The organism is Mesorhizobium sp. B2-5-4, from assembly GCF_006441095.1.
GTDB classification, from domain to species: domain Bacteria; phylum Pseudomonadota; class Alphaproteobacteria; order Rhizobiales; family Rhizobiaceae; genus Mesorhizobium; species Mesorhizobium salmacidum.
The window spans coordinates 55923-112442 of sequence record NZ_VFUR01000008.1 but is presented as its reverse complement, the minus strand read 5'-3'; the positions used below and the strand labels follow the sequence as shown (position 1 = coordinate 112442).

The window sequence follows — 56520 nt, the reverse complement described above, 5'->3', positions numbered from 1 at the left end:
GCAGCCTCCTGTAACCAATATGCGTTTCACGACGACTCCTCGGACAAGTGACCTCGGCGCCCCGAACTTTTCGGCAAAAGGTTTGTTCCCTGTGCTTCAACAAAGTTCCCTTTGAGACCTTCGTGCGAAGCAAGACATCGCCGTCAGCCCCGTAATGCTGGAACATTGCCGCCGGTGTGCTGTTAGGACGCTCGACAGCCGCTGTGACGCCGACAGCGCGAGGCCCGATGATCAAGGAGATTTCAATGTCGCAGTCCCAGACGACCACCAATCACGACGAAATTCGCAAATGGGCCGAGGAGCGTCAGGGCCGGCCGGCGGTGGTTCGCACCAAGGGCGAGGGCGGCATCCTGCGGATCGACTTCGGCGAGCCCGAGGAAGCATTCGAGCCCATCGATTGGGACGAGTTCTTCCGGATATTCGACGAGAACGATCTGGCGTTCCTGTATCAGGCCAAGACCAGCGACGGGAAAGCCAGCCGCTTCAACAAATTCGTCGAGCGCGATCGCAAGGGTTGAGAAGGCTGGCCTGGCAGCTGATCCTGGCCGATCCAGAAAATCTCGCAATTCGATGGAACAATCGACGGCTCCATTGCTTCGGGCGCTGAGCCAGAAAGGCGATCCGGCAAAATCAGGCCCCTGAACACAGTTGCGGATGACAGACGATCGCAACCCCCAACGGAAGCGACTTAGCCTCGGGCTCGGAGGACAAAATTCAATGCATCAGGTTCGCGCCGTGGTCCTTCACCACCTCTCGCATGATGTCGTTGAGCCAGTTTTCGGTCGACTGGCCAAGCCGCCTGTGGTCGATGGTTCGGATCGCTTGCTCGAGTGTCCTCTCAACCAGCCGGTCGGATGCGTTGACGTCCCCCAGCAAAAGACGCGCCGCGAGCCGCAGTTTGGGCAAAAGCGCGAAGACGTCGTCTGGCGAAGGGGGCACGGCGATGCCAGCTCGTTCCGACGCCTGCGCCGGAAAAAGGGCATTGAACACTGCCCTGCTGCCCGAGGATTTTCGCAAATTGCTGGCGTAGCGAAGATGTTCGGGAATGGCGATGTCGTTATCGCCGCTGAAGAACACGAAAGGGATGCCCCGACGCATCAACTTGTCCGCGATGGGAAACACGCGTCGGCCGTTGAGATTGACGTCCAGGATTGCAGCTTCGGCCTGATCGGTGTGTTCGGAAGCCTGCTCGACGGTGGCTGCGGGTCCGAGGATGATGGCGCCCATATTGCTGAAAAACCGTGCGAGATCTCCCGCCACCGCCCATTCGTCTTCGACAATCAGAATGTGCAATCCCCGCAGATCGCGCACGTCGTCATCCTTTCTTCGAACGGAGTTTAGGATGCAGAGAAGCCGTTTCCCATTTTCTGTGATCCAGCGCCGCCTGCAATCGTTTCGCAAGCACCAGCATGCGATCCGGGACGGACCCTGCATCGAGATATTTGATTGATTGAGGCGGCGCCATTGGTGCCAGGAGCTTCATGCCAGCTGAGCGTTTTGTCATTGAACCACCATGGGTGTTCAACGTCATCCGTGCTGTCTTGTTCCATTCTGCCTGCGCGCTATATGGTTATGTCCTATCCGTACCGACCTTGAGGGAGTTCATGTCGGGTCGGGGGAAGAGGGATATGCCGTGACAGCGCAATCAATCAAGTTCCCCATCGTCGGCGTCGGCGCGTCCGCGGGTGGCATTCCCGCGATGGAAGGGCTGTTCAAGGGCATCGCCGGTCAGCCAAGAATGGCGTTCGTGATCATCACGCACCTCAGTCCCAAGCGCAACAGCCTGCTGCATGAGGTTATCGACCGCTATACCGAGATGCCTGTCATGGTGGTCGAGGACGGCATGGCTGTCGAACCCGACCACGTCTATGTGATGCCGGAAAACGTCACTGTCGTCATCGAGAAGGGCGTGCTGCACCTTAGGCGGCCCAATGGGCTTACCCAAGAGCGTAAACCCGTCGATATCTTCTTCAGCGCACTGGCCGAGGACCAGGGCGAATATGCGGTCGGCGTCATTCTGTCGGGCGGCGATTCCGATGGAACCTTGGGCGTCAAGGCCATCAAGGAGCGGGGCGGGCTCACCGTGGCGCAAGCGGCTGACGGCTACGGTCCGCGCAATCCCGACATGCCGCAGAGCGCCATTGCCAGCGGGCTCATCGACGTCGCCGTGCCCGCCGAGGAGATTGGGGCGAAGCTGGAGGCTTACGCCCGCGGCTTCGACGCGCTGGACGGGCTGACGAACGAAGAGGACGTTCATACGGCCGATATAGATCAGGTCCGCGAACAGATATACGGGATCTTGCGCAGCCACTCCGGTCATGACTTTTCAGGTTATAAAACCAAGACCTTCCTGCGCCGGATCAAGCGGCGCATGCAGATCGCCCAGATTCAGTCCATCGGCGCCTATATCGACTGGCTGAAGAAGGACCCTCGCGAGGTGATGAACCTGTTTCGCGATCTGCTGATCAACGTTACCAACTTCTTCCGCGATCCCGACGCCTTCGAATTGCTCGAACAAAAGATCGTCCCGCGGCTGTTCGACGGCAAGACGGCGAGCGATACCGTCAGGGTCTGGATTCCAGGCTGCGCCACAGGCGAAGAGGTGTTCTCCATCGGCATCCTGCTGCGTGAACACATGGAAACGCTTTCGGCCGTGCCTCGCGTCCAGATTTTCGCGACCGACATAGACGAGCCGGCGCTGGCGGTGGCGCGCGCAGCACGCTATCCCGAAGCGTTGATGCAAGGACTTTCCCCGGAACGCAAACAGCGGTTTTTCACCGGCGATGGCGAAACGTACGTCCTCAGCAACGAGATCCGGGAACTGTGCATCTTCTCGCCACATAGCGTCATTCGCGATCCGCCCTTCTCGCGCATGGATCTGGTTTCGTGCCGTAACCTGTTGATCTATTTCGGCCCAGCCATTCAAAGCCGCGTTCTTCCTGTCTTCCACTATTCGCTGAAGCCCGGTGGTTATCTTTTCCTCGGCACCTCTGAGAGCGTCGGGCAGCACGAAAATCTGTTTGCCACCGTCGACAAGAAACATCGCCTCTTCCAGGCACGGGAGCATGTTTCGCCGCACATCAGGCTGCCGGCCCTGATCGGAGATGTTCCTTCCGGCGTTTTTCCCGCCGAAACCGCTGGCTTGAAGAAGGGAACTGTCGGCTATCCGCTGCGCCAGGCTGTCGAGGCGCAGGTGCTGGAGCGGTTCGCGCCGCCGCATGTCCTCGTCAATGCCGAAGGCGACGTCGTCTACTATTCGGCGAGGACCGGCAGATTCCTCGAAGCGCCGCAAGGTATTCCCAGCCGGCAGTTGCTGACGATGGCGCGCCGCGGGCTTCGGCTGGATCTGCGCGCCGCATTGAGGGAGGCGACGACGACACGCCGCACGGTCGTGCGGGATAACCTCGCTGTCGAGGAAGACGACGAACGCGTACAACCGATCAGGCTGACGATCGAGCCGCTCGCCGAGAGGGGCAATGGTGAGCCGCTTTACCTTGTGCTCTTCGAGCCGTCGGGACCGACGCAGGCCCGATCCGATGAGGACGGCGGCAGTCGTGACAGCGACAGCACCGCCGATCTCGAGCGGGAGCTGCGCGACACAAGAGAGCGCCTTCAATCCACCATCGAGGAATACGAGACGGCGCTCGAAGAGGTGAAATCCTCGAACGAGGAACTCGTCTCTGTCAATGAAGAGGCGCAATCCACCAATGAGGAACTCGAAGCGTCCAAGGAGGAGATGCAGTCGCTCAACGAAGAGCTCAACACGATCAACGCGGAGTTGACCAGCAAGATAGAAGAGCTCGATCACGCCAACAGCGATCTGCGGAACCTGTTCGAAAGCACCGATATCGCGACCATTTTTCTCGACCGCAGTCTTGTGGTGCGGACCTTCACGCCGGCGGCCTCATCCTTCTTCAGCCTGCGCCCCTCCGACGTCGGCCGGCCGTTGACGGATCTGTCGAGCCAACTCGATTACCCCGAGTTGAAGCAGCACATCGACAAGGTGTTCGAGACAGGCGAGACCCTGAACCACCATCTTGCGCGCGATTCCAGGGGCCTGTTTCACATGGTCCGCATCAACCCCTATCGGGACAAGGGCAACAGGATACAGGGCGTCGTGGTGACACTGGTCGATGTTACCACCCTGGCGCGGGCGGAAGAGCATCAGCAGGTGCTCATCTCGGAGCTGAACCATCGCGTCAAGAATATGCTCGCGGTGATCGCCAGCATCGCCAACCGCATGCGGGACAGTTCCGATACGAAGGAAGAGTTCGCGGACGCGTTGATCGGTCGGCTGCACGCCATGTCCCGGGCCTACGGACTGCTGACCCGCGAGAAGTGGAAAGAGGCTTCGGTCAAGGAATTGCTCCACCAGGAACTCGAACCGTTTGGCATCGAACGGATCGAACTCGATGGCGACGACGTTAAACTCGGCCCGCAACAAGGGCTTTCCCTCAGCATGGCCATTCATGAACTGGCCACCAATGCGGCCAAGTATGGCGCCTTGTCCAAGCCCCGAGGCAGGATCGGCGTCAAATGGGCGATGGATGGCGACAATTTCACGCTTGGCTGGCGCGAAAAGGACGGCCCTCCCGTCAGGGAGCCGTTGAACAATGGCTTTGGCCTGAACCTGTTGAAGGGGGAAATCGGCTACAGGCTCGGCGGCGATGTCGAGACCTCCTTCCGCAAGGACGGTCTCGAGGTTCAGATCGCTTTTTCGGCAAACCATAAGGACGCGCCATGAGCGACAGACCGCACGTTCTGGTGGTCGAGGACGAGTGGCTGATCGCAGAGGACGTCGCGTCTGACTTGCTTGCAGCGGGCTATCCCGTGGTCGGCCCTGTTTCGTCCGTTGCCGCCGCGCTTCAATTTGTCGAGGCGGACAAGGTCGACCTGGCGTTGCTGGATATTCAGCTCAACGGTGAAACGAGCCTGCCGGTCGCGGAAGTCTTGCTGGCTCGCGGCACTCCGTTCGCGTTCGTAACGGGCTTCGGGGAGCGTGATGTTCCTGTCCCGTTTCGAAACTGCAAATTCGTTGCAAAACCAGCAAGCGAGGCGGCCATCCTCACTGCCGTGGCTGACCTTGCGTCGCTTCGCGCAGCCAAGAAACGGTCGTGATTTCAAGCCAGCCGGTCGCGATCAATCCAGCGGCTTGTCGGTAGGCCGGGGCGTGGTACTCGCCTGGCGTGGCCGGCCGGCATTTCGATTGGTGACCGGATTATCCAGCGGAACGCTCGACGGCCGGGATGCGCCGGCGGTCTTTGGCGTCACCGGCTTTGCGCCGGCATCCGTTGCTTTGGCATTCCGCCTTGGGTGCGGCAGGCCACCGGCATTCGGCGATCGGACGGCGGGTTTCGAGGTTGAACCTTCCTTGGTCATTGTGGCTCCTTCCTTGCAAGGGAAAACATCTCATGTAGGCAGGTCAATCGTCGGCGCGATCGAAAGTTCCGAGACCGCAACGACACCACGCTGCCGAGGGCGGCACGAGTAAGGACGGAGCGGTTCTTGTGCCCGTGTGGATGTCCCAGTCATGCGGCTGCAAACGTCTTGCAGAGATCGGATACGGCTTCGAGGTTGGCCCCATGCGTGATCACGAAGGACGCGTCGATCGCGCCGTTCTGGATCTTGGCCAAAAGCGGATCTTCCGTTCAGGTGCGAACAACTCGAATAAGGCGAAGTGGAACAACTGACGTCGATGCAGGTTCGGTGTCGTGCGGCGTCGTCGCTCCCCTTGTTTGACGCTGCACGATCGGGTTCCCCTCAGCCTGATCAGCCCGCGCGCTCCCTTGCCGGGAGGCGCGGGCTTTTCCGTCAGCCGAGCGATCGTGTTTTGAATTCGGGCGGAACAACCCACTCGTTCGGCAGTTCGGCGCGCAGGAGAACCGAAATGCACTATGCCGATGAAATCGCGCTCAGGCGCGTGAAGATGCTGGTCGAACAATATGTTCTCGCCAGAAGCAGGAGGTATGATTTTGTCTCGACCGAGCTGGCGTGCCGGGCCATCCGTCAGGTGGTTCGCAGCCCGATCGAAGATACCGAACTCGATCATTTGCTGGCCCGAAGTGCGGTCAAACAGGGACTTTCCGTGCGGTTCGATCGAATAGGTCACTTGTCGGCTGCTCTACCCGAACTCATTGGGGAAAAGTCAGTATGAGAGCCTTATGGTCACTGTGTGCGGCATCGGCGTTGCTCGCCTTGGCGGCGTGCAACAACAATGCCGACCCCGTCAAATCCAAGACGGATACGACGAACAGCCAGCCTGTCGACAAGAATCCGGCGAAGGATACCAATCCGACACCACAGACCAGTACTGGCGGGGACCAGCAAGGCACGCAGCCAACGCAGCCGGCATCGCCCAAGCCGCCTGGCGGTTAAGAGCCATCCGGTCCAGGTGGGCCGCTGCTTGTCCGGGTTTGTGACGCCGCCGGGAAAATACGAAGCGACGCCTGTCTGGTTTCAGCCAATAATTCTTACTGGAACGGACTTAACGGCGGGAACGTGGGCTTTCTTGGCGCGGTGCCAGAGGGGCACCAGAGGGTTGAGTTCTGGATAATAGCCGGCGCAGTTGCCTTCAGGCACCGAATAGGATGTCACGCGCAAGCCCCGGACGCGCCGCTCGACACCGTCATCCGCATGGGTTTCGAGATCGATCTGCTGCCCCGCGGTCAATCCGAACCGTTGGATGTCGGCCTCGTTCATCAGCAAGACCATGCGTGTGCCATGGATGCCGCGCAGCCTGTCATCATAACCGTAGACAGTTGTGTTGAACTGGTCATTGGAACGCACCGTTATCAGCGTCAGGACCTTGTACCCGGATACATCGATATCGGGATTCGTCTCGAGCGTCGTCGGCAGCTTGAAATTGGCCTTCTTGTTCGGCGTCTCCCAAACTCGCTTCGACGCCTTGATGTCGCGATGAAAGCCTCCCGGCGTCAGGAACCGTTTGTTGAACTGGCGAAAATGCTGAGGGATGCAGCGTTCGATCTCATCGCGAATGCGGGAATAGTCGGCAACCCACTCGTCCCAAGGAATCGAGCTCGTGCCCGGTACGGTAGCTTTGGCCAGCTCGGCGACGATCTTCGGCTCTGAAAGCAGATTTGGCGAAGCTGGCGGGCGCGATCCGAAGGAGCCATGGATGCAGGCGGTGGAATCCTCCACGGAAACCGTCTGATCGCCGCTTTCCTGGCGGTCTCTCTCCAGCCGCGACAGGCAAGGCAACAGATAAGTTACCGCCCCGGGGATGAGATGACTGCGGTTGAGCTTGGTCGCGATCTCGACATGCAGGCCAAGTCCCCGCCAGGCTTTCTCGACCAGGCCGGTTTCAGGCACGGCGCGCACGAAATTACCCCCCAGGCCGATAAAGCCCTTCACGGAGCCGGCAATGACGCCTTCGCAGGTCTCGACCGTATCAAGGCCTTTTTCGCGCGGGGGCTCGAAAGCATAGAATTCCGCGAATTTGTCGAGTGGAACGAGCTCAGGTTTTTCAGATATGCCGACGGTGCGCTGGCCCTGGACGTTGGAGTGACCACGCAGCGGCGAAATGCCGGCACCGGGCTTTCCGATGTTGCCACGCATCAGCAGCAGATTGCAAAGCATCTGAACGTTCTCGGTGCCATGCCTGTGCTGCGTCAGGCCCATCCCGTAATTGCCGATCACCGCATTGGAGCGGCCGTAGACTTCAGCCACATGCTCCAGATCCGCTCGCGCGATGCCCGACCGTGTGACGATGTCTTTCCACTCGGCAGCGCGTAAATAGGCTTCGAACTCAGCAAAACCATGCGTGTGTTCGGCAAGGAACTCGACATCGAGGACACGCGAATTTCCATTCTCCCGAGCCGCGTCATCGAGTGCCAGCACCGCCTTGGCAATCCCGGTCATTGCGGCAATGTCGCCGCCGCTGCGGACCTGGAAGAAGTCGCTGGACATCTTGGTGCCGGGGCCTGGCGACAACATCTCGACGGGATCCTGCGGATTCTTGAAGCGCTTAAGCCCTCGCTCCGGCAAGGGATTGAAGGTGAACACCGGCACGTCACGTTGGCGAGCCTCCTGCAGCGGGTGCAACAGCCGCGGCGCCGTCACGCCGGTGTTGTGGCCGAAGAAGAACATCATGTCGCATTTGGAAAAGTCTTCGAGCTGCACGGTCCCAACCGGCGAGCCGATCGACTCGGGAAGTCCGACCGAGGTCGATTCGTGACACATGTTGGAAGAATCGGGCAGGTTCGACGAACCGTAGATGCGGGCGAAGAGCTGATACATGAATGAAGCTTCCAGCGAGGCGCGGCCGGATGTGTAGAAGACGACCGACTTCGGATCGAGCCGCCGAAGTTCCATGCCGATCTCGGCAAAGGCTTCATCCCAGGAAATCGGCTCATAGCGATCGGTGACAGCGTTGTAGCGCAGCGGATCCGTGAGCCTGCCTTGCTTTTCCAGGTCGCGATCCGGCCAATCGAGCAGGTCGGTGACCGAATGCCGTGCGAAGAAGTCCGGACCGCAACGCAGCTTCGTCTGATCCCACATGGTGGCCTTGGCGCCATTTTCGCAAAACTCGAAGGGCCGCGGCTCCGCTGGCTTGGCCCATGAGCAGGAAACGCACATGTAGCCGTCTGCCTTGTTCTGCTTGAGCAGCGTGCTCCATATTCCCGACATCAGCAGGCCTTCGCCATATGCCTTGCGGATCAAGGAGGACAGGGACCCCCATCCGCCCGTCGGGTGGTCGTATTTCTTGATTTCGACATGATCGGTAACGGCGGGTTCCATGACGGTCGTCCTTGCGAATGCCAATACCAAACCTCGCCCCTGCTTGATTGTTCCCGAGTCCGTGAAGCGAACGTCGCTGGTGCAATTCGGCCGCGCTTGCCAGGCGAACGATAACCGGTGCCTCGGCATCGGTTCGCGCCTGCGTGTGGAACTATTTTGGTCATTGGCTGTTCGGCAAGCGAAGGGAGCAGCACGATGGAGCGACGCAACGCGGTAATCTCGCTGGCGATAGCCGCGGTCATTATCATCGGTTTCCTGATCGGTTTTCACTACGTTGACATGGGCTGGCGCACTTCGCCCCTGAAACGGGCGCCTGAGCAGAACCAGGGCGGCAACGCTCCCGCGGATACTTCACCGGCCGCGGGCGTCCAGAAAAATCCCAAGGAAAATACCGAAATGCCGGGGCAGCAGTGATCGACCGCTACCAACAACCCCAGCTTGGCTCACCAGTGTCGCTATCCTTCATATGAACTCGGACGAGAGGACGTTGTGCTGTCAGATCCCACCGTTCTGATCCTGATGTATTTCCTTCTCCCGGTCTGGTTGGTCGCTGGTTTTGCAGACTGGCTCTGCCATCGCGCTTCGCATATCGAATCGACGACCGGCGCCAAGGAATCGTTGATCCATCTCCTGATGTTCATCGAGGTCGGCATACCGCTGCTTGCCGCCATGTTCCTCGACGTGAATGCCCTGGTCATAGCCATCATGATCGTCACCTTCTTCATTCATGAGGCCACCGCGATGTGGGACGTTCGCTACGCCACATCGGCGCGCACGGTAACGCCGATCGAACAGCATGTGCACAGCTTTCTGGAGATGATCCCGCTGATGGGGCTGGTCAGCGTCGTGTCCCTTCATTGGGGACAGTTTCTCGCATTGTTCGGGGCAGGACGGGAAACCGCGCGCTTTGATTTTGCCTGGAAATCGCAGCCGCTGCCGGTGACTTATATCGTCTGCGTGATGGCCGTGATCCTGCTTTTCGAATTGCTCCCTTATCTGGAAGAATTCGTCAGGGGGTTACGTGCCAATGCCGGCAGGCTCATTCCACCGAAAGCCAGACGACGCGACCCGGGCCAGACGACCTTGCGGTGAAGCGCTCAGCGGAAACGATGTCCCAGCCGTCTGGGTGCTGGCGCCCTGTGCGGAACATCTCTGCCGGACTGCCCATTATCAGAGGGTGACACGGACATGGAGTGTGGTGATGGGCATACTTTCGGATATGGACAAGAAGCTGACGGACAACATGTATGAACATGGCAGCGCGCTTACCGATGCCGTTGCGGATCTGCCGCGTGCGGTGGTCGAAACCGTCGAGCGGCTGATGCCTTTCATTCAGCCCGAAGCGCGCGAGACAGTGAGAAGTCAGGTTCTCGGCCTGGTCCACGAATATAGGGTCGAGAACCCTCCAGGCGCGGCCGAGCAGGATTGAACTAGCCGTTCTGGTCTATCGCGTGGGGCGCGGGTTGGCTCCCGTTGCTCGCTTTGTGGTCGCTGAACCACAACCAGGCCGCGATGATCACGACCGCCACGATCACTATCCAGGCTATGAGACGAGGCATTGCGGAATCCTCCGTGCCAGCAGTTCATCCACGTCGATGTGGTGATCAGGACGGGTTGAGGTCGGTTCGCCTCGTATTCCAAATACCGCAAGCGATCGTTTGTTCCGCTTGAGTTGGTTTCAATCGTGGCCGGCGGTCCCCTGTCACGGTCCATGTCTTGCGATGGCACCCGTGCGATCATTGATTGACGGGCACACGGGGCACTCTAGATCAATTCATGCCGATCACGATTCGCTTCGGTTGCGGGGAGACTGTTGCTGTGGCGCACCAAACGCCGGCTTTGACCTTCAGTGGCCGTCATCTCAGGCTGGATTATCTGTGCGTCCTGTTGCTTCTGGGCGTTTCGGCGGGATGCTCGTCTTCCGATCGGATCGAGCAGCAATCACAAACTGCGGCATCCGCCGCACAGACCGTGTTGATGGTGCTCGATGCCTGGACAAGCGGTGCGGCGCCGTTCGCATACACCGCCGGCACGCTGCAATCGGTCGGCAAGACACTGGCCGATGCCGAGGCGCAAATCCGATCGGCCGAAACGGCCGAACCCGCCGAGCAGGCTGCATTGGCGACAGCGGTCAAGGATCTGTCGGTCGCGGTGGCTCACGCCGGGGCGGGATTGCAGGCAGGCAATCGAGCGGGGGTCCAGAAAGCAAAACAGGATCTTCAACTGGCCTCGCGCTCGCTTGCCGCCGCCTATGCAAAATATTTCGCGCCGAAGCCATGAAGAAGCTCGTGGAAATATCGCTCGGCGTCGTTACCAGCGTTGGCGGCTTCCTCGAAGTCGGATCGATGGCGACGGCGGCGCAGGCAGGCGCGACTTTCGGTTTCCAACTGATCTGGGCCGTGGTGCTCGGCACCATCTGCATCATCTTTCTGGTGGAAATGGCCGGCAGGTTCGCGGCGGTGAGCCATCACACGATCTGCGATGGCATTCGCGAGAGATTTGGCTTCAACGTCTTTGTGTGGCCGTTGCTTGCCACCTTCTTGCTCAGTCTCATGGTGCTCTCCGCCGAGATCGGCGGCGTTGCCATCGCACTCGAACTTGCCACCGGCATAGGCTTCCAGTGGTGGGCGCTGCCGGTGGCTTTTCTGGCGTGGCTGCTGCTCTGGAAAGGCACGTTCGGCCTCATAGAGAAAGGCGTGTCGATGCTCGGCCTGGTGACCTTGTGTTTCGTCGTCGCGGCCGTGATGCTGAAACCCGACTGGACAGCGGTCGCTGCTGGCGCCGTGCCTTCGCTGCCAGCCCACGACACCGCCAGTTACTGGTTCATGGCGGTCAGCATTCTCGGCGCTTCGATATCGCCGTACCTGTTCATGTTCTATTCCTCCGGGGCCATCGAGGACCAGTGGGACAAGAGCTATCTCGGTGCCAATCGGGCCATAGCGGGACTGGGGATGTCTTTCGGCGGCACCATTTCGGTCGGCGTGCTGATCGTGGCCGCCCTCGTGCTGGCGACGCACGGCATCGACAAGGTGGACGATTATCACCAATTGCCGTTGATGCTGATCCCGGTATTCGGCTTCTGGGGTTTCGTCCTGTTCGTAGCCTCTCTCGCCATTGCCTGCTTCGGCGCTACGCTCGAAGTCGGGCTGCAGCAGGCTTACCTCGTGGCTCAAGGCTTCGGCTGGACGTGGGGCGAGGACCGCAAGCCGCGCGACAACCCAGGGTTCAGCGCGGTGTACACGGTATCGTTGTTTCTTGCCGCCATCCCCATCATGCTTGGTCTCGATCCGCTGAGGCTCACCATCTTTTCCATGGCGCTGACGGCGGCCAGCCTGCCGCTGACCGTGGTTCCATTCCTGTTTCTGCTGAACGACAAACGCTACGTCGGCGAGCATCGCAACGGCATTCTCTCCAACGCCGCGGTCATCTTCATCATCGCGCTCGGCTTTGTGCTGGCCGTGGTGACGATCCCGCTGCAGATATTCGGAGGCACATGATGAAATTGCTGCGTGATCTCCTGGACAAGCAGGTGGTTGACCGCGAACAGGTCAAGATCGGCAAGATCGATGGGCTGGTGGCGGAGTTGCGGCAGGGCAAGCCGCCAAGGATCATTGCGATCGAACTCGGCTCCATCACTTTGGCGCGCCGCCTCGGCGCAGGACCTGGGCGATGGGTGGCGCGACTCGCGGCAAAGCTGGGTGGCAAGCGCCATGGCGAGCCGCATCGGATCGCCTGGCACAAGGTGAGGGATATCGGCACCGACATCGAGTTCGATGTCGATGTGCGTCAGACGTCGATCTTCGCCTGGCAGGACTGGTTGCGCGATCATATCATCGGGCGCATTCCGGGAGCTTGATAATGACCATCGTCAATCTCGAACGTCTGGCTGGGCGACGCGTGCTGTCGCAGCGAGGCAAGAGCATCGGCTACATCGAGGAAATCCGCGCTGAACGGGATGGCGACGATTTCGTCGTTACCGAATTCCACGTCGGCATCCACGCTGCTTTCGAGCGTCTTTCTGCGTCGGCCATAGGCGTGGCGGTGCTCGATCTGTTCCGGCTGCGCCGCCGCGATGGTCTGTACCGCATCCCTTGGGACAAGCTCGACATCTCCGACCCGGCGCGCCCGCGGCTGCTGTGCCCGATGACCGAACTCTCCGGCATGAAGAGCGCACCCGATCGTCGCGAATAGGTCGCCGCGGCGCATCGGCGTGAATATTTTCAGCGCAGCATGCTCGCGGCCAGAAAGACCGCGGCGGCTATCAAAACGACAGCTGCAATGACAAACAGCGGCCAGTTGCCGCGAGGCCGCAGTTCCGGTTCGCTTTCGATCGGCCGCATCGCATTGGCGAAGCTGGCGTCGTTCTCGAATTTTGGCCGGGAACGTGGCGGCTCTGCTCCAGCGACCGGATTTTGTGTGTCGGCCGCCTCGGCGTCGGTCTCCAGCGGGACAATGGCGGGATCGAAGCCTGGCGTTTTGTCCTGCGTCGCTCCCGCCTCAATCTCGCCTCTGGCAGAGGCAGGGGTAGGATTTGACATCTTGGCCATGACCTCTCTCTTTCGAACCAAACTCTGCCAAATCGTCAGCGGTGGTTTTGACACGGCTATATTTGCTCGAGCAGAATCCTGGCGTCCTTGGCCGCAACGATGAACGCCTGTCTTGCGACCTTTGGAGGCTTTTCGCCACGCATCACGGCAAGGCACGCCCTGAGCGCGGCAAGACGCATTTCGGATTTCGGCTCTGGCCAGTCCCGCAGCAGCACTTCAGCGGCATCGGACACAGAGACCACGACCCTGTCTCGGTCAATGCGGCCAGGTTGAATGATGATCGGCTTTCTGAAATGGCCCGCACGCACTTGCCCCTCCAAGACCTGCTCCGTTGCTTTACAAAGCCTGCCCAAGGACGAGCCGCGCAGACCGCACGCTAACTCCGCGACCGCCGATTTGTTCCAGCGTACCTGGCGTTAGAATAGCGATGCCTGGAATCACTCGTTTTTCACGGCGTTTTTTTGCAGCCACGCCCGACGGCTCCTTCACGGATTTTGCCGCTGAATGGTCCGCTGGCATGCCGTCTCGATGGGGGAACAAAGCGCATCCCGGCTTGTTAGGTCGCAACGCAATTCGCTCACCGACAAGGACAAAGCCGATGAAAACACGACATCTTCTCGCCTCCTTCGCAGTTGCTTGCACTGTTCTCGCAATGCCCGCCTTTGCTGCCGACAGCGCTCAGGATTTCATCGACAAGGCTGCCGTCGGCGGCAAGTTCGAGGTCGACTCGAGCCAGATTGCCCTGGACAAGGTTCAGGACCAACGCATCAAGGATTTTGCCCAGATGATGATCCGGGACCACGGCGCCGCCAACGCCAAGCTGGAAGCGATCGCGGGCGAACAGAAACTGAAAGTACCGCCGGCGCTCGATGCCCAGCACCAGGGCGATCTGGACAAGCTCAAGAATGCGCAGGGGCCGATCGATCCGGCTTACGTCGACCTGCAGCGCAACGCGCATGACGACGCCGTCAAGCTGTTTGAAAATTATGCCAGCGGCGGTGACAACGCCGCACTCAAGACTTTTGCCCAGCAAACGGTCGGTACGTTGAAGATGCACCAGCAGACGATCGAGAAGATCGCCGCCAGGCAAGACGCCATCACGGGAGCGACAACGCCGGCGGTGAAGACCGACAATATTCCCAACGCCGCCGCTCTCGTCCCCGGCGCAAACAGCTTCACCGAAGCCCAGGCCAAGAGCCGGATCGAGAATGCGGGATATTCGAACGTATCGAAGCTTACCAAGGACGACCAGGGCATCTGGCGCGGCCAGGCGGCCAAAGGAGGCGAAAACCTCAACGTAGGGGTCGACTACCAGGGCAACGTCGTTGCCTCGAGCAAGTGAGCATGGATCAGGAGAAATCACATGAAGACGGTAACCGGACTGTTCGACAATTATGACGACGCGGCCGATGCGGTCGGCGAGCTCGAGGCGACGGGCGTCCCACATTCCAATATCAGCATCGTCGCCAACAACTCGGATGACTGGTATGAGGCAAACCGTTCCGAGGCCGCCGAAGACGCTGGCAGCGGCGCGGGAATCGGAGCTGTGATCGGCGGTGCCGGGGGCCTGCTCACGGGGCTGGGCGTCATGGCCATCCCGGGTGTCGGCCCGGTGGTCGCCGCCGGATGGCTCGCCGCCACCGCCGCGGGGGCGGTTGCCGGCGCCGTGGCTGGTGGAGCGGCCGGCGGCATTATCGGCGGTCTGACAGAGTCGGGCGTGCCCGAGCGCGATGCGCACATCTATGCGGAAGGTGTACGCCGCGGCGGCACCTTGGTGACGGCCAAGGTGGACGACGAACTCGTGCCGAATGCCGAGGAGATTTTGGGTCAGTCTCGATCGGTCGACCTGGCTGAACGCCGTAGGATGTACGAGGCGGATGGCTGGACCGGCTTCGACGTCAATGCAGGCGAATACGCACCCAAGGACGTCGATCGCGACGGCGGCCGCGCAATCAATCGACCCTGAAAGCGGATCCCGGCCCTGGCTGCGACCAGGCCAATGGGCGCAGTGCGGCCGGGTGGAACCATTTCTTCTCGATATGCCTCTAAGGGTGTAGCGGCGCGGCTCGCGCCTGGTCGTCAACGACAAACACGGCGCTCGCTTCACTGACGATGGACACGTGTTCCATGGCGGCCTTGCCCGCAGCTGGGCCATCGCCACGCAGGATCGCGGTGACGATGGCGTCGTGCTCCTGCCAGGATTTCGCCAGGCGTCCGGCCAGCCTGAACTGGGCCCGGCGAAAGGGGGCCAGCCGGCTGCGCGTCATCGCGGTCAATTCGTAGATGTGCGTGCTGTGGGCACCGCGATAGAGCCGGCTGTGGAACTCGGTGTTGAAGTACTCATAGTCTTCCTCGGCACCCAGCCGTACCAGCCGCGCCGAGGCCTGATGCTCGGTCTCGAGCGCGCGGCGCTCGCTGCCGGCCATGCGCTCGGCGCAGAAGCGCGCGCATATGCCTTCCAGCTCGGCCATGCTCTCGAACATCGAGGCGAGGTGCTCCTGAAGTTCTTCGGCGACGCCCCGATGCAGGCCGGCTTCGAGGCAGCACTTGGTCTTCTGGAAACGCTTGGCTGCCGGCTGGTCGAAATTCCGTTCAGCGATTTCTACGCCACCGCCAATCTTCTCTACGAGGGCGCCTGCGTCGCCGAGCGCTACGCGGCGATCAGCGACTTCATGGACGCCAACGAGGCCGCCATGCATCCGGTGACGCGCAAGATCATCGGCGGCGCCAGAAGCCTTTCGGCGGCCGACGCCTTTCGCGGCCTCTATGCCTTGCAGGCCTACAAGGCGAAGCTCGCCCCGGTCGTCGCCTCGGTCGACCTATTCTGCGTGCCGACCGCGCCTACGCATTACACCACAGCCGCGGTGCTTGCCGATCCGGTCGCCACCAACAGCCGGCTTGGCACCTACACCAACTTCGTCAACTTGCTCGATATGTGCGGCGTCGCCGTGCCGACAGGCAAACGCGGCGACGGCCTGCCGATGAGCGTCACGTTCTTGGCGCCGGCCGGCCGCGATGCGCTGACGGCGATGCTCGCCCGCGACCTGCATGCGCAGAGCGGCCTGCCGCTCGGCGCAACGGGTTGGCCGCAGCCCGGCCCGCGGCCGGCCGCCGTGCCGCCATGCGACGGCATGATCGACCTGGTGGTGGTCGGCGCGCATCTGTCGGGCATGCCGCTCAACGGCCAGCTCAACCAGCTCGGCGCGCACTTCCTGCGCGCGACCAGGACCGCCGCCGCTTACAAGCTCTATGCATTGGTCGGCCAGTCCGTGCCCAAGCCCGGTCTGATCCGCGTTGCCGATGGCGGCATGCGGATCGACGTCGAGGTCTGGCGGCTTGGGCCTGAGGCTTTCGGCCGTTTCGTCGCCGCTATTCCGGCTCCGCTCGGCATCGGCACGGTCGAACTCGACGACGGCACCCCCGCCAAGGGTTTTCTGGTCGAAGGCGCGGGCTTGGACGGTGCCTCCGACATCTCCTCATTCGGCGGCTGGCGCCGCTTTATCGCACGTGGCAATAGTTGAATGGATTTTGGTAGCGGGAGAGCGCTAACGCCTTTCCCCCCCACTCTGAAACCCTGCGATATTTTCTACGGTGTTGAGCGTGATGGACGTGTGGCGGTGCGGCAAAGATTGGGCGGGGAGCGGAAAGTCTGACCCGAAGTCGACGTACGTTGTCCCCGACGCGAACGGCGGCTTCGCGCCTCATGTCAGCCGTTCCAACGAGCAGTTGGTTATCCCAAAAAGCAGCCGTCAATGCAGCGGTTGATTCGGACACAATGACAGGGCAACTCACGAAGCAGTCCGCCGTGTCTCCAAGGAATATCTGATTGATGTAGTGCCCGGTCGCCTCGGCATGCGAACGCGCCAGCCGGAGCAGATCCGTCACCGCGCGCTCGACTTCCTCGAGCCGGTGGGGTTCTCCGATTCCGGAGGATCGATCCGGACGACGTCCTGCTTGTAGGCCTATCCAAGGGCGTTGTGAGGCTGTGCCTTCGCCGCTGCATGAAAAATCATCGGCGCCTTGCGCAGTCCCCTGCAGACCCAGCGCAGGAGCCCTGCATTTCGGGCGCCTTGGTCGAGTCCAAGACCTTGGTCTCCGTGCCGACGGACAAAACGCGGATGTTCTCCCATCGATGGGTGGAGGCGACACCGGCGATCGGCTGAACTTAGCCGAGACGTTGCTCGCCGACATCGCCTTGACGATCGCGGGGTTGCTCATCAGTGCGGCTTCTCGAGCCAAAGCCACTCAATGTGCGTGCCTGACAGCGTGAAGTCACCGAGCGCATTCCGAGGCTGCTTTCGTGCCTATTATACAAGTTGTCGCTAATGCAATGAAGGGATTAACTACCGCTTAGGTCTTCCTCGTTGTTTTTGTAACGGCGCCGCATTTTCCTGAAATACTAAATGTGGGAATCATGGCTTCTTGAGGCGATTGAAAGCTTGAGGGGTTTCATGTTACCAGCGCATTGGTGGGCGCGATCATCGCACTTGTGCTTGAGCCGAAGGTGCCGCGGAGAATGGGGGACCTTGCCTCACACCGAGGATCGCCGAACGGCAGCCGCGCGGACAAGGCGCCGCTGTCTAGCACACCCGTCCATTTCCGAATTGAAATTGCATGCGCGCGCCAGATCGCGACCGGTGGTCGGGAGACCCGTCAGGCTGGCGCCAAGGGGAAAGAATGAGCGGAACCCAGGACAATTCAGCTGAAACCCTAGAGCGCGGGACGCGCTTGGCTGAAGCCGGGTCTCGGGCCTTTGGCTCATGGCCGATGCGCGGGGGCCGGATGACCAAACGGAAGGGTCACGTGGCAAGCTTTGCGCCACATTTGCCCCAATTGGCGACCGCCACGACAAAAGCGTCGGCCCTGACGTTGCTTCTATCGGCCACGGCACTTACATCGGCAGGCGCGCAGACCCTGAGTTTCGGCCCGACCGGCGCCGGCGGCTCTGGCACTTGGGACACCAGCACCAGCAATTGGTTCGATGGCTCGACTGCGGTGCCGTGGGCGGGTGGAGACACCGCCATATTTGGCGGGACCGCAGGCACCGTGACCGTGAGTGGTACGGTTTCGACGGCAGGCGCGACCTTCAACACCACCGGCTATACGGTCACCGGCGGTACGCTGGCCCTAAGCGGGGCCACGCCCACGATCACGACGGATGCCGGGGTGTCGGCGGCGATCAGTTCGGCGATCTCCGGCTCCGCCACCTTGGTGAAATCGGGGGTGGGGACGCTCACTTTTTCCGGCACCCAGACTTACACGGGGGCGACCATCGTTGATGCCGGAAAGTTAGTTCTGAGCAACGTAACCGGCTTTGTTTCCGCGACCACGGTCAATTCCGCTGCTACACTGACTTTCACCGGCACCACATCCGTAACAGCCGTCGCCCCCGTCACCCTCAACGATGGCGCGATGTTGGAAAACATCAATCCATCGGGCACCGTCGTGTTGAGCGGAGCCGTGACCACCACCGGCAACACGTCGATCAACGTCAATACTCCCGGCACGGGCCGGGGGCTTTACCTGGACGGCGGCTTGAAGGGCAGCGGGACGGTCACCATCAACGCGGCCAATGCGGGCAACTCCGTGGCACTGCGCAACAACAACAGCACCTTCAGCGGCACGCTGGTCATCAACGGCATCGCGAATGGCGCCGCCGGCGCCGGCAGCGGTCTGGCCCTTGGGGGACCAGCCACCAGCAATGCCCTGATCAATACGAATGTCGTGCTCAATGGCACCATCGAATTGGCCGATCAGGGCATAGGTTCGGGATTTCTCACGAGCGCCTTCAATTTGGGCGCGCTGTCCGGAAGCGGCATCATTGTCGCTAATCGCCAGCCCAGCGGCAATTTTGGCTCGACCATCATACTGGGAAATACCAACGCCGACGGACTGTTCAGCGGCCGCATCATCCGCGGCAGCGGCAAGACCAACGTGGTCGGTGTCACCAAGGTGGGCACCGGCACCCAAATCCTGTCCGGCGCCAGCACTTATGTCGGCGCGACCAGAATCTCCCGCGGTGTTCTGAGCACCCCGCTGCTTGCCAACGGCGGCGCTGCCAGCGGCATCGGAGCCTCCGCCAGCGCCGCCGCCAATCTGATTCTGGACGGCGGCATGCTGCAATATACGGGGAGCGGCGTGAGCACGAACCGTCAATTCACCCTGACGACGAATGGCGGCGCCATCGACGCGTCCGGCAGCGGAGCCTTGACCTTCAGCGACACCGGTTCAGTCGCTCTCAGCGGCGCGGGCGCACGTACCCTGACCCTGACCGGTAGCAACACAGGCGCAAATGCGCTGTCTTCCGTTCTTGGCGACACCGGCGGTCCGACAACCCTAGTCAAGTCGGGTCTCGGCACGTGGGTCCTGACCGGCAGCAACAGCTACACCGGAAGCACCCTCGTCACTGCCGGCACGCTGCTTGTCGACGGCGATCAGTCCGGTGCGACCGGAACCACCACCGTCGGCTCGAACGCGACACTCGGCGGCACCGGCACCGTCGGCGGCAACGTCACGATTGCGAACGGCGGCACGCTCAGCCCCGGCGAGGCCGGCAACGCACCAGGCACGCTCACCATCAATGGCGGGCTGACCCTCAACAACACCTCGGCCGTCAATTTCAATTTCGGCCAGGCGAACGTGCCGGGCGGGCCGCTGAACGATCTCGTCAACATCGGCGGCAACCTGACGCTCGACGGCACGCTCAATGTCACGCAGACGACGGGCGGGATCTTCGGCCCCGGCGTCTATCGCGTCTTCAACTATGGCGGCTCGCTAACCGACAACGGGCTCGATGTCACGTCGCCCGACTATTTCGTGCAGACCTCGGTCGCCAACCAAGTCAACCTCGTCAATTCGGCGGGGCTGCAGCTCAGCTACTGGGACGGCGACGCCGGTCCGCACTCCAACAGCATCGTCAACGGCGGCAACGGCACCTGGCGGGCCGCCGGCGACCAGAACTGGACCGATGCCAGCGGCACCTTCGCCGCGCCCTTCGCCAACGCCAGCTTCGCCATTTTCCAGGGTGCGGCGGGAACCGTCACTGTCGACAACACCAACGGCCAGGTGCAGGCGACGGGCATGCAGTTCGCCAGCGATGGCTATCTGGTCCAGGGCGCAGATATCGAGCTGGTGAGCGGCTCGAGCATCATCCGCGTCGGCGACGGCAGTGCGGCCAGCGCCGGCTTTACAACCACCATCGCCGCCAACCTCATCGGCGCCAGCCAGTTGGTGAAGAGCGATCTCGGCACGCTGGTGCTGTCCGGCACCAACAGCTACAGCGGCGGCACGGCGATCAACAGCGGCACGCTGCAGATCGCGTCGGACGCCAATCTCGGCAATGCGGCGGGCGGCCTGACCTTCGGCGGCGGCACGCTCCACACCACCGCCGATATCACCAGCGCGCGTGCGGTCGCGCTCGCCGGCGCCGGCACCTTCCTGACCGATGGCGGCACCACCACCACATTGACCGGCGGCATTACCGGCGCGGGTGCGCTGACCAAGGAGGGCGTCGGCACACTGGTGCTGGCGAGCGATGCCACCCATAGCGGCGGCACGACCATTGCCGCGGGCACGCTGCAGGTCGGCAATGGCGGCACCTCCGGCAGCCTCGCCGGCAATATCACCAACAACGGCACGCTGGCCTTCGACCGCTCCGATAGCTTGTTGTTCGGCGGCGTGATCTCCGGCACGGGTAACCTGAACCAGATCGGCACCGGCACCACGATCCTGACCGCCGCCAGCACCTACAGCGGTGGCACGACGATCTCCGCCGGCACGCTGCAGCTCGGCAATGGCGCCGCCTCGGGCTCGATCCTTGGCGACGTCGTCGATAACGCCACCCTGGCCTTCGACCGATCGGACGATATCACTTTCGGCGGCACCATCAGCGGCAGCGGCGGCATCAGGCAGTTCGGCAGCGGCTCGACGACGCTCACCGCCAACAACAGCTATGCGGGCCCGACGGTCGTCGATGGCGGCACGCTCTTCGTCAACGGCGACCAGTCGGCGGCCGTCGGCCCGACCTCGGTCAGTGTCGGCGGCACGCTCGGCGGCACCGGCACGATCGGCGGCGACGTCAGCGTGGCCGATGGTGGGTCGATGAACCCCGGCGTTGCCGGTGCGACCGGCACGCTCACCATCAACGGCGCGCTTGGGCTGAGTGGCGGATCGAGCCTCAATTACGATTTCGGCCAAGCCAATGTCGCCGGTGGCGCGTTCAACGACCTGACGGCGGTCGCAGGCAACCTGACGCTCGACGGCACGATCAATGTTGCCGTCGCGCCCGGCGGCACCTTCAGCCCCGGCATCTACCGGGTGATCAGCTATGGCGGCACGCTGACCGACAACGGCCTCGACGTCGGCACGATCCCGTCGCCGGACTTCTTTGTCCAAACTTCGATCGCCAGCCAGGTCAATCTGGTCAACACCGCCGGCCTGCTGCTCAACTTCTGGGACGGCGACGCCGGTCCGAAGAACAACAGCGCCATCAACGGCGGCAATGGCATCTGGCAGAACTCGAACGGCAACGACAACTGGACGGAAGGCACAGGTGCGATCAACGCGCCTTATGCAGATGGCGCCTTCGCCATCTTCGCCGGCACGGCCGGCACCGTCACCGTCGACAATTTGCCGGGACAGGTCAGCGCTGCAGGCATGCAGTTCGCCACCGACGGCTATCTGGTCCAGGGCGGCGACATCACCTTGGTCGGACCGCAGTCGACCATCCGCGTGGGCGATGGCACCGCGGCCAGCGCCACGTATGTGGCGACCATTGCCTCCAACCTCACCGGCAACACCCAGCTGGTCAAGGATGACCTCGGCACGCTGGTGCTGTCCGGCACCAACAGCTACACCGGCGGCACCGCGATCAACGGCGGCACGCTGCAGATCGCGTCGGACGCCAATCTCGGCGACGCGGCGGGCGGCTTGTCCTTCAACGGCGGCACGCTCAACACCACCGCCGACATCACGACCGGCCGCGCGGTCACGCTCGCCGGCGCCGGCACCTTCCTGACCGATGCAGCCACGACGACGACATTGACCGGCGGCATCGCCGGCGCCGGCGCGCTGACCAAGGACGGCACCGGCACGCTGGTGCTGGCAAGCGATGCCACGCACACGGGCGGCACGACCATTGCGGCAGGCATTCTGCAGGTCGGCAATGGCGGCGCTCTCGGCAGCCTCGCCGGCAATGTCGTCGATAATGGCACGCTGGCCTTCGATCGTTCGAACGCCATCACCTTCGGCGGCGTCATCTCCGGTGCGGGCGGCCTGAACCAGATCGGCGCGGGCACCACGATCCTGACCGCCGCCAACACCTATGGCGGGCCGACCAACGTCAACAGCGGCACCTTGCTCGTCAACGGCAACCAGTCCGGCGCCACTGGCCTGACCTCGGTGGCAGGCGGGGCGACGCTCGGCGGCACCGGCATCATTGGCGGCGATGTCACCATGGCGGATGGCAGCACGCTCAGCCCCGGCGGCAGCGGCAACGCCGCCGGCGCGCTGACGATCAACGGCAACCTTATACTCAGCGGCGGCACCAGTCTTGCGTATAATTTCGGGCAGGCGAACGCGCCCGGCGGCGCGCTGAACGACGTCGTCAATGTCGGCAATCTGACGCTCGACGGCACCCTCAACATCACGCCGACTGCCGGCGGCAGCTTCGGCCCAGGCGTCTATCGCGTGTTCAACTACAACGGCTCGCTGACAGACAATGGGCTCGCCCTGACGTCGCCCGACTACTCGGTCCAGACATCGATCGCCAACCAGGTCAACCTCATCAACACGGCCGGGCAGCTGCTGACCTTCTGGGACGGCGATGCCGGCCCCAAGAACAACAGCGTGGTCAACGGCGGCAACGGCACCTGGCAGGTCGCCGGCACAGGCGACAACTGGACGACCCCCGGCGGCGAGGTCAACGCGCCGTGGAGCAACGGCCAGTTCGCCGTATTCCAGGGCACGCCCGGAACCGTGGCCGTCGACAACGGCAACGGGCCGGTCACCGTCAACGGCATGCAGTTCGCCGCCGACCGCTACCGCATCCAGGGCGACGCCATCACCCTGACCGGCGGACCGGCGATCATCAATGTCGGCGACGGCACCAGCGGCAGCGCCAGCTACAAGGCGACCATCGCGTCTGACCTTGTTGGCAACTCCGGGCTGACCAAGGTCGACTACGGCAATCTGATCCTTGCCGGCAACAGCACCTATGTCGGGGCGACGACCGTGCAGGACGGAACCCTGGCGGCGGGCAAGGCCGGCGCCTTCAACGCGACGTCAGCATTCACGGTGCAGTCGGGCGGCACGCTTGACCTTGCCGGCTTCGACCAGACTGTCGCCTCGCTCAGCAATAGCGGCGCGGTTCGGCTTGGTGCTGCGGCACCCGGTAAGGTGCTCACGGTGAGCGGGGACTATGTCGGCAATGGCGGCAAGGTCCTCATCAATGCCGCGCTCGGCGGCGATGCGTCTGCGACCGACAAGCTGGTCGTGCATGGCAACACCTCCGGCTCCGGCATCCTTGCGGTCACCAATGTTGGCGGCGCGGGCGCGCAGACCAGCGAAGGCATCAAGATCGTCGACGTCGCCAGCAGCTCGGTCGGCACCTTCACGCTTGCCGGCAACTATGTCTTCCAGGGCGACCAGGCTGTCGTCGGCGGCGCCTATGCCTACCGGCTCTACAAGAACGGCGTGAGCACTCCGACCGACGGCGACTGGTATCTGCGCTCGACCTTGATCAACCAGACCGGACCGCTCTATGCGCCAAGCACGCCGCTCTACGAGGCCTATGCCGGCGTGCTGCAGAGCTTCAACGAACTGGGTACGCTGCAGCAGCGCACCGGCAACCGGACATGGGGCGAGGGCGCAACCCCGCAGGGCGCGGACGTGCCGGGCCAGGGTCCGGACGACGGCAACGCCATCTGGGCCCGCATCGATGCCGCGCACGGCAAGTTCGAGCCCAAGACTTCGACCACCGGCACCGATTACGACGTGACGACGTGGAAGCTCAACGCCGGCGTCGACGGCCTGCTGCATGAAAGCGAGGCCGGCATCCTGTTGGGCGGCATCACGGTCCACTACGGCACAGTGTCGTCGGACGTCTCGTCGCTCTTCGGCACCGGCTCGATCTCGGCCACCGGCTATGGTGTTGGCGGCACGCTGACCTGGTTCGGCAACAGCGGCTTCTACGTCGACACCCAGGCCCAGGCGACCTGGTATGACAGCGACATCAACTCGGCCGTGCTGGGCAAGCTTGCCGATGGCAATAAGGGCTTCGGCTATGCGCTCAGCATCGAGAGCGGTCAGAAGATCGCGCTGCGCGGCAACTGGTCGCTGACCCCGCAGGCGCAGCTTTCCTACTCGGCCGTCGACTTCGACAAGTTCACCGATCCGTTCGGCACCGTCGTGTCGCCCGGCAGCGGCGACAGCCTGATCGGCCGCCTCGGAGTCTCGGCCGACTATGAGGACCAGTGGGCCGACAGCGCCGGCCAGGTGAGCCGGGCGCATGTCTACGGCATCGCCAATCTCTACTACGACTTCCTCGACGGAACCGATGCCGATGTCTCGGGCGTGAAGCTGGTCAGCCAGAACCAGAAGTTCTGGGGTGGTCTCGGCCTCGGCGGCTCGCTCGACTTTGGCGACGGCAAGTACTCGGTCTATGGCGAAGCGCTGGCCAAGACGAGCCTGGCAAGTTTCGGAGACAGCAATGTCCTCAGCGGCAAGCTCGGCTTCAGCGTGCACTGGTAGCAGCGCCGACGAGGCGTCGGGCACAGCCTGGTCAGAATGCGCCCAGATGTGCGCATTCTCTGCCGTTCGCATCCTGGGCGGACCGAATTTTTGAAAGATGGAAACAAGATGAAACGAAACAGACGAGTTGGATATGCCACGCTGATCGCCGCAAGCCTGCTTTCCTTTGCTGCCGCATTCGCGCAAGACGCCTCCGGTCTCCCCGGCGGGGCGACCTCGTTGCGGGAAGGGCATGGGGACTGGACCGTCTCCTGCAATCTCGCCACCCAGAACAACGCCGGCGTCAAGGTCTGCGCTCTGTCGCAGGAGCAGACGGATAGTCAGTCGCGCCAACGCGTTCTGGCGATGGAACTGCGCCCGGCAGGCGAGACGGTTCAGGGAACGCTGGTGCTGCCGTTCGGCCTGGCGCTGGAAAAGGGCGTGACGCTGCAGATCGATGACGGTCTCGTGCTGCCGCCGCTCCGCTTCCGCACCTGCCTTCCGGGCGGCTGCATCGTGGATTTGGCTTTTGATGCCGAGACGTTGGCAACCCTGCGCGAGGGCAAAAGCCTCAATGTCAAGGTGGTCGCGGACGGCGGCAAGGAGACCAACCTTGCGCTCTCGCTGAACGGCTTCCCCAGCGCCGTCGACAGAACGGTGGCACTGCTGAAGTGATATCACTGACCGGTTCATGATGAGCCGGTTTGCCGAGATCCTCTTGGGCTTAGATTAGGCCGAGTGTCTCAATCAACACCCGGCTTCCGGCCGCCGAATGCAAGGTCCGCTTTTTGCCCAATTATCCCGAGGGTCGACGTTCCGCCTTCGGCCCCAAAGGCGACATCAGAACATCTGCTCTGCAAAGACCGCTTCGGGCGCATTTGCGACGTTCGTTGGCACCACAAGGTAGCAAGGCTCGGCCCTGAAATCATTGAAGATTTTTCGGACAGGGCGCTACCAAATGCTCATGTTTTTATTGTGATTTCAATAGCTTATAAGTAGGTTGGTAGCGGGAGAGGGACTTGAACCCCCGACCCCAGGATTATGATTCCCGTGCTCTAACCAACTGAGCTACCCCGCCAGGGCGGCGACAAGCCCGAAATCCGCCTTAAATCGAAAGGCATTTCGAGGCGTTCGCCAAGGTCGCGCGGATATAAGGTTGGGAGGGCGAGCCTGTCAAGCTTCGATGCATTCGATATCGGCGCATATTCTCCATGGAGAAAAGCTTTGCCGCGCGAACACCTGCTTGCAGCCGCCGGGGTTGAGTTCGACGGGGCACGTCGCTATGTCTCGGCCACGAGTTTTTAGAGTTTGAAACAGATGAAGCCGCGCATTGCAGTCCTCGGTTGCGGATACTGGGGCTCCAACCACATCCGCACCCTCAAGGCGCTCGGCGCGTTGCACGCGGTTTCCGACACCAATCGTGCCCGCGCCGAAGGTTTCGCCAGCGAACAGGACTGCCTGGCGATCGCGCCGGACCAGCTGTTCGTCCGCGATGACATCGACGCCATCATCATGGCCTTGCCGCCGCAGTTCCATGCCGATCTTGCCGTGCGCGCCGTCGAGAACGGCAAGGACGTGCTGGTGGAAAAGCCGATCGCGCTGACGGTGCCGGATGCCGAGCGCGCGGTGCGGGCGGCCAAGGACAATGGCCGCGTCTACATGGTTGGCCATGTCCTGCGCTTCCATCCCGCCTTCGAGACGCTCAAAGGCCTGATCGACAAGGGCGAGCTCGGCGAGGTCCGCTACATCCATTCGCACCGGCTGGGGCTCGGCAAGTTCCATACCGAGAACGATGCGCTATGGGACCTCGCGCCGCACGATCTGTCGATGATCCTGGCCATCACCGGCACCGAGCCGATCGAGGTGCGCGGCGAGGGGGCGGCACTCCTCGACAATCTCAGCGATTTCGCGCATCTGCATATGCGCTTTCCCAACGGCCTGCGCAGCCATCTTTTCACGTCGCGGCTCAACCCCTATCGCGAGCGGCGGCTGACCGTGGTCGGCACCAAGGCGATGGCGGTGTTCGACGATGTCGAGCCATGGGAGCGCAAGCTCGCCGTCTACCGCCACGCGGTGTGGCAGGACAGCGGCCAGTGGGCGTTCACCACCAACGAGCCGTCCTATGTCGCGGTTGCCCAGGGCATGCCGCTGACGCGCGAACTGGAGCATTTCATCCAGTGCATCGGGACGCGCGCCGAACCACGCACCAGCGGCGAGGAGGCGATCAGGGTGCTGCGCATCCTGACGGCCGGCACCGTCACCCACACCAAATCCACATCCTGAGGGAGGGCCGCGTCGTACCTCTGGTGCGACGGGCAGGGAGAGCTACTCGGCGGGAATTTGTGCCGGCTTTTCGGCGAGCCGGCTCAGCATCGCTTCGGCTTCGGCGCCGCGCTCTGAGCGCACGATGAAGCCGCCGCCGAAGACGCGGGCCTCGTTGCCGTCGTCGGAATAGAGCACGCAGGCCTGTCCGGGCGCGATGCCCGATTCGCCATCGGCCAGCTCGACCGAGGTCACGCCTGCCTCGTGGCGCAGCATGGCCGGCCGTGGCGGCCTGGTCGAGCGCACCTTGGCGAACAGCTCGATGCCGCCGGCGGGCACATCGGCGAGCGCGGCGTCTCCCAACCAGTTCATGTTGCGCAGATAGATCTTGTGCGTCTCCAGCGCTTCGCGCGGGCCGACCACGACACGGGCGCGCTCGGCGTCCAGATGGACGACATAGAGCGGCTCGCCGGACGCGATGCCGATGCCACGGCGCTGGCCGATCGTGTAGCGCAGAATGCCCTCGTGGCGGCCGAGCACGCGGCCGTCGATATGGACAATGTCGCCCGGGTTGGCGGCAGCCGGCTTCAGCTTGGCTATGATGTCGGAATATTTGCCCTGCGGCACGAAGCAGATGTCCTGGCTGTCCTGTTTGGCGGCGACCGTCAGCCCCATCTCCTCGGCGATGGCGCGAACCTGCGGCTTCGACAGGCCGCCGAGCGGAAAGCGCAGATAATCGATCTGCGCCTGCGTGGTGGCGAACAGGAAATAGCTCTGGTCGCGGTCGGCGTCGACCGGCCGGTAGAGGGCGCGGTGGGCGCCATTGGCCCCGGAGCGGATGTAGTGGCCGGTGGCCAGCGCGTCGGCGCCGAGATCCTTGGCCGTGGCCAGAAGATCGGCGAATTTGACCGTCTGGTTGCAGGAAACGCAAGGAATGGGTGTTTCGCCGGCGACATAGCTCTCGGCGAAGGGATCGATGACCGCCTTGCGGAACCGCTCCTCATAATCGAGCACATAATGCGGAATACCCAGCGTCTCGGAGACGCGGCGGGCATCGTCGATGTCCTGGCCGGCGCAGCATGATCCGGCCCGATGCGTTGCCGCGCCATGATCATAGAGCTGCAAGGTGACGCCGACGACATCATAGCCCTCGCGCTTCAACAGGCCGGCAACCACGGATGAATCGACGCCGCCCGACATGGCGACGACAATGCGGGTCTCTTCGGGACGTCTGGGAAGGTCGAGACTGTTCATGGTGCTTTCATTCTGCGGCAGCTCAAATGCCAATGTCGAGAATATAGGTCAAGCTTTCATGCGGCGCCAGCTTGCAGGACGACCCGCGGCGTATGGCGAACGCTGTGAGTGGGTACATTCCTTCCGGCTAAAACAGGGTTTCCAGCCGGATATTTCAAATGCCCGCTAAAAGACTAACGCGGCGTTCACGATCCTTACCTAGTCATTAGGGTCTGCTTAGGCAATTTTTAAAGCTGTGGCGGTAACGTGGCGGGGATTGGGTCTTTGAGTTTTTTGTAGAGAGTACGATGACCGATCTGGTTAGACCTAGAGTCAAATACGTTATCGGGCCTGACGGCAGCCCTCTTACGATTGCCGATCTGCCGCCGACGAACACGCGTCGCTGGGTTATCCGGCGCAAGGCGGAAGTGGTTGCAGCGGTGCGCGGCGGACTTTTGAGCCTTGAAGAGGCATGCCAGCGCTACAAGCTGACCACGGAGGAATTCCTGTCCTGGCAAGCGTCGATCGACGAATACGGCCTTGCCGGGCTGCGCACCACGCGCATCCAACAATACCGGCACTAGGCCGGTCTCAGCACGATAGAAGGGCGCGGCATGCCGCGCCCTTTTGCTTTCGGCGTCGCCGCTCAGACCGTCAGCGCTACCTTGCCGATCGGCTTGGTGGCGAGAAAGGCGTGGGCGGCTCCCGCCTGGCCGAGCGGAAAAGTCCTGGCCACGTGGACCGCAAGCTTTTGCGCGTCGATCAACCCGGCGAGCTCAAGCAGGCCCTCGCGGTCGGGCACGACCGACATGCGCTCGACCCTGATATCGCGCGAACTGGCGTCGGGGCGGGTGGCGTCACTGACGTCGAGCAATGATACCAGCACGCCGCCGGGCTTCAGCACCTTCAGCGAGCGATCGGCATGGTCGCCGCCCACCGGCTCCAGCACCAGGTCGATGTCCCTGATCTGGCTGGTGAAATCACCCTTGGTGTAGTCGATCACCTCATCGGCGCCGAGCTTGTGCACGAAGTCGAGCTTGCCCGGGCTGGCCGTGGCGACGACGTAAGCACCACGCGCCTTGGGGATCTGCACGGCCAGATGGCCAACGCCGCCAGCTCCGGCGTGCACCAGCACGCGCTGGCCTGATTTCAGTCCGCCATGGCGGACAAGACCTTGCCAGGCGGTGAGACCGGCCAGCGGCAATGCGCCGGCCTGGATGTGGTCCGCCTGCGTCGGCTTCAGCGCGATCTCATCGGCCGGCACGGCCGCCAGTTCGGCGTAGGCCGCGGCCTGCTTGGGGAAGCGCGGCATGCCAAACACTTCGTCGCCGACCTTGAAGCTGGTGACGCCGGCGCCCAGTGCCTCGACCGTCCCCGAAATATCCCAGCCAAGTATGAAGGGTGGCTCGCCGAGCAGCGGATAGTTGCCCGCGCGCACCGCGCCATCGACCGGATTGATGCCGGCCGCCTTGACGCGGACCAGCACCTCGCCGGCCCTCGGTGTGGGATCGGGCAATTCGGCGATGACAAGAACGTCGGGCCCGCCAACGGAATTCTGGGTTACGGCACGCATGAAATTTCTCCTGCTTGATTAGCGCCGCTATCATTTGGAGAGTAAGGGCCTATTGTCCAGTATGTACCTTTTTGATATATAGGCACCTCATGGATAGTGATTGCGACTCCCCCCTCGGCTACGATGCGTTCCGGCGGACATGTCCGTCGCATACCGTTTTGGAGATGCTGGCCAGCAAATGGGTCTACCTGGTGGTCTGCGCGCTGCGCAACGGCCGGCAGCGCAATGGCGCGCTTGCCCGCAAGCTCGAAGGCATCACGCCCAAGATGCTGACCCAGACCTTGCGTGTGCTGGAGCGTGATGGCCTGGTGCGGCGAGAGGTCTATCCGGTCATTCCGCCGCGCGTCGAATATGAACTGACCGAGCTTGGCCTCAACCTGGCGGGACTGCTTACCCAGATCAGATCATGGGCGGAGCAGCATGCGCCCGATATCAAGGATGCCCGCGCAAGGGCGATCGCCGGAAACGAGGTGGACTGGGCTGCCTAGGTCTTACGTGCCACCCGCGCTTTCGTGGCGGCCGCCGGCGCCGGAATTCAGGCTGTTGCCCGACAGGGTGTGCGCTTGTGCGCGCGCCAAATAGCGCCGATGTCGGCTGGTTCAGCCGATCATGGCGCTGCGGCCACCGGTTTCGGCTTCGCGAATCTTGGTATCGCGCGATTCCAGCATCTCAGCCTTGGAAAGCTCCGCTTCAGCTTCGCCGAGTAATGATTCGGCGGCGCTTCGCTGCTGGGCGAGGTCGCCTTGCGAGTTCCTGAGATTGTCGCGGCGCAGGCGCGCGGCCTTGGCGAAGGTCGGATAGGCGAAATGATTGATATCTGTGATGCCGGCTTTCTTTTCCTCGGCGGTGATCTGAAGCTCCAGTTCGACGGCCATGCGCTCGAACTCGGCGATCATCATGTCGAGTTGCAGCATCTGACGACGCTTCTCATTCACCTGAAACTGTTTCAGCCGAACGAGGTTTTCACGTGACTTCATGATTCGGTACTCCCGGAAACGCACACCCGCACATATCGTCCAAACCACTTGAAAAGGCCCAAGCGCTGCCCGTATCCACCGGCTTTCCCCGCACTATAGGAAACAAAACCCTAAAGTTTTTTGCCGACGGTAACCATTCGTTTACGGGCATTGTTAATCATACGTGTCAGGGCTTAAGGCCGGGTAAAAATTCCGGCCGCCGAAGCGAAGCCGCGTCGATGAGTCCCTGGAGTCACTTAGTCCAGGTTATTAATGTGTCGCATTAGGAATTTTGGTCTGTGATTCGTTATTAGATTCAAGAGGGTGTAGAAAGGGGTTAAAAAATCTGATACCGTATTGGACGGGAAATTAGGTTTTGTTAACCATTCGATGGCAGCCTCTATACCAGGCAACCACTGCTCCGGGGCAGGACGGGTCGTGAAATGGTCCGGCGGCAGAAAAGGGGAATGAAATGCGTGTTCTGCTGATAGAAGATGACAGTGCAACCGCACAAAGCATCGAGTTGATGCTGAAATCGGAAAGTTTCAACGTCTATACGACAGACCTCGGCGAAGAGGGTGTCGATCTGGGCAAGCTCTACGACTACGACATCATCCTTCTCGACCTCAACCTGCCAGACATGTCTGGCTACGAGGTCTTGAGAACGCTTCGCCTCTCCAAGGTAAAGACGCCCATCCTGATCCTCTCCGGCATGGCCGGCATCGAGGACAAGGTACGCGGCCTCGGTTTCGGTGCTGACGACTACATGACCAAGCCGTTCCACAAGGACGAGCTGGTGGCGCGCATTCACGCCATCGTGCGCCGCTCCAAGGGTCACGCCCAGTCTGTCATCACCACGGGCGATCTGGTCGTCAACCTCGACGCCAAGACCGTCGAGGTCGGTGGCCAGCGCGTGCACCTCACCGGCAAGGAATACCAGATGCTGGAGCTGCTCTCGCTGCGCAAGGGCACCACTCTCACCAAGGAAATGTTCCTCAACCACCTCTATGGCGGCATGGACGAGCCGGAACTGAAGATCATCGACGTCTTCATCTGCAAGCTGCGCAAGAAGCTCGACGCCGCGTCCGGTGGCCAGAACTACATCGAGACCGTCTGGGGCCGCGGCTATGTGCTGCGCGAACCGGAAGACATCCGCGTCAGCGCCTGAGCGCGACCGGCAGAGCGTTTCTTAAAAAACCTGGCCATGTGAACTGACCCCCGAAAGTTGGACGCAACCTTCGGGGGTTTTTGCATTGTGGACTGATAATTATTTGTTTTTGCACCGCGAGGCGGCGGACCGCCACGCCGTTTGCCTGGCGTAGCTTCCGATCAGGCCGCGATCTTCAGAGCACGAAAGCGTTCGAGCAGTTGCGGGCGATTAAAGGGCTTCAACAGATAGCCCTGGGCGCCGGCGCGCTTGGCCCGCATGATCGACGCGATATCGAGCTCGACCAGTGAGATCAGGATCTGCGGCTTGATCGGGCTTTCCATCGCGCGCAGGCGCCGGATGAGGTCGATCGCCTGCACGTCCGGCAGGGCGCCATCGATGACTATGATGTCGGGCATGTCGGCGGCGCACATCTCCAGTGCGTCAAGCCCGCTGGCTGCCTCGATGACCATCATGTCGGAACCGCCCAGGATGCGTTTTGCAACCTTCCTGATGACGCTTGAATCGTCGACGAACATGCAGCGTTTCATTTCCGGGTCCTCTTTGCCCTTGGACAATCCGGTCGTGCGGGGCATCTGCGGCGTAGCCTAGACCGATCTGGTAAAGAAGCTGAAAAGCCGTTAGGTAAAATTTTTGCAAAGATGCCGTTAGGCTGATTTTTCCTTGAGGATGCTTCGACGTTGCCGGCGTGTCAAAGATCATCGCGCCCGATTGCCGTGTCAATAAAATATTTCAGATTGAAATACTTTGTTCGGTCGCGCTGCCGCGCCGATTTCAGACCACCGAAAGGACTATTTCTTCAGCCGTTGCATGGATCGAAATCGTCATGTTGGCCTCGCGGGCCAGCAGCAGCGTGTAATAGGGCTGCACCGAATGAGCGTCGATCGGCTCCTCCGGCTTGTGACCGGAATGCAGTTCGAGGAATTTCGGCGGCACACGCAGCATCGGCCCGCTTGCCGAAAGCGAAAAACGCGGCTCGGTTTCGAGATTTTCGAGCGTCACCACCAGCTTGCCGCCGCGCGGAATGGCGGCATTGGCGACCAGGAGCAGGTTGAGCAGCAGCTTGACCTTGTTCTTGGGCAGCAGCGCGCGGATTCCGTTCCAGACCAATTCGGGCTTTTCGTTCTTGAGGAAGGCAATGGCGACGGCCTCGGCATCTCCGGTATCGATCATCATGCCCGCCGAACCGGCGGCGCCGAAGGCGATCCGGGCGAACTGCAAGCGAGCCGAGGCGTTCTTTGCACTCTGGCGGATGAGCCGCATGGCGTCTTCGTCGGCGCCGCCCTCGTCGAGCAGTTCAAGCCCGTTATTGATCGCGCCGACCGGCGAGATGATGTCGTGGCAGACGCGGCTGCACAAAAGCGCCGCCAGATCGGGAGCGGAAAGGGTGAACAGTTCGGCCATCGGCGAAATCCCTGCAAATCTTCCAGTTCGTGGCCGAGCGATCGATCTTCGCGCCTGCCCACACGAATCACGCTTCAACCCAAGGCTTTCTGAATACACAGCGCCCGCGCATGCAGCAACAAATCCAAATTGTCGTCATGGCATATGGCGCATTCACGCAGGCTGCGTGTCCCCTTGAGCGGCCAAACAGCCTTCGAACCGCCATCTTCATGTGGGAGTTTAATGGTTGAAAAAGGATTACGGCATAGTTTGCCCCTAACAGTCATCCTTAACGGCCGCCTAAAGAGCCGTACGGATGCGAGGCGTCGGCGAAAGTGCTTCATGACGGAGATTGGAAGCATGTTTTCCCGATTGTATGACCGGAGTTTTCTCCGTGCCCTCTCAATGGCGTTCACGCTCATGGGCGTTCTCGTCTTCACGACATCGCCCTTGCGGGCCCAGGAGTACACCGCTCAGGAGATTGTCGATTCCGGCCACAAGTTCTTCGGCGCAACGTCGGGCGGGTTGGCCACGGTCGTGGAGAAGATTTTCGCCTCCTACGGTTTGCCTAACGGCTATCTGCTCGGCGAGGAGGGATCCGGTGCGCTGATCGGCGGCCTGACCTATGGCGAAGGCACGCTCTACACCAAGAATGCCGGCGATCACAAAGTGTTCTGGCAAGGCCCGTCGCTGGGCTGGGATTTCGGCGGCGAGGGGTCACGCGTGATGATGCTGGTCTACAATCTCGACGATGTCGGCAATCTCTACAATCGCTATGGCGGCGTCGCCGGTTCGGCCTATGTGGTGGCGGGTGTCGGCTTCAACGTGCTGAAGAACAACAATGTGCTGCTGGTGCCGATCCGTACCGGCGTCGGCGCCCGGCTCGGCGTCAATCTCGGCTACTTGAAACTGACCGAGCGGGCGACCTGGAACCCGTTCTGATCTGTCCGATGATGAAGACGTGGACCGTTCGACCGGATTCCCGAGCCACGACCCGAATGAGCCGCGGCAAGCCCTTGCCGCGGTGCCGGATTTCCGCCATGCCAAGATGGCACAGTCCAGCCTTCCAAGTTGTCGTCGATAACGGGTAGTCCTTTGGTTCAGTCGGTCCTGTTCTTTGCCCTTGGCTTTCTCTGTGCCGGCTTTCTGGCGCTGATGGTGGCTCCGGCCGTCTGGCGGCGTGCCGTCGCCCTGACCCGCAGGCGCATCGAAGCCTCCATCCCGCTGACGCGAGCTGAAATCCAAGCCGACAAGGACCGGATCCGGGCCGAGTACGCCATGTCGACGCGCCGACTTGAAATCAACGTCAAGACGTTGCGCGAGAAAGTGGCCGAACAACTCGTCGAGATCAATCGCGGCCACGAGGCGCTGAAGGGGCTGGCGGTCGAGCGCATGGACAAGAACAATGCGCTCGCCGAACTCGGCGCCAAGAGCGAAGCGTTGCGGCAGCGCGAAGAAGAACTGCATCAGCTTTCGGAGCGGCTCAAGGAAACCGAACGAAAACTGGAAAGGCGGGCGCTCGATATCGAGAAGCTGGAGCACATGTATGACGATGCCAGTTTTGCCTCCAGCAGCCGCCAGATCGAGCTCGTGGCCCGCGAATCCGAATTGCAGAAGCTCGCCAGCGACATCTCGCTGCTGCGCGGCCAGCGCAAGGAAGCGGACCGGCGCAGCCAGGAGATCGCGGCCGAAAGCAAGGCCGCACGCGATGCCCTGAAGGCCGAGAAGAGAAGGGCCGCCGAACTCGACAAGAAGGTCGAGCGGCTGCTCGCAACGCTCGCCGACCGTGAGGACAAGCTTGATCGGCGCGAAAAGGAGTTGGCGCGGTTGCGGGAAAAAGCGAAAGCCGAGGACGGCGCATCGGCCTTGCGGCTGGTCGGCAAGCCCGATGAAGCGGGTCGGCACGACGAGGCCGGCAAGCGCGACGACGTGGACCGGGCGATTGCCAGGCTCGACGGTGACCGCGAGCGGCTGGAGGCCAGGCTTATGGCGCTGGCGCGTGAGAACAAGCGCCTGAAGGCGGACCTCGGCGCCGCGGCATCGTTGGGCTTGACGAATGGCAATGGCGCCGCGCTGCGTGAGCAGATGAACGAACTGGCTGCGGAGGTTGTCCATCTGACTGCCAAGCTCGAGGGCCCTGATTCGCAGATCGCCAAGGCGCTGGCGGCACCGCAGGAAAACCGCTCCGCCGGCCATGTCCGCAGCCTCGCCGACCGCGTGCGCGCCTTGCAGAAAGCAGAAGCCGACTGACGCGGTGCGGGCTAGCCGCCTTCGTCGCACTCAAAATCATCGTCAGTGCGAGAAATGATGCAGGGCAATGGCCGAGGCGGCAGCGACGTTCAAGCTGTCGAAGCCTTTCGACATGGTGATCCGTACCGTTTGCAAGCGGGAAAGCAGGCTTTCGGGCAGGCCTTCACCCTCGGTGCCGAGGTAGAGCGCCAGCCGCTCGCCGCGCGGTGCATCGCGAATGTCGATCCGGCCGCGCGGTGACAGTGCGAACTGGTCATAGCCCCGCCGATCGAGACCCGCCGTGAATTCCGCCGTGTCGGTGAAGGACGCGAAAGGGATCTTGAGCGCGGCGCCGACCGAAACCCGGATCGCCTTGCGGTACAGCGGGTCGCAGCATGTCGTGTCCATCAGCACCGCGTCGGCGCCGAAAGCGGCGGCATTGCGGAAGATCGAACCCATATTGTCATGGTTGGCGATGCCGACAAGCACGACGACCAGAGCTTGGGCGGGCAATGCATCCAGCAATGAGGCGGCCGGGTGCGGTGCTTCCTTGCGGCCGATGGCCAGGATGCCGCGATGCATATGGAATCCAGCAATCGCGTCCATCACCGCACCGGCGACGACATAGACCGGCAGGTCCGCTTGTGCCTTGCGCAGCATGTCCTCCAGGCCGCCAAGCCTGTTTTCCAGAATCAGGATGGATTCGGCGCTGAAGCGGCGCGACGACAAAAGCAGGTCGAGCACCACCTTGCCTTCGGCGACGAAACGGCCTTGCCGGCCCGCCAGATCGCGCTCGCGGATATCGAGATAGGCAGCGACGCGCGGGTCGCGTGGATCGTCGATTCGTATTGGGTCCATGTCCCGCTCAACAATCATGTCCCGCTCAACAATAAAGAGCGTGGCTCGTGTGCCGGGAAAGACACACGAGCCACGCTCCGGAGATCGTCAGCAAGGTAAGCGGCCGCGGCAGCGTGCGGTCAAGTCCCGGCGCGGCGCAACCTCTGCGCCATCTGGGACAGATCTTCCTTGCCGCTGCCGAAAATGCCATCCAGCATGGTGAGCAGTTCGCGCACCGCATCGGATTTGCAGGAATAGTAGATCATCTGACGATCGCGCCGGGTGTCCACGATGTCGAGCGCCCGCAACTTGGCCAGGTGCTGCGAGAGAGCGGATTGGCTGAGCATCACCTTTTCGGCGATGGCGCCGACCGACATTTCACCGTCGATCAGATAGCTCATGATCAACAGCCGTTTTTCGTTGCCCATCAGCATCAGAAATTCGGCAGCCGATTCGGCGTTGGCGATTAGCTTTGTCGAGACCATTGATGCCCCATGCTGTTTGCTCATCGAGGCGCCATGGGGGCAATGGTGCCTGAATCCATAAATTCACTTGTGAAGGTGCCGACGAGTCAGCACCACATCCAAGCCTAGAACATTTCTTTCAAATCTCAAGCGTTGCTTTTGATCAAATGCAATTTAGTCGCGTCTTATACCTCCGATGCGGCCCTGCCGGCCCTGGCCATGGCAACCAGAACGGGACGCAGTTCCGACACCATTATCAACGGTTGTGGAAAAAATACCCGGCAAGTATTGTCCCCCGACACCAGATCGATGCCTTCGGCGTCCAAACCGGCAATGGTCCAGCCGTCGCCGGGTGCCTTGGCGAAATGACGGGCATAGACGGCGATAGCGTCGAGATGGTCCGCATTCATGTGCTCGACGGCCGATTGTTCGCTTCCGGCGAGTTCCTCGATGATGGGCCCAATGGTGAGAAGGTCGAGCCGTTCGAGCTGATAGGCCTTGCCGAAGCCGCCGTTGAGGCTGGCGTGTTGCGGCTCAAGGCGAAAGATCGAAAAGTCGCCGAGCCCGACATAGAGGCTCGCCTTGGGATTGCGGTTGAGATAGCGGCGCTCGGCACTGGCATGCGCCTGCGAGCCGCGCTCCAGCCGCGATGCCTGGCAGGCCAGCGTCAGCCGCGGATGCGCCAGCGGATCGCCTTTGCCGGGCTCGCCGAGCAGCAGGGAACAGCGCGGATCGGCAAGCAGCGCTGACGTGTGCGCCGCGAGCATCGACACCAGGACAAGCGGTGCGCCGTCGATGTCGGTGGCGATGCCGACCCGGCTCGCCAGTGGCGATCCGGTCCTTGGTTCCAGCACCGCCAGGGCGCCGAAGCGGGCGCTGCGCAGAAGCGTTTTCGCCAACCGGATCGCCTCGGCGTCGGTCTCGCGGATCACATCCTTCTTCCGGTCGCCCAAGGTTCTCGTCCTGCTAAGTTGATTTTCCTATTCCACTTATCGGCCGACGTGCCGAACTTGGCAAGGTGAGGCACCCGCCGCATTTCGCGCCGTTGGGCGCACGCTCTATTTCGGCGCCATGCGGATGGCGCCGTCGAGACGGATGGTCTCGCCGTTCAGCATCTGGTTTTCGACAATGTGCAGCGCAAGCGCGGCATATTCGGATGGTTCGCCAAGGCGGGACGGGAAGGGCACGGCGGCGCCCAGCGAATCCTGCACGTCCTGCGGCATGCCGGCCATCATCGGCGTCTTGAAGATGCCGGGCGCGATGGTGCAGACCCGGATGCCGGAACGGGCGAGATCACGCGCCACCGGCAGCGTCATGCCGACCACGCCGCCCTTGGAGGCGGAATAGGCCGCCTGGCCGATCTGCCCGTCATAGGCGGCGACCGAGGCGGTGTTGACGATGACGCCGCGCTCGCCGCCCTGCAGCGGCTCGAGTTTCGCGGCGCGGTCGGCAACCAGGCGGATCATATTGAAGGTGCCGATCAGATTGACCTCGATAACCTTGCGGTACTGGTCAAGCGGATGGGGTCCATCCTTGCCGATCGTCTTCACCCCGATGGCGATGCCGGCGCAATTGACCAGAATGCGCGGCTCGCCCAGCCTGGCGGCGACATCGGCGAGGGCGGCGGCGCCATTGTCGGCACTTGCAACATCGCACTGGACGGCGATGCCGCCGACCTCGGCAGCAACCTTGGCCGCGCGCTCGATGCCGACATCGAGGATGGCGACGCGGGCCCCTTTGGCGGCAAGCGCGCGAGCGGTCGCCTCGCCGAGGCCGGAGCCGCCGCCGGTCACGATCGCGATCTGGCCGTTGGGGGTCATGGCGTCATCCTTCCTGTGAGTATGGGCTTTTCTATGAAAACAGGGACGGATCAGGCCCGGATCGACCGACAAGGTCAAGATGGGGCAGTTCGCTGTCTTGCAGAAACGGCGAACTGCGGAACCCGTTCATACTTTCCTGGAGCTGCCCTAGGCGTGCTCGGCGACCCTGGCCTGGCTGGCGTGACCGACCTCGCCCATGAGCCTGGCAACCGCGCCCGGCGTGATCTCGTGCGACAAAAGGCGGTCGAGGTCGACAGGCCTCGGCATCGAGATCTGGCCGCGTGGAATGCGCTTGAAGCCGAGCGGCCCGTAATAGGGCTCGTCGCCGACCAGCATCACGGCGGGCGCACCGGCCTTGGCGGCCGCTTCCAGCGCGATTTTCACCAGCCGGCGGCCGATGCCGAGATTCTTGAAGGCGGGCCGCACCGCGAGCGGCCCGAGCATCAGCGCCCGGCCGGCACCGGCCGCAATGCGCGTCATACGCACCGAGGCGACGACGAGGTCGCCGTCGACCGCGACAAAGGACAGCGCGCGCTCGTGGCCGCCGGCCTCGCGGATCTTGTAGGCGGCCAGCACGAAACGGCCGGGGCCGAAGGCCTCGTCGTTGATGGCTTCGATTTCAGGATCGTGCGCCGGAGTTTCCGGCAGGTACTTCACGTCGGCAAGGCTCATGGTCGTTGCGTTCCGGTAGAGGAGGAAAGGTTGCTGCAAACGGCAGCGTTCGCCAGTCAGCGCTTCATCAAGCGCGGGCGTCCTTTCGTCGTCGGTCAAACCGGATCAAGGCAAAGTCGAACATGCGGAGTGTCCGCTAGCATCAATTTTCGCCCGCCGCAATCGACGGCTTCGCTGGCCCTACCGATTGACGGTCTGTTCAGCCCTGGAGGATTTCCGCCTTGCCGCATCGCGCCTTACATGACGGGAAACGCGAAAGGACAATTCATGGGATTGCTCGTCGATGGCAAATGGCAGGACCGCTGGTACGACACGAAAAACAGTGGCGGCAAGTTCGTGCGGGCGCAGTCGCAGTGGCGCGACTGGATCACGCGCGACGGCACACCGGTCGAAGGCTGCAGCCGCGGCTTCAGGGCGGAGCCCGGCCGCTATCACCTCTATGTCTCGCTCGCCTGTCCCTGGGCGCACCGGACGCTGATCTTTCGCGCGCTGAAGAAGCTGAACGCCATTATTTCGGTATCGGTGGTGCACCATTTCATGGGTGCTGATGGTTGGACGTTCCTGGCCGAGGACGGCGCGACAGGGGACACGCTCTACGGCCTCGACTTCCTGCACCAGATCTACACCAGGGCCGATCCGGCCTATTCGGGCCGGGTGACGGTGCCGGTGCTATGGGACAAAAAGGAACAGACTATCGTCTCCAACGAATCCTCCGAGATCATTCGGATGCTCAATTCGGCCTTCGACGAATGGGGTGATGCCAGCCTCGATTTCTACCCGGAAGCCTTGGGTGGCGAGATCGACGCAATCAACGCGCTGGTTTATCCCGCCATCAACAATGGCGTCTATCGCGCCGGTTTCGCCACCACGCAAACGGCCTATGAGGAGGCGTTCGGCGAGCTGTTTTCGACGCTCGATGCGCTGGAAGATCGCCTTTCCAGGCAACGTTATCTGGTTGGTGACCGCATTACCGAGGCCGACTGGCGGCTGTTCACCACTCTGGTGCGCTTCGACCCGGTCTATGTCGGCCATTTCAAGTGCAACCTGCGCCGCATCGCCGACTATCCGAACCTGTCGAACTATCTGCGCGACCTCTATCAGGTGCCTCGTGTCGCCGAGACGGTGAACCTGCACCACATCAAGGCGCATTATTACGGCAGCCACGCGATCATCAATCCGACCCGGATCATACCGGTCGGGCCGGCGCTCGACTATGGTGCGCGGCATGATCGGGGGCGGTTCAGGAAGGCTGCAGCCTGACCTACCAGTAAGCCGATGCCGGCTCGCCCCTAAAAACCTCAGCGATCCGCCGCAGCGTTGCCGGCGTCGTGCTTTCCGGCAAGCGATCGAGCGGGAAAAAGCCGGCCTCGGCGATTTCATGGTCGGGCAGTTTCGGCGCGGTTTGGCTGAAATGCTCGACCAGGTAGAAGCCGACATGGTCGCGGGGGCTGGCGCGGCGGTTGAAATGCATCGATCTGAAAACCGGTGGCGCGGCCAGCGCGATGTTGCCTTCCTCGGGCGAGTTCGCGGGCCAGCGCCTCGGTCATCGTCTCGCCGATCTCGACGCCGCCGCCGGGAAGCTGCCAGCCCGGCACATAGGTGTGGCGAATGAGGAAGACGGAATTGTTGGAGGCATCGTGGATCAGGCCGCGCACACCGAGCGTCATCGGCCGTCGCAGCACGAAATAGAGATGGAACAGCCGGGCTCTCAAACCCGCCCAGCCGGTCTGGCGGAACGGAGCCTCCTCATCGGTCGCCATCAGTAGCGAAACCGTGGGTGGAAAGCCGCGTGCACGTCGCCTATGAAGGAGGAATGTTCAGGCTCGCGCATATTTCCGATGTCCATCTGGGGCCGCTCCCCGATGTATCCTATCGCGATCTCGCGTCCAAGCGCGTGCTCGGCTACGTCAACTGGCAGCGCAATCGCCGCCGCCACATGCACGATGCCGTCATCGACGCCATCGTCACCGACATCAAGGCGCAAAACCCGGACCATCTCGCCGTCACCGGCGACCTCGTCAACCTGGCGCTCGACGGCGAGATCGAGATGGCCAAACACTGGCTCGAGACGCTGGGGCCGCCGCATGATGTTTCGGTCGTGCCGGGAAACCATGATGCCTATGTGCCCGGTGCCTTCGACAAGATCTGCCGGTCATGGGCGGCGTGGATGAGCGGCGACGGTGTCAACACGCCGGTCGACCGCAATGCCTTCCCCTATCTGCGCGTGCGCGGCAACGTCGCGCTGATCGGCGTCTCGACGGCGCGCGCCACGGCGCCTTTCATGGCCAATGGTTTCTTCATGGAGGAGCAGGCGGCTCGGCTCGGCAAGATCCTCGAGAGCACGGCAAAGCAGGGGCTGTTCCGCGCCATCATGATCCATCACCCCCCGGTGCGGGGCGCCGTCTCCCAGCACAAGCGGCTGTTCGGCATAGCCCGCTTTCACAAGATCATCCGCCGTCACGGCGCGGAGCTTGTGCTGCACGGCCATTCACATCTGCCGTCGCTGTTCCAGATCGGACTCCGCGGTGCGAAGGTCCCGTTCGTCGGCGTCGCCGCCGCCGGCCAGGCGCCAGGCGGCAAACATCCCGCCGCGCAGTACAATCTGTTCGAGATCGACGGCGAAAAGGGAAACTGGCGTATCCACCTGACGCGGCGCGGCTTGACCGGGCCGTCCCTACCGCCTGCCGATCTGCAGACCCTGGAGCTCGGTATCGAGGCCGACGCGGCTATGGCCGCCAGTTGAGAACCATGGCCGCGAGGCGGTCCCAGAACAGCGCAGCCGACACCGCGAGACCAACCAGTCCGCCGGCGGCGATCAGCCCAAGGCCGGACAGGAAGGCCGACCAGCCCCTGCCTTGCGTCGACGCTCGCAGCGGCGGCTCGGCTTCCGCGACCTTGGCGCGTCTCATGCCGGCGACCGCCGGCTCGACGCCACCCTCCATCATCCTCTGGCGTTCGACGATGCGCTCGGCGACATAACGCGTCACGGAATCGGCGACAGGTTTCATCTCGGTCGATTCGGCAAGCACGACCCGGCCAACGCGTGTGTCCTTGAGGAAGCGGTAGGTGCGGCGATCGCGTCCCATCGCGACATGGCTGACGGCGTCGATCCACAGGCGCGGCTGTAGCCCGGAGGAGACGACAAAGTCGAAATTGTCCATGTCGGCCGGAACGTCGGCAAAGACGGGTGCGAGGTCCGCGGCCAGGAGGTCGAGGCGCATGCGGTGCGCCTCGCGCATGTCGACGACGACATCGTCGCGGTCAGCGAAGGCGTTCTTCACGTCACGGATGGCGTCGGACAGTTTGCTTGATGGATCGATCTTCTCGCCTGCGTCCTTCATCGGCGTCGGCCTCGCGGGTTTGGTTAACATGCAGTTAACACAGCCGCCGGCAAAATGCACTGGCGAGATCAAGGCGGGCGAGGCGTCCGGGCGGGGTCGCGCGGGACGTGTCAACCGGTCGCGGCGAGTTTCGGGCGCAAGGGCCTGGCGCGGCGGTTCATGTTGCGCTGGATGATCGTGGCGACCAGATCGGGCGCCTCCTCGATCAGCATATGGCCAGCTCCCAGCACGTGGTGCACGTGAAATTGCGCGGGCAGATTATCCGTGTGGGTAAAGGGCAGCACAGAGTCGTCGCTGCCCCATACCACCATCACCGGCATGGCCAGCGTTTCCAACCGGTCGCGCGGGATGACGCCCTGCCGGTCGTCGCTGGTCATGGCGGCAGCAATCTCGATGAGTTTCTCCACTTGGCCGGGTCGCTCGCGCATGTCCCCAAGGGCGTCCACGGTGTGATCGATGGGCCGCGTCAGTGGTCCCGACATCGCGACGAGGCACGCCCGGATGTCGGGTGGGCGCCTTGCGGCGGCAAAGCGGCGCAACAGCGGACCGTTGATCTCCGCGCCGAAGCCGCCAGGCGCCAGAAGCGTCAGCGACGCCACCTTCTGGGGCTCGGCCAGCGCCATCAACGCCGCCACCGCGCCGCCCATCGAGTGGCCCACCAGATGAACGCGCTTCAGAGATCGCGCGGTGAGATCGGCCAGGACGGCCCTTGCCGCCACCTTGGCCGGGCCGGCGCCGGGGAAATCGAGCGACTGCCCGTGCCCCGGCAAGTCATAAGCGAGTGTGCGAGCGGCAGGCGACAGCGACGGGACCACTTCGTGCCAAATATCGTGGCAGCCGCCGAAACCATGCAGTAGAACGATGGTCTTCGAACCGGCACCTTGTTCGGTGGCATGAAGCGATGAAATCATGAAGCTGGGGACTTGTTGCAGGGCTATGAGAAACGCGAGACCACGGTCAATTGTGGCTGGATTGCGCCTCGTCCTGCGCGATGGCCAGTAAAATTTTCGCGATTTGTACGGTTGACGACAGAACTCGCCAGCTGACCGATATTCGGTGATCGGTGCGTACGAAATCGACAATGGTCAGCGGGACAAGCCGTGGATATCGCTTGGCGTTAGCCAGCGCTGCCGAGTCCGGCGGCGCGTAACGCGCCGACCAAGCGCTCGGTCAGATCGGCCGGATATTTTCGGTCAACGAAGGTGGCGCGCGGATTGGCGGCGAATTTCGGAAATTTGGCGTTCAGCTCGTCGAGCAGCTTGCGCGCCAGATTGTCCTGACCGGCGATCTTGGCGCCGATCAGCCGGGCGGCAAGATAGTGCGATTTCATTGCGGTCGTTCTCAAAGAGGAACTGGCGATCGCCGCCTTGTTCGTGTCGCCCAGCATGAGTTCGCCGGCGAAAAGTCCAAAATCCCACCATGTCGGATGACCGCTGGAGGCGTCCACGGCCTGGGCCATGATCGGCGTCCCCTCGGCATACCGGCCGGCGAAAATCAGTCCGTAGCCGTAGGCGGCAGCCATGGCTATATCATAGTGGTTAAGATCGTAGGCCTTGCGCATCCAGCGCAGCGCCTCGTCGGCATTGCCAAGTCGCGAATAGATGTAGCCATAGGCGCGATGCGCGTTGGGGCTGGTCGGTCCCATCTGCACGGCGCGGTGGGCGAATGTAAGCGCCTTGTCGATCGTCGCATCCGGCGGGTAGGCGTAGTGGTCGTTCACGGCCTCGAGCTGCAACGAAGCGAGCTCGGAATAAACCAGCGACGATTTGGCGCCGTTTTCGGCGAGGTTTTCGAGGCAGCGATAGGCGGCCTCGTGGGTCCTGGCGTTCTGGTCGAGATAGTATTTGCCGTTGAACAACAGGCACTGCGTCAGGCCGGCTTGTATGCCGCTCTGTTCGAGATAGCTGTAGATCGTGCCGGAATCGGGAAGAGCGGACGTCAAGATGCCGGCTATACGGCTCTCGACGGCGGTCGGTGCGCTGTCGGCGGCGGTCAGGTTGCGCGACAAAAGCACCCGTCCGGTCGCCACGCTCTGCAGTTCGATCGTGATGTCACCCGTATCCGGTCCAGGCAGAATGTCGAAGATGAAGCTCGTGGCATTGGTGACCGGATCGGTCGTGTCGACCGTGTCGCGACCGATGAAGTCGATCGTATCGAAGCCGCTCAGGCCGGCGCGCAGTGTTGCGGCGACACGGCTGGCATCCGTGCCGCTGGCCTTGACGGCGATGTAGACGAGCGGCAAGTCCTCGCTGGACGACGCGACGCTGCCGGTCAGGCTCGCGGTCTCGAGCGTGGCCGCAAGGTCGCCGCCTGCCAGCAGCGCACCGCTGCCCTGACGCAGGATCAAAACGCCAAGCATGGCGATGACAACGGCGATCGCCATCCAGAAAAATCTAAGGTGACGTGCCACCGCCGGCGCCGACGCGACCATCGGTGCCGGCAAGGCAGCGGCCGGAATGGCACTTTCGGCAGTGTCGCGTTGCGCCGATGGAGCCGCCGCTCCGTTCTGGACGGCGGATTGGGACGTCTCCGGCAAGCGGATTGCATTGAGCTCATAGGCCGGGACATAGCCGCCGCGCGGAATGGCTATGCGGACAGGCTCGGCAACACCTTCATTGGCAAAATACTGCTGCAGCAAGTCGCGCAGCCGGCCGGCCTGAACCCGCACCACCGCGTCGGTCGAAGGATCGAAATCGCCATCCTTGCCAAAGACATCCATGGCGATGGAAAAGCCCTTGAGCCTATCGGCTTCGCCTGCCTGTTCGCGCTCGACAAGATAGCGCAGCAGCTTGCGTGCCCGTTCGGATCTTCCGAACGTTTCGCTGGCAAGCAGTCGCTCCAATGTTTCGCGCACTGCGGGGGCGGCAGGCGTGGCATGCTGCAAGTGTCGATCCTCTCGAAGTCGGCACAGGTTAAGGCACGGATCATATAATGCCCGCACCGCCATACAAGTATACACGCATTATGCGATCGCGTACCTCACCGGATATTTTTCCGGTGGTTAACGTCCGGGCCGGTGTCGGTCACGGGATGGTCGTGGGAGGCCAGTCGAGGCCAAAGCCTTGTGCGGGCTTGAAAAAATGGCGGCGCGAGGGGAGCTGCTCCTGCCTCCCGCGCCGCCGACCGCCGATGCTATCGCGCCTTGCGGCCGACGATACGGTTGGCCGCCGACGTCACCGCTTCCAGCGAAGCGGCGACGATGTTGGTGTTGATGCCGGCGCCGAACAGCTTGCCGCCGGGATATTCCATCTCGACATAGGAGATTGCCGACGCATTCGAGCCGCGCTGCATCGAATGCTCGGAATAATCGAGCACCGACATCTCGACGCCGACATGGCGCGACAGCGCATCGACGAAGCCGTCGATCGGGCCGGTGCCGGTGCCCGATATCGTCATTTGCTTGCCATTGTCGAGGATGACCGCCTCGACCACGCGCCGGCCCTTCACCTCGGTATCCGGATAGGTGTTGTGGTCGAGGAATTTCAGCCGGGCGCCCGGCTGGTCGACATAGGTTTCGAGGAAGCGGTCATGAATACGCTTTGCCGGCACTTCCTTGCCTTCGGCGTCGGTGATCGCCTGGATCGCCTGGCTGAACTCGATCTGCAGGTTGCGCGGCAAATTGAGGCCGTAATCGGCCTGCAGCACATAGGCGATGCCCCCCTTGCCCGACTGCGAGTTGATGCGGATGATGGCCTCATAGCTGCGGCCGACATCGGCCGGATCGATCGGCAGGTACGGCACTTCCCAATGCGGCGTGTTGGCCTTCTTCAAGGCCTTCATGCCCTTGTTGATGGCGTCCTGGTGCGAGCCGGAAAAGGCGGTGTAGACGAGCTCGCCGACATAGGGATGGCGCTCGGGAATCTTCAGCTGGTTCGAATATTCGTAGACGTCCTTCATCCGGTTGATGTCGGAGCAGTCGATGCCGGGATCGACGCCTTGCGTGTACATGTTGAGCGCCAGCGTGACGATGTCGACATTGCCGGTGCGCTCGCCATTGCCGAACAGCGTGCCTTCGACGCGATCGGCGCCGGCCATCAGGCCGAGTTCGGTCGTGGCGATGCCGGTGCCGCGGTCATTGTGCGGATGTAGCGAGATGATCAGGTTTTCGCGGTTGTCGAGATTGCGACACATCCACTCGATGCGGTCGGCATAGATATTGGGCGTCGACATCTCGACCGTCGACGGCAGGTTGATGATCAGCTTGTTGTCAGGCGTCGGCCTGACGATCTCGGTGACGGCGTTGCAAATCTCCAGCGCGACCTCGAGTTCGGTGCCGGTGAAGCTCTCCGGCGAATATTCGAAGCGATAGCCGCCGCCGGCCTTGGCCGCCATCTCGGTGATCATCTTGGCGGCGTCGGTGGCGATGCGCTTGATGCCGCCGACATCTTTCTCGAAGACGACACGGCGCTGCAACTCGCTGGTCGAGTTGTAGAAATGCACGATCGGGTTGGTGGCGCCCTTCAGCGCCTCGAAGGTGCGGCTGATCAGTTCGGGCCGGCACTGTACCAGCACCTGCAACGACACATCGGCCGGCACATTGCCTTCCTCGATGCACCAGCGGGCGAAATCGAAATCGGTCTGCGAAGCCGACGGGAAGCCGATCTCGATCTCCTTGAAGCCCATGTCGAGCAGCAGGCCGAACATGCGCGCCTTGCGCTCGTGGCCCATCGGATCGATCAGCGCCTGGTTGCCGTCGCGCAGGTCGACCGAGCACCAGATAGGCGCCTTGTCGATGACCTTCGAGGGCCAGGTCCGGTCGGTGAGGCCGACGGTAGGGTAGGGCTGATATTTTCGGGCTGCGTCCGGCATGCCCCGGCCACCTTGCTTGCCGGTAGCGGCCTCGCTGGCGCGGATGTCTTCTCGTGCGTTCATCGTCGTTTCTCCCGGCGGCTGGCGGGTCCACCTTTCAGGCGGATGTGGTGCCAAGCGGCGCCTTTACCAGAATTTCGTTCGCTTGATATGATTTGCCAAGGAGCATGCGCTTGCGCGGCGGTTCGACCGCCGGGCGCTCCTTCAGCGAACCCGGCGATCGCCGATAAGGCCGAGAAGAAGCAGGGTCGAGGCAAGCGCGCGCACGGTCTCGCCGGCAAAGCCGGTCCGACGGGAAGCGGTGGTGGCGCGCGTGTTCATGGCCGCTCTCATACAGGAGCGGCCTGTTGGAGGCAAGCGGGGCCGAATTTTATCCCTAGCGTGGGTGCTCTTCCCCGCGCGCTGCAAATGCGCCAGACTTGACCGGTGGCGGGGTGCCGCCGGCAGGGGGTTGTCCATGAATTTCGTGTTCTTCTCGCCGCATTTTCCCGCCAATGGCGCCGATTTCTGCGACCGGCTGAAGAAGGCCGGCGCGACGGTGCTCGGCATTGGCGACGCACCCTTTGACGCTCTGGACAGCAAGCTGAAGGCAGCGCTTTCGGAATATTACCGCGTAGCCGACATGGAGGACTATGAGCCGGTGTTCCGGGCGATAGGGCATTTCATCCACAAATGGGGTCGCATCGACCGGTTCGAATCGCTCAACGAGCACTGGCTGGAACTGGAAGCCAACATCCGCACAGACTTCAACATCTACGGCACCAAGCTCGATTTCGTGAAGAATCTGAAGCGCAAGAGTCGTATGCGCGCCTTTTTCCGCAAGAGCGGCGTCGAGACGATCGCACAGCGCAAATGTTCCGACCGGGCCGGCGCCATGACCTTCATCCGCCGCGTCGGCTATCCCGTGGTGGTCAAACCGGACTCAGGCTCCGGCGCTTCGAACACGTTCAAGATCTCCAATGCGAAAGAGCTCGACCACTTCTTCCGGGACAAGCCGGAGGATGTGACCTTCGTCATGGAGCAGTTCATCGAGGGGCTGGTGGTGACCTATGACGGGCTGGTCAACCGCGACGGCGAGGTGGTGCTGGCGGCCAGCCACCGCTACGACCAGAGCGTCATGGATGTGGTCAACAAGGACCGCCACATGAGTTACACCTGCTTTCCCCGGATCAGGCCTGTTGTCGAGGAGGCCGGCCGCAAGATCCTGAAAGCATTCGGCGTGCGCGAACGCTTTTTCCACATCGAGCTGTTCGAGACCAGGGATGACCGTATCATCGCGCTGGAGGTCAACATGCGCCCGCCCGGCGCATGGATGACCGACGCTATCAACTACACGTTCGACATCGATGTCTACGCGGCGTGGGCGGACATGGTGGTCAAGGATGCCGCCGGCGGCCCTTATGAGGGCAAGTATTTCACCGCCTATGCCAGCCGCAAGCGCCACCTCGACTATTTGCACAGCCATGCGGACGTGCTAGCCGCGCACCGCGACAAGATCGTTCATCATCAGCCAATAGAAGAGGTTTTCAGCCGCGCCATGGGGAATTACGCCTACCAGATGCGCTCGAAGGATCAGGCGGAGCTGCGCGAGGCGGTGGCCTATATCCACGCGGAAAAGGCTTGAGGCCCATGGACATATCCTATCACAAGGCTTTCGCCCCCAATCTCGGCCGCGACATGGAGTACAAGCGCTACGGCCATGCCGGCCGGCCTGTCGTGGTGTTCCCGACCTCGCAGGGCCGGTTCTACCAGTTCGAGGATTCCGGTGGGGTGGGGGCGCTCGCCGAATTCATCGACACCGGCCGCATCCAGCTGTTCACCGTCGACGGCATCGATTCGGAATCCTTCTTCGCCAGGCATGTCGATGCCGCGCACCGTATCGCCCGCCACGAGGCCTATTTCCGCTACCTACGCGAGGAGGCGCTGCCGGTATTTCTGGAAACCGCCGCGCAGGCCAATGGCGGACGGCGGCTGAAGCCGCTGTTCTCAGGTTGTTCGATGGGGGGCTACCATTCCTCGAACTTCGTCTTCCGTTTTCCCGAACTCGCCAGCGGCGTCATCTCGCTGTCGGGGGTCTATTCGGCGCGCGATTTCTTCGGCAAGGCGCTCGACGGGGAGATCTTCTACAACTCGCCGCTCGATTATCTGCCAGGGATCGTCGACCCGAAACTGCTGGCGCGGCTGAAGGCGCTCAGGCTGATCTTCTGCTGCGGGCAGGGCGCCTGGGAGGAGCGCATGCTGGTCGATACGCGCCAGCTGGAACAGATCCTGCGCGACAAATCCATTCCCGCCTGGGTCGATTATTGGGGTGGCGACGTCAGCCACGACTGGCCGTGGTGGCACAAGCAGCTGGCCTATTTCTTCGGCCGCTGGCTTGATGACGATCTGATGCACAGACTGGACTAGGTGCATTGATATCCAGCTGTCCTGCAAATGGCTGATGCCTACCCTTCCTGGCAGGCCGGCAGCGGCACGACCTCGTGTTCCGCCGCCGATCCGCGACGCAGGCTGAGAAAGACGACAAGGGCGGTGACAATGGTGATTGCCGCCAGCACGATCAGCAGCCTGTCGAACGCCGTTTCATAGGCCTCGACCAGAACGGTGGCGCCGGCCATCGGCAAATGTTGCGCGGTCTCGCCGACATTGCCGGTCACCAGCAATTGCGCGGCGGAGCCCGCATCGCTGGAAGACACAGCGCCTCGAGCGGCGAGTTGCGCGGCGGTGAAGCCTGACAGCGTCGCCATGACGATGGCCAGTGCCACACCCTCGCAAGCGACACGGGTGGTGTTGAAGATGCCGACCGCCATGCCGGCCCGCTCGGTCGGCACGACGCTGACGGCGAGCCCGTCCATCAATCCCCAGGGCAAGGCGATGCCGACGCCGATCAGGATCAGCGGCGCGACCAGCGCGACGCCGATCGATGGCGTCAGGCTCAGCCAGACCAAACCGGCCGCCGCGACGAGCAGGCCGACGCCGCAGATCGTGGCTGGAGCGATCCAGCGCGCCAGTTGGCCGGCCAGCAAGGGCAGGACCAGCAACGGTCCGGAGAGGCAGATCATCAATTGGCCGGCCTTGATTTCGCTCATCCCCTCGATGCCGATGAAGCGGATCGGCAAAAGCACGAGCAGGACGACGAAGCCGTAGGCGGGCGCCGCCGCCAGGAACTGCACGCCGACGAAGCGCGGATAGCGAAACAGGGTGAGATCGAGCATCGGCCGGGGCACGCGCCGCTCGACGACGACGAACAGCCCAAAGCAAAGGACGGCCACGCCGAGAAGCGTTACGACAAGAGGATCGGCCCAGCCGCTCTGCGGCGCCTGCAACACGCCATGGGTCAGAGAGGCCAGCGCGACGGTGAACGTGCCGGCGCCCGCCCAGTCGAGGCCGGTCGCATCCGGGTCACGCGATTCCCTGATGGTGCGCAGGCCAAGAATTGCCGAGGCAACCGCGAGTGCCACGACCAGAACAAAGATCGACCGCCAGCCGAATGCGGAGATGAGCAGGCCCGAGGCAATCGGGCCGAAGGCCAGCCCGATGCCGAAACTGGTGCCGAGAAAGGAGAAGGCGCGCAGCCGCGATGGTCCCTCGAATTCCTGGGCAAGTGCCGAGGCGCCGCCTGCAAAGGCCAATGCACTGGCGAGCCCTTGCGCGGCCCGGAAGATATCGAACCAGGCGATGTCGGGCGCCAGCATCGCGCCGAGCGAAGCGAGGATGTAGAGGGCGAGGCCGACGAAGAAGATCCGCTTGCGGCCATGATTATCGGCCAGAGCGCCCGCCGCCATCAGGCTGGCGGCGAAGGTCAGCATGAAGGCGTTGGTCACCCAATTGAGCGCGATCGGGCTGCCGCCGAGATCGGCCGCGATGCGGGAGAGCGCGACGGCCGGGCCGGTGAAGGTCAGGGGCATCGTCATGGCAGCAAGGCATACGGACAAGAGCACGAGCCATCTCTCGGCCGGGCCGGCGGTGATCTTCAAGGTCATGGATCTTCCTATCTGAGTAGTCTGCGCCGGCATGCCGCTCAATCGCGGCGCCCGGTCATGCGGACCAAGATAGGTCTGCGACGGCTCCGGAGAAATGGTATCAAATATCTCGACATAACGGACTGAAACGCTCGAATGGAGCAGTATGATGGATCGCCTAAGCGGCCTTCTGGCCTTCGCCCGCACCGCCGAGTTCGGCAGCTTCGTCGCCGCCGGGCGGGCGCTCGGCATCTCCGCTTCCGCGGTCGGCAAAAGTGTGGCGCGGCTCGAACAGGAGCTCGGCGTGCGGCTGCTGCAGCGCTCCACGCGGCGGATCGGCTTGACGGAGGAGGGCAAGCTGTTCAACGAGCGCGTGCGACGCATTCTCGACGACATCGACGATGCCGAGGCGATGCTGTCGCGGACACGGGAGACGCCGCGTGGGCGGCTGCGCGTCTCGACCCCGATCGTCACCTACCATCTTTTGCTGCCGGTGCTGTCGGAGTTCATGGCGCGCTATCCCGAGATCGAGCTCGATATCGATTTCAACGACCGGATCGTCGACGTCATCGAAGAAGGCATCAACGTCGCGATCCGCAGCGGCGAGCTGCCCGATTCACGATTGGTGTCGAAACCCATTGCGCCCTTCCGCATGCTGCTGTGCGCGGCACCCTCCTACCTCGATCGCCATGGCATACCCGGCGTGCCGGCGGATCTCATCGGGCATTTCGGCATAAACTTCCGCTATCTCAACAGCGGCAGGCTGCTGGACTGGCCATTCATTACCGGCAGCGCCCAGCCGCTGATCCGTTCGATGCTGACCTGCAACAACATGGAAGCGTTGAAAGGCGCCACGATTGCCGGACTCGGCATCGCCTGCATGCCCGATTTCCTGGTGCGGGAGGCGCTGCGCGAGGACAGGCTGCGCACCGTGCTGGACAATCATGTCGACGGTCGTGGCCAGTTCCGGATGTTATGGCCCTCCAATCGCCACCTGTCGCCAAAGGTGCGCGTCTTCGTCGATTTCCTGCCCGAGCGCCTTGCAGCGCGCGCGCCTTAGCCAGTTTTGCTCTCTGGCAGGCCGAAGCCTCCGACGGGATGGGTTTCCACCTGGAACTCGAAGCCGGCGATGAAGGGCCGTGCCTTGGCGATCGCCGCCTGCACCTCGGGAAGCTGCAGGGATGCCTTGTGGCTTGCCTGATCGGTCCACACTTCGGTCACCCAGATCGCGTCGGCGTCGGCAGGGTCGGTGGCGACGATATAGCTCAGGCAGCCGGGCAGGGCGCCGGTGCTCTCGCGCAGCACAGTCATGACCGCGTCGCGTTGGCCGCGCGCCGCCCGCATCTTGCCGATCAGTCCATACATGTCCTCGTCTTCCCCCTGGGTTGGCGCGAAAGGAGTGTGTCCAGTATGCCGGTCGCCGGTCAAGGCATCAACTGGCCGCCATTGACCTCGATCACCTGGCCGGTGATGTAGCCGCTCAACAGGTCCGATGAGAGGAACAGATAGGCTCCGACGCAATCTTGCGCCGTGCCGGCGCGGCCCTGCGGAATGGTTGCGACCATGCCCTTCACCTGCTCATCGGTCGAATAGCGTTCGTGGAAGGGGGTGAGGATCGTGCCCGGCGCCACGGCGTTGACGCGAATGCCGAAGCCGATCAGTTCCTTGGCCATACCGCGCGTGACGTTGGAGACGAAGGCCTTGGCCGAGCCATAAAGACCCGCGCCGCCACCTGCACCGTTTCGCGCCGCGATCGATGAGGTGTTGACGATGAAGCCGCCCTGTTTCTTCAGCCATGGCATCGCCTTGCGCGAGGCGGTCAGCACCGAGCGGGCGTTGAGGTCCATCACCGCGTCGTAATGCGCCTCGGTCTGCTCGGCATAGGGGATGCGGCCAAGCATGCCGCCGGCATTGTTGACCAGCCCGTCGAGGCGGCCGAAATGTCGCGCGCTGTCCTCGACGACGCGTTCGACATCGGAGGGGAGAGAAAAGTCGCCCTGGACAAGGAAGACCTCGCCGCCGCCGTCACGAATGGTCCGGCCGAGTTTCTCGGCGGCATCGCGGCTGGAATTATAGTGCAGCGCCACCTTGCATTTCTGCTCGGCGTAGGCGAGCGCGAGCGCCGCGCCGATGCCGGTCGAGGCACCGGTGACCAGCACCGCCTTGCCGGCGAGATCGGGGATGACAAGACCAAGGGCTGTCTCTGGCACTGCTGTTCCTCCGGGGGATTTTCCGACATCTTGGTGGGTCTTGCCAACCCTTGCATTCAAGTCAGTGCCGCTTCAAGGCCTGAGATAGACATAGCCCTGGCTTTGCAATTCAGCGAGCTTGACGACGCCGCCCTTGTCGGCGGTATGGAATCCGTGGAGCAGGTCGGCGAGCGTGATGTCCATGCCGTGCATGGTGTTGCCGCAAGCATGCGGGTCGAGCCCTTGCTGGACAAGACCGGTAAAGCGCCCCGAAATCGCCGCCGATATGCCCTTCGACTTGAAGGCGGCAAGCGCCGGACCATGCACGACCAGCGCGATCTCGACATTGCCGCCGGTGCCCTCATAGTGGTTCTTGACGTTGCCGAGCACGAAATTGACCTTGTCGAGATCGCTGAGATGATAGGCGACCTTCAACCTGACAGGCTCGGTGGTCGCTGCCTGTACCGCGCGCAGGCCGAGAAGCGTTCCGGCTCCGGCGAGAACCGCCTGGAACATGTCACGTCGGCGCATGGCATCCCCTCAGATTTCACCGCGATTTGCGTGGCTCAAGCCGCAATACTAGCATAAATTGACGTCACGTCCTGTCGATGCGGAGGAGGGGGTCACATGGCGTTCAGGGAATGGAAAACGCTCGCCGGCGCCGGGTTCGGCGCCGCACTGCTTGGCGGACTTACGGGTTCTGCTTTTTCTGGCGATGCGCTCAAGTTCACCGAACTCAGCCCCAACGGGGCGGACGCCTGTTTCGGCCGGGTCTATGACGCGGCGCACCTCAAGGCGCATCCGATGCAGAAGGTGGCGCGGATCTTCTTCTATTATGGCCATGATCCGGTCAGCCGTCCCAATGAGGAACCGAGCGCGAATTCCGATACATCCTACAATGGTTTCCTCATCACCACGGTGCGCGGCGCCAAGGCGCCGGAATGGGCCGGCGGCTGGTGCAATCACGAGTCCGAGGACGGCAAATCGGGCCAGATCCGCTGCGGCATGGAATGCGACCGCACGCTGGCGTCGCTGAAGGTCGACGACAAGGGCAGGCTGATCCTGTCGAACCTGTCGTCCGATATCTATCTCGACGCCGGTTCGGAAGAAGAACTCGGCACGGCTGAATACGACAGGCAGGCGCTGGGCAAGGAAGACGACAATTTCCGCCTCGACCCGATGCCCCCCGCAACCTGCAAGGCGGAGTTCGCGCGGATCGATCCGATCGATCCGGCGCTCGGGCCGCCGCTGCGCGAGCGGTTCAAACCCGACCAGGCCTTCTGCTACGGGCGCGACTATGACGCGGCGCATATGAGTTCGCATCCCGACCAACTGACCCAGTCGATCCGGGTGTTCCGCGGGCCGGTGGAACTGGCCTCCTTCGCCTCCGGGGACGATGTCGCGAACTGGCCCGACGGCGCTGACATTGTCGTCTCCGTCACCACGCGGCAGAAGGTGGCCAAGGTCACGCAGACCTATTCGTGCCAGGGCGAAGCCGACCAGTGGCGTTGTGCCGCGAGTTCGAAGACGAGCAATTTTTCCTGCGACATCGCGCAAAAGGAAATCTTCCTCAAGCGCGGCGCCAACGGCACCATCATGCTGGCCAATCCCAATAGCAGCCTGGCGGTTGTCGACCTCTGCTCGAAGGCGGCCGTCGGCAAGACCGCGTCCGACGACAAGGTCTATCGGCTGGAGTCAATGCCGCAATCGGCCTGCGCGCCTTGAGACCTGGCGCTTCGTCATCCCAGGGTCTCCGCGACGGAGCTTCGCTCCTGCTTCGCCCCAGGATGACGAAGGAGGAAGGGCTTCGGCCAATCTTCCAGCCGTTCTAACCGCATCAAGCAAACGGCACTGCGGTCGTGCCCTTGGGCAGCTTGGCCTCGTCGTCGGGCTCGACATGGATGGTCACCCGCACCGAGGGAATGTCGGCCTTCAGCGCGTCCTCGATGCGGTCGCAGATGATATGGCTGGCGCCAACCGACATGTCTGCATCGACGACAAGATGGAACTCGATGAAGGTAGCGCGGCCGGCGATGCGGGTCTTGAGATCATGCACTTCCAGAGCGCCCTTGCAATTGGCCGAGATGATGTCGCGGATGCGCATGTGCTCCGCCGTATCGACGGCCCGATCCATCAGGCCATTCATCGACGAGCCGATGACATGCCAGCCCTGCCACAGGATGTTGAGCGCGACGATGACGGCCAATGCCGGGTCGAGAATCTGCCAGCCGGTCAGGATCGCTCCGACCAGGCCGCCGAAGACGCCAACCGAGGTCACCACATCGGTCATGATGTGGTTGCCATCGGCGACCAGCGCCGGTGACTTTTCGGCTCGGCCCGCGCGGATCAGCGTCCAGGCCCAGAAAGCATTGATGGCGGTGGCGACGCCGTTGACGGCAAGGCCTTCCCAAGGCTGTTCGAGTGGGGCCGGGGTCTGCCAGGAGCGCCAGACCTCGCTCAGGATCAAAAGCGCGGCGACCACGATCAGCACGCCTTCGAGCACGGCCGAGAAATACTCGGCCTTGTGATGGCCGAAAGGGTGATCCTGGTCGGCCGGCTTGTAGCTGACCTGGATCGCCCAGAAGGCGGCCATC

The 56520-nt window shown here is 62.6% G+C and carries 53 protein-coding genes, 1 tRNA gene and 3 pseudogenes (2 of these 57 running past the window's edge); 28 read left to right on the top strand and 29 right to left on the bottom strand.

Features of this window, described 5'->3' with window-relative positions:
* Window positions 1-30 carry the 5' portion of an SDR family NAD(P)-dependent oxidoreductase gene (locus FJ492_RS12495; RefSeq protein ID WP_140745543.1) on the bottom strand. 1077 nt of this gene lie to the left of the window's left edge, so 30 of the gene's 1107 nt are visible here — the first part of the coding sequence; it begins with the start codon at window positions 28-30; the stop codon falls past the left edge of the window.
* Between the two features lie 215 nt (window positions 31-245).
* On the opposite strand from FJ492_RS12495, the gene FJ492_RS12490 reads away from it, so the two are divergent.
* Entirely contained in the window at window positions 246-518 is a 273-nt protein-coding gene (locus tag FJ492_RS12490; protein WP_027144343.1) for a hypothetical protein, read from the top strand.
* A gap of 196 nt (window positions 519-714) precedes the next feature.
* On the opposite strand, the gene FJ492_RS12485 is transcribed toward FJ492_RS12490, so the two are convergent.
* Together FJ492_RS12485 and FJ492_RS28745 are read right to left on the bottom strand one after the other, a co-directional pair.
* Window positions 715-1311: a response regulator gene (locus FJ492_RS12485; protein WP_181166642.1), complete on the bottom strand. Its 597-nt coding sequence runs from the start codon at window positions 1309-1311 to the stop codon at window positions 715-717.
* A gap of 4 nt (window positions 1312-1315) precedes the next feature.
* The gene (locus tag FJ492_RS28745; protein ID WP_181165821.1) at window positions 1316-1531 is read right to left on the bottom strand and encodes a hypothetical protein; all 216 of its coding nucleotides are present in this window, start codon (window positions 1529-1531) and stop codon (window positions 1316-1318) included.
* A gap of 102 nt (window positions 1532-1633) precedes the next feature.
* On the opposite strand from FJ492_RS28745, the gene FJ492_RS12480 reads away from it, so the two are divergent.
* Both FJ492_RS12480 and FJ492_RS12475 read left to right on the top strand, forming a co-directional pair.
* The gene (locus FJ492_RS12480) at window positions 1634-4744 is read left to right on the top strand and encodes a CheR family methyltransferase (RefSeq protein ID WP_140712602.1); all 3111 of its coding nucleotides are present in this window, start codon (window positions 1634-1636) and stop codon (window positions 4742-4744) included.
* Window positions 4741-5118, top strand: coding sequence for a response regulator (locus FJ492_RS12475; protein ID WP_140712600.1), 378 nt, complete (start codon window positions 4741-4743; stop codon window positions 5116-5118). The genes FJ492_RS12480 and FJ492_RS12475 overlap by 4 nt, the downstream gene beginning before the upstream one ends.
* A 21-nt stretch (window positions 5119-5139) precedes the next feature.
* Here the strand turns inward: FJ492_RS12475 and FJ492_RS12470 are convergent, their stop codons facing one another.
* Window positions 5140-5379, bottom strand: coding sequence for a hypothetical protein (locus tag FJ492_RS12470; protein WP_140770077.1), 240 nt, complete (start codon window positions 5377-5379; stop codon window positions 5140-5142).
* Between the two features lie 508 nt (window positions 5380-5887).
* Between FJ492_RS12470 and FJ492_RS12465 the strand changes: the two genes are divergently transcribed.
* Window positions 5888-6154, top strand: coding sequence for a hypothetical protein (locus FJ492_RS12465; protein ID WP_140712598.1), 267 nt, complete (start codon window positions 5888-5890; stop codon window positions 6152-6154).
* Window positions 6155-6456: 302 nt separating this feature from the next.
* Here FJ492_RS12465 and FJ492_RS12455 read toward each other — a convergent pair whose 3' ends face one another.
* Window positions 6457-8757 carry an FdhF/YdeP family oxidoreductase gene (locus FJ492_RS12455; protein WP_140770073.1) on the bottom strand — a complete coding sequence of 767 codons (2301 nt, stop codon included), beginning with the start codon at window positions 8755-8757 and terminating at the stop codon, window positions 6457-6459.
* A gap of 195 nt (window positions 8758-8952) precedes the next feature.
* Between FJ492_RS12455 and FJ492_RS12450 the strand changes: the two genes are divergently transcribed.
* The 7 genes from FJ492_RS12450 (at window position 8953) to FJ492_RS12420 (ending at window position 12948) form a co-directional block, all read left to right on the top strand.
* Complete coding sequence (locus FJ492_RS12450; protein WP_027144351.1) at window positions 8953-9171, top strand: hypothetical protein; 219 nt, start codon at window positions 8953-8955, stop codon at window positions 9169-9171.
* 75 nt (window positions 9172-9246) lie between these two features.
* On the top strand, window positions 9247-9849 hold the full coding sequence (locus tag FJ492_RS12445) for a diguanylate cyclase (protein ID WP_140503992.1): 603 nt from the start codon (window positions 9247-9249) through the stop codon (window positions 9847-9849).
* Between the two features lie 109 nt (window positions 9850-9958).
* Window positions 9959-10186, top strand: a complete 228-nt coding sequence (locus tag FJ492_RS12440) for a hypothetical protein (protein WP_181166641.1) — start codon at window positions 9959-9961, stop codon at window positions 10184-10186.
* A 389-nt stretch (window positions 10187-10575) separates the two neighbouring features.
* Window positions 10576-11037: a hypothetical protein gene (locus FJ492_RS12435; protein ID WP_140770069.1), complete on the top strand. Its 462-nt coding sequence runs from the start codon at window positions 10576-10578 to the stop codon at window positions 11035-11037.
* On the top strand, window positions 11034-12254 hold the full coding sequence (locus FJ492_RS12430) for a divalent metal cation transporter (protein ID WP_140770067.1): 1221 nt from the start codon (window positions 11034-11036) through the stop codon (window positions 12252-12254). The genes FJ492_RS12435 and FJ492_RS12430 overlap by 4 nt, the downstream gene beginning before the upstream one ends.
* On the top strand, window positions 12254-12613 hold the full coding sequence (locus FJ492_RS12425; RefSeq protein ID WP_140745552.1) for a hypothetical protein: 360 nt from the start codon (window positions 12254-12256) through the stop codon (window positions 12611-12613). Before FJ492_RS12430 ends, FJ492_RS12425 begins: the two co-directional genes overlap by 1 nt.
* A 2-nt stretch (window positions 12614-12615) precedes the next feature.
* Window positions 12616-12948, top strand: a complete 333-nt coding sequence (locus FJ492_RS12420) for a hypothetical protein (protein WP_027144357.1) — start codon at window positions 12616-12618, stop codon at window positions 12946-12948.
* A gap of 29 nt (window positions 12949-12977) precedes the next feature.
* Here the strand turns inward: FJ492_RS12420 and FJ492_RS12415 are convergent, their stop codons facing one another.
* Both FJ492_RS12415 and FJ492_RS12410 read right to left on the bottom strand, forming a co-directional pair.
* A complete protein-coding gene (locus FJ492_RS12415) occupies window positions 12978-13304 on the bottom strand; it encodes a hypothetical protein (protein WP_140745557.1) in 327 nt (108 codons plus the stop codon).
* Window positions 13305-13360: 56 nt separating this feature from the next.
* Window positions 13361-13612: a DUF982 domain-containing protein gene (locus FJ492_RS12410; protein ID WP_140712582.1), complete on the bottom strand. Its 252-nt coding sequence runs from the start codon at window positions 13610-13612 to the stop codon at window positions 13361-13363.
* A gap of 290 nt (window positions 13613-13902) precedes the next feature.
* Here FJ492_RS12410 and FJ492_RS12405 point away from each other — a divergent pair, with 290 nt between their 5' ends.
* Entirely contained in the window at window positions 13903-14646 is a 744-nt protein-coding gene (locus FJ492_RS12405) for a DUF4142 domain-containing protein (RefSeq protein ID WP_140770255.1), read from the top strand.
* A gap of 21 nt (window positions 14647-14667) precedes the next feature.
* Window positions 14668-15270 (top strand): general stress protein, encoded by a 603-nt coding sequence (locus FJ492_RS12400; RefSeq protein WP_140503977.1) that lies wholly within the window; start codon window positions 14668-14670, stop codon window positions 15268-15270.
* A gap of 79 nt (window positions 15271-15349) precedes the next feature.
* On the opposite strand, the pseudogene FJ492_RS12395 reads toward FJ492_RS12400, so the two are convergent.
* Window positions 15350-15829 (bottom strand): annotated as a pseudogene (locus tag FJ492_RS12395) (FCD domain-containing protein); the annotation flags it as partial.
* Here FJ492_RS12395 and FJ492_RS12390 point away from each other — a divergent pair.
* The 3 genes and pseudogenes from FJ492_RS12390 to FJ492_RS12375 all read left to right on the top strand — a co-directional run.
* Window positions 15803-16825 (top strand): annotated as a pseudogene (locus tag FJ492_RS12390) (amidase family protein); the annotation flags it as partial. The pseudogenes FJ492_RS12395 and FJ492_RS12390 overlap by 27 nt on opposite strands.
* Window positions 16826-18107: 1282 nt before the next feature.
* Window positions 18108-25052 (top strand): autotransporter outer membrane beta-barrel domain-containing protein, encoded by a 6945-nt coding sequence (locus FJ492_RS12380; protein ID WP_181166640.1) that lies wholly within the window; start codon window positions 18108-18110, stop codon window positions 25050-25052.
* A 48-nt stretch (window positions 25053-25100) separates the two neighbouring features.
* Entirely contained in the window at window positions 25101-25706 is a 606-nt protein-coding gene (locus tag FJ492_RS12375) for an invasion associated locus B family protein (protein ID WP_246676013.1), read from the top strand.
* A gap of 326 nt (window positions 25707-26032) precedes the next feature.
* Here FJ492_RS12375 and FJ492_RS12370 read toward each other — a convergent pair.
* Window positions 26033-26109, bottom strand: a tRNA-Met gene (locus tag FJ492_RS12370).
* Between the two features lie 239 nt (window positions 26110-26348).
* Here FJ492_RS12370 and FJ492_RS12365 point away from each other — a divergent pair.
* Window positions 26349-27314 (top strand): Gfo/Idh/MocA family oxidoreductase, encoded by a 966-nt coding sequence (locus tag FJ492_RS12365; RefSeq protein ID WP_140504788.1) that lies wholly within the window; start codon window positions 26349-26351, stop codon window positions 27312-27314.
* A gap of 42 nt (window positions 27315-27356) precedes the next feature.
* On the opposite strand, the gene mnmA is transcribed toward FJ492_RS12365, so the two are convergent.
* A complete protein-coding gene (mnmA, locus tag FJ492_RS12360) occupies window positions 27357-28547 on the bottom strand; it encodes a tRNA 2-thiouridine(34) synthase MnmA (protein WP_140504790.1) in 1191 nt (396 codons plus the stop codon).
* A gap of 287 nt (window positions 28548-28834) precedes the next feature.
* Between mnmA and FJ492_RS12355 the strand changes: the two genes are divergently transcribed.
* Window positions 28835-29110, top strand: coding sequence for a DUF1153 domain-containing protein (locus tag FJ492_RS12355; protein ID WP_006203587.1), 276 nt, complete (start codon window positions 28835-28837; stop codon window positions 29108-29110).
* A 62-nt stretch (window positions 29111-29172) separates the two neighbouring features.
* On the opposite strand, the gene FJ492_RS12350 is transcribed toward FJ492_RS12355, so the two are convergent.
* The gene (locus FJ492_RS12350; protein ID WP_140770063.1) at window positions 29173-30099 is read right to left on the bottom strand and encodes an NADP-dependent oxidoreductase; all 927 of its coding nucleotides are present in this window, start codon (window positions 30097-30099) and stop codon (window positions 29173-29175) included.
* Between the two features lie 89 nt (window positions 30100-30188).
* On the opposite strand from FJ492_RS12350, the gene FJ492_RS12345 reads away from it, so the two are divergent.
* A complete protein-coding gene (locus tag FJ492_RS12345; protein WP_140770061.1) occupies window positions 30189-30587 on the top strand; it encodes a helix-turn-helix domain-containing protein in 399 nt (132 codons plus the stop codon).
* A 111-nt stretch (window positions 30588-30698) separates the two neighbouring features.
* Here FJ492_RS12345 and FJ492_RS12340 read toward each other — a convergent pair whose 3' ends face one another.
* The gene (locus FJ492_RS12340) at window positions 30699-31076 is read right to left on the bottom strand and encodes a flagellar export protein FliJ (protein ID WP_027146385.1); all 378 of its coding nucleotides are present in this window, start codon (window positions 31074-31076) and stop codon (window positions 30699-30701) included.
* Between the two features lie 451 nt (window positions 31077-31527).
* Between FJ492_RS12340 and ctrA the strand changes: the two genes are divergently transcribed.
* A complete protein-coding gene (ctrA, locus tag FJ492_RS12335; protein WP_006203583.1) occupies window positions 31528-32223 on the top strand; it encodes a cell cycle two-component system response regulator CtrA in 696 nt (231 codons plus the stop codon).
* A gap of 161 nt (window positions 32224-32384) precedes the next feature.
* Here ctrA and FJ492_RS12330 read toward each other — a convergent pair whose 3' ends face one another.
* Both FJ492_RS12330 and FJ492_RS12325 read right to left on the bottom strand, forming a co-directional pair.
* A complete protein-coding gene (locus FJ492_RS12330; protein ID WP_140504796.1) occupies window positions 32385-32753 on the bottom strand; it encodes a response regulator in 369 nt (122 codons plus the stop codon).
* Between the two features lie 244 nt (window positions 32754-32997).
* On the bottom strand, window positions 32998-33627 hold the full coding sequence (locus FJ492_RS12325; RefSeq protein ID WP_027146387.1) for a histidine phosphotransferase family protein: 630 nt from the start codon (window positions 33625-33627) through the stop codon (window positions 32998-33000).
* A 384-nt stretch (window positions 33628-34011) separates the two neighbouring features.
* On the opposite strand from FJ492_RS12325, the gene FJ492_RS12320 reads away from it, so the two are divergent.
* Both FJ492_RS12320 and FJ492_RS12315 read left to right on the top strand, forming a co-directional pair.
* Window positions 34012-34548: an EipA family protein gene (locus tag FJ492_RS12320; RefSeq protein WP_245262388.1), complete on the top strand. Its 537-nt coding sequence runs from the start codon at window positions 34012-34014 to the stop codon at window positions 34546-34548.
* A gap of 153 nt (window positions 34549-34701) precedes the next feature.
* Window positions 34702-35856 carry a hypothetical protein gene (locus tag FJ492_RS12315; RefSeq protein WP_140770059.1) on the top strand — a complete coding sequence of 385 codons (1155 nt, stop codon included), beginning with the start codon at window positions 34702-34704 and terminating at the stop codon, window positions 35854-35856.
* A 42-nt stretch (window positions 35857-35898) separates the two neighbouring features.
* On the opposite strand, the gene FJ492_RS12310 is transcribed toward FJ492_RS12315, so the two are convergent.
* The 5 genes from FJ492_RS12310 to FJ492_RS12290 form a co-directional block, all read right to left on the bottom strand.
* Window positions 35899-36693: an RNA methyltransferase gene (locus FJ492_RS12310; RefSeq protein ID WP_140712568.1), complete on the bottom strand. Its 795-nt coding sequence runs from the start codon at window positions 36691-36693 to the stop codon at window positions 35899-35901.
* A gap of 119 nt (window positions 36694-36812) precedes the next feature.
* Window positions 36813-37157, bottom strand: a complete 345-nt coding sequence (locus FJ492_RS12305; protein ID WP_027146391.1) for a metalloregulator ArsR/SmtB family transcription factor — start codon at window positions 37155-37157, stop codon at window positions 36813-36815.
* Between the two features lie 164 nt (window positions 37158-37321).
* Window positions 37322-38089 carry a HugZ family protein gene (locus tag FJ492_RS12300; RefSeq protein ID WP_140770057.1) on the bottom strand — a complete coding sequence of 256 codons (768 nt, stop codon included), beginning with the start codon at window positions 38087-38089 and terminating at the stop codon, window positions 37322-37324.
* A 105-nt stretch (window positions 38090-38194) separates the two neighbouring features.
* Window positions 38195-38956 carry a 3-hydroxyacyl-CoA dehydrogenase gene (locus FJ492_RS12295; protein WP_140712564.1) on the bottom strand — a complete coding sequence of 254 codons (762 nt, stop codon included), beginning with the start codon at window positions 38954-38956 and terminating at the stop codon, window positions 38195-38197.
* Between the two features lie 147 nt (window positions 38957-39103).
* Window positions 39104-39628, bottom strand: a complete 525-nt coding sequence (locus FJ492_RS12290) for an N-acetyltransferase (protein ID WP_140504806.1) — start codon at window positions 39626-39628, stop codon at window positions 39104-39106.
* Between the two features lie 267 nt (window positions 39629-39895).
* Here FJ492_RS12290 and FJ492_RS12285 point away from each other — a divergent pair, with 267 nt between their 5' ends.
* On the top strand, window positions 39896-40888 hold the full coding sequence (locus FJ492_RS12285; protein WP_140770055.1) for a glutathione S-transferase family protein: 993 nt from the start codon (window positions 39896-39898) through the stop codon (window positions 40886-40888).
* Between the two features lies 1 nt (window position 40889).
* Here the strand turns inward: FJ492_RS12285 and FJ492_RS12280 are convergent.
* Window positions 40890-41388 (bottom strand): annotated as a pseudogene (locus FJ492_RS12280) (NUDIX domain-containing protein).
* 53 nt (window positions 41389-41441) lie between these two features.
* Between FJ492_RS12280 and FJ492_RS12275 the strand changes: the two are divergent.
* Window positions 41442-42371, top strand: a complete 930-nt coding sequence (locus FJ492_RS12275; RefSeq protein ID WP_140770053.1) for a metallophosphoesterase — start codon at window positions 41442-41444, stop codon at window positions 42369-42371.
* Here FJ492_RS12275 and FJ492_RS12270 read toward each other — a convergent pair.
* From FJ492_RS12270 to leuA, 4 genes are all read right to left on the bottom strand, one after another.
* Entirely contained in the window at window positions 42355-42969 is a 615-nt protein-coding gene (locus tag FJ492_RS12270) for a hypothetical protein (RefSeq protein ID WP_140504814.1), read from the bottom strand. The two genes, FJ492_RS12275 and FJ492_RS12270, sit on opposite strands and share 17 nt — an antisense overlap.
* Window positions 42970-43079: 110 nt before the next feature.
* Window positions 43080-43880: an alpha/beta fold hydrolase gene (locus FJ492_RS12265; RefSeq protein WP_140770051.1), complete on the bottom strand. Its 801-nt coding sequence runs from the start codon at window positions 43878-43880 to the stop codon at window positions 43080-43082.
* A gap of 206 nt (window positions 43881-44086) precedes the next feature.
* Window positions 44087-45853, bottom strand: coding sequence for a tetratricopeptide repeat protein (locus FJ492_RS12260; RefSeq protein ID WP_140770049.1), 1767 nt, complete (start codon window positions 45851-45853; stop codon window positions 44087-44089).
* 248 nt (window positions 45854-46101) lie between these two features.
* On the bottom strand, window positions 46102-47841 hold the full coding sequence (leuA, locus tag FJ492_RS12255; RefSeq protein WP_140770047.1) for a 2-isopropylmalate synthase: 1740 nt from the start codon (window positions 47839-47841) through the stop codon (window positions 46102-46104).
* Window positions 47842-48235: 394 nt separating this feature from the next.
* Between leuA and FJ492_RS12245 the strand changes: the two genes are divergently transcribed.
* Both FJ492_RS12245 and FJ492_RS12240 read left to right on the top strand, forming a co-directional pair.
* Entirely contained in the window at window positions 48236-49402 is a 1167-nt protein-coding gene (locus FJ492_RS12245) for an ATP-grasp domain-containing protein (RefSeq protein WP_140770045.1), read from the top strand.
* Window positions 49403-49407: 5 nt separating this feature from the next.
* Window positions 49408-50184: an alpha/beta hydrolase-fold protein gene (locus tag FJ492_RS12240; protein WP_140770043.1), complete on the top strand. Its 777-nt coding sequence runs from the start codon at window positions 49408-49410 to the stop codon at window positions 50182-50184.
* Window positions 50185-50222: 38 nt separating this feature from the next.
* Here FJ492_RS12240 and FJ492_RS12235 read toward each other — a convergent pair whose 3' ends face one another.
* On the bottom strand, window positions 50223-51758 hold the full coding sequence (locus FJ492_RS12235; RefSeq protein WP_140770041.1) for an MFS transporter: 1536 nt from the start codon (window positions 51756-51758) through the stop codon (window positions 50223-50225).
* A gap of 148 nt (window positions 51759-51906) precedes the next feature.
* On the opposite strand from FJ492_RS12235, the gene FJ492_RS12230 reads away from it, so the two are divergent.
* Window positions 51907-52797 (top strand): LysR family transcriptional regulator, encoded by an 891-nt coding sequence (locus FJ492_RS12230; protein ID WP_140770039.1) that lies wholly within the window; start codon window positions 51907-51909, stop codon window positions 52795-52797.
* Here FJ492_RS12230 and FJ492_RS12225 read toward each other — a convergent pair.
* The 3 genes from FJ492_RS12225 to FJ492_RS12215 form a co-directional block, all read right to left on the bottom strand.
* Window positions 52794-53102 carry a putative quinol monooxygenase gene (locus tag FJ492_RS12225; RefSeq protein ID WP_140504832.1) on the bottom strand — a complete coding sequence of 103 codons (309 nt, stop codon included), beginning with the start codon at window positions 53100-53102 and terminating at the stop codon, window positions 52794-52796. The two genes, FJ492_RS12230 and FJ492_RS12225, sit on opposite strands and share 4 nt — an antisense overlap.
* 59 nt (window positions 53103-53161) lie before the next feature.
* Window positions 53162-53947, bottom strand: coding sequence for an SDR family oxidoreductase (locus FJ492_RS12220; protein WP_140770037.1), 786 nt, complete (start codon window positions 53945-53947; stop codon window positions 53162-53164).
* Window positions 53948-54019: 72 nt separating this feature from the next.
* Complete coding sequence (locus FJ492_RS12215) at window positions 54020-54457, bottom strand: DsrE family protein (protein ID WP_140712540.1); 438 nt, start codon at window positions 54455-54457, stop codon at window positions 54020-54022.
* Between the two features lie 96 nt (window positions 54458-54553).
* Here FJ492_RS12215 and FJ492_RS12210 point away from each other — a divergent pair, with 96 nt between their 5' ends.
* Window positions 54554-55651 (top strand): hypothetical protein, encoded by a 1098-nt coding sequence (locus FJ492_RS12210; protein WP_140770035.1) that lies wholly within the window; start codon window positions 54554-54556, stop codon window positions 55649-55651.
* A 112-nt stretch (window positions 55652-55763) separates the two neighbouring features.
* Here the strand turns inward: FJ492_RS12210 and FJ492_RS12205 are convergent, their stop codons facing one another.
* Window positions 55764-56520, bottom strand: the 3' portion of a protein-coding gene (locus tag FJ492_RS12205) for a cation diffusion facilitator family transporter (protein WP_140504840.1). It continues 191 nt past the right edge of the window; 757 of the gene's 948 nt are visible here — the last part of the coding sequence; its start codon lies beyond the right edge, outside the window; it ends in the stop codon at window positions 55764-55766.

Coding starts and splice junctions, on each gene's coding strand:
- FJ492_RS12210 (WP_140770035.1), top strand. CDS start 54,554: ATGGCGTTCAGGGAATGGAAAACGCTCGCCGGCGCCGGGTTCGGCGCC.
- FJ492_RS28745 (WP_181165821.1), bottom strand. CDS start 1,531: ATGACGTTGAACACCCATGGTGGTTCAATGACAAAACGCTCAGCTGGC.
- FJ492_RS12355 (WP_006203587.1), top strand. CDS start 28,835: ATGACCGATCTGGTTAGACCTAGAGTCAAATACGTTATCGGGCCTGAC.
- FJ492_RS12230 (WP_140770039.1), top strand. CDS start 51,907: ATGGATCGCCTAAGCGGCCTTCTGGCCTTCGCCCGCACCGCCGAGTTC.
- FJ492_RS12215 (WP_140712540.1), bottom strand. CDS start 54,457: ATGCGCCGACGTGACATGTTCCAGGCGGTTCTCGCCGGAGCCGGAACG.
- FJ492_RS12415 (WP_140745557.1), bottom strand. CDS start 13,304: ATGGCCAAGATGTCAAATCCTACCCCTGCCTCTGCCAGAGGCGAGATT.
- FJ492_RS12240 (WP_140770043.1), top strand. CDS start 49,408: ATGGACATATCCTATCACAAGGCTTTCGCCCCCAATCTCGGCCGCGAC.
- FJ492_RS12440 (WP_181166641.1), top strand. CDS start 9,959: ATGGGCATACTTTCGGATATGGACAAGAAGCTGACGGACAACATGTAT.
- FJ492_RS12425 (WP_140745552.1), top strand. CDS start 12,254: ATGAAATTGCTGCGTGATCTCCTGGACAAGCAGGTGGTTGACCGCGAA.
- FJ492_RS12325 (WP_027146387.1), bottom strand. CDS start 33,627: ATGGCCGAACTGTTCACCCTTTCCGCTCCCGATCTGGCGGCGCTTTTG.
- FJ492_RS12350 (WP_140770063.1), bottom strand. CDS start 30,099: ATGCGTGCCGTAACCCAGAATTCCGTTGGCGGGCCCGACGTTCTTGTC.
- FJ492_RS12310 (WP_140712568.1), bottom strand. CDS start 36,693: ATGGACCCAATACGAATCGACGATCCACGCGACCCGCGCGTCGCTGCC.
- FJ492_RS12270 (WP_140504814.1), bottom strand. CDS start 42,969: ATGAAGGACGCAGGCGAGAAGATCGATCCATCAAGCAAACTGTCCGAC.
- FJ492_RS12455 (WP_140770073.1), bottom strand. CDS start 8,757: ATGGAACCCGCCGTTACCGATCATGTCGAAATCAAGAAATACGACCAC.
- FJ492_RS12245 (WP_140770045.1), top strand. CDS start 48,236: ATGAATTTCGTGTTCTTCTCGCCGCATTTTCCCGCCAATGGCGCCGAT.
- FJ492_RS12470 (WP_140770077.1), bottom strand. CDS start 5,379: ATGACCAAGGAAGGTTCAACCTCGAAACCCGCCGTCCGATCGCCGAAT.
- leuA (WP_140770047.1), bottom strand. CDS start 47,841: ATGAACGCACGAGAAGACATCCGCGCCAGCGAGGCCGCTACCGGCAAG.
- FJ492_RS12405 (WP_140770255.1), top strand. CDS start 13,903: ATGAAAACACGACATCTTCTCGCCTCCTTCGCAGTTGCTTGCACTGTT.
- FJ492_RS12305 (WP_027146391.1), bottom strand. CDS start 37,157: ATGGTCTCGACAAAGCTAATCGCCAACGCCGAATCGGCTGCCGAATTT.
- FJ492_RS12420 (WP_027144357.1), top strand. CDS start 12,616: ATGACCATCGTCAATCTCGAACGTCTGGCTGGGCGACGCGTGCTGTCG.
- FJ492_RS12465 (WP_140712598.1), top strand. CDS start 5,888: ATGCACTATGCCGATGAAATCGCGCTCAGGCGCGTGAAGATGCTGGTC.
- FJ492_RS12265 (WP_140770051.1), bottom strand. CDS start 43,880: ATGATTTCATCGCTTCATGCCACCGAACAAGGTGCCGGTTCGAAGACC.
- FJ492_RS12330 (WP_140504796.1), bottom strand. CDS start 32,753: ATGAAACGCTGCATGTTCGTCGACGATTCAAGCGTCATCAGGAAGGTT.
- FJ492_RS12275 (WP_140770053.1), top strand. CDS start 41,442: ATGTTCAGGCTCGCGCATATTTCCGATGTCCATCTGGGGCCGCTCCCC.
- mnmA (WP_140504790.1), bottom strand. CDS start 28,547: ATGAACAGTCTCGACCTTCCCAGACGTCCCGAAGAGACCCGCATTGTC.
- FJ492_RS12295 (WP_140712564.1), bottom strand. CDS start 38,956: ATGACCCCCAACGGCCAGATCGCGATCGTGACCGGCGGCGGCTCCGGC.
- ctrA (WP_006203583.1), top strand. CDS start 31,528: ATGCGTGTTCTGCTGATAGAAGATGACAGTGCAACCGCACAAAGCATC.
- FJ492_RS12320 (WP_245262388.1), top strand. CDS start 34,012: ATGGCGTTCACGCTCATGGGCGTTCTCGTCTTCACGACATCGCCCTTG.
- FJ492_RS12365 (WP_140504788.1), top strand. CDS start 26,349: ATGAAGCCGCGCATTGCAGTCCTCGGTTGCGGATACTGGGGCTCCAAC.
- FJ492_RS12225 (WP_140504832.1), bottom strand. CDS start 53,102: ATGTATGGACTGATCGGCAAGATGCGGGCGGCGCGCGGCCAACGCGAC.
- FJ492_RS12290 (WP_140504806.1), bottom strand. CDS start 39,628: ATGAGCCTTGCCGACGTGAAGTACCTGCCGGAAACTCCGGCGCACGAT.
- FJ492_RS12450 (WP_027144351.1), top strand. CDS start 8,953: ATGGAGCGACGCAACGCGGTAATCTCGCTGGCGATAGCCGCGGTCATT.
- FJ492_RS12235 (WP_140770041.1), bottom strand. CDS start 51,758: ATGACCTTGAAGATCACCGCCGGCCCGGCCGAGAGATGGCTCGTGCTC.
- FJ492_RS12340 (WP_027146385.1), bottom strand. CDS start 31,076: ATGAAGTCACGTGAAAACCTCGTTCGGCTGAAACAGTTTCAGGTGAAT.
- FJ492_RS12490 (WP_027144343.1), top strand. CDS start 246: ATGTCGCAGTCCCAGACGACCACCAATCACGACGAAATTCGCAAATGG.
- FJ492_RS12345 (WP_140770061.1), top strand. CDS start 30,189: ATGGATAGTGATTGCGACTCCCCCCTCGGCTACGATGCGTTCCGGCGG.
- FJ492_RS12430 (WP_140770067.1), top strand. CDS start 11,034: ATGAAGAAGCTCGTGGAAATATCGCTCGGCGTCGTTACCAGCGTTGGC.
- FJ492_RS12400 (WP_140503977.1), top strand. CDS start 14,668: ATGAAGACGGTAACCGGACTGTTCGACAATTATGACGACGCGGCCGAT.
- FJ492_RS12475 (WP_140712600.1), top strand. CDS start 4,741: ATGAGCGACAGACCGCACGTTCTGGTGGTCGAGGACGAGTGGCTGATC.
- FJ492_RS12285 (WP_140770055.1), top strand. CDS start 39,896: ATGGGATTGCTCGTCGATGGCAAATGGCAGGACCGCTGGTACGACACG.